Raw genomic sequence first — 57,362 nt, forward strand, 5'->3', positions numbered from 1 at the left:
TGGGCGAAACCCGCGAGGAAATCTCCGAAGCCCTCCGAGACCTCCACCAGGCAGGGTGCGACCTGATCACCATCACCCAATACCTGCGCCCCAGTGAGCGGCACCTGCCCGTGGACCGCTGGGTCAAGCCCCAGGAATTCGTCGACCTCCAGCACGAAGCCGAAGAAATCGGGTTCCTCGGCGTCATGTCCGGCCCCCTGGTCCGATCCTCCTACCGCGCCGGGCGCCTCTGGGCCACCGCCATGCGCAAAAAAGGCCGCGACATCCCCGCCGAACTCGCCCACATCGCCGACGGCATCCAGGACTCCGGCACCACCCGCCAGGAAGCCGCCACCCTCCTGGCGGGCTAGCAGCGCAACGTCAGCTGTTCCCGCGCACCACCGGGATGCTCGCCGTCGGCAGTCCGCTGGGGAAAACCGTGGGCTCCGGCTCCACGACCGGTTCAAGCGGTACCTGCACGGGCCCTGCCCCCACCGTGAGGAGCTGGCCGCGGACGTCCACCTCCAGCGACTCACCCTCCTGCACCGTGAGAGTGATGGAACCGGCGGCGAGCTGGACCAGCAGCAGGCGCCCCCGGATCTTCAGGTGGAAGGCCAGTCCGTCCCATTCGGCGGGCAGGCGGGGATCGAAGTACGGCACCGGGCCCTGGTCGCGCATGCCAGCGAACCCGCACACCAGCGAACTCCAAACTCCCCCGGTGGAGGCGATGTGGACGCCGTCGATGGTGTTGCCGTGGGTGTCGTCCAGGTCGATGAAGGCGGCGTTGGTGAAGTGCTCCAGCGCTTCCTTCGAGTAGCCCACCTCCGCCGCCATGATGCCCTGCACGCAGGCGGACAGCGTGGAATCGCCGGTGGTGAGGGGATCGTAGAAGTCGAAGGCGCGCTGCTTTTCCTGCGCAGTGAAGTCCTGCCACTGCAGGAACATGGCCAGGACCGTATCCGCCTGCTTCAGCACCTGGTGGCGGTAAATCACCAAGGGGTGGAAGTGCAGCAGCAACGGGTACTTGGACCGCGGAGTGGTCCAGTCCCAAGCCTCCAGGGTCATGAAGTCGTTGTCCTGGGAGTGCACCTGCATGCGCTCGTCGAACGGCAGGTTCATCCGGCTGGCCGCAGCCTCCCACAGCTGGCGCTCCTCCAGCGTGATGCCGGCGTGCTCAAGGGCAGCGGCCGCGCGAAGGTTGAAGCGGGCCATGACGTTCGTATAGAGATTGTCGTTCACCACGGCCGTGTACTCGTCCGGGCCGGTGACGCCGTGGATATGGAAGAGCCCGTCCTTACCGAAGAAGCCAAGTGAGATCCACATCCGGGCGGTCTCGATCAGCAACTCGGCACCCATTCCGTCCCGGAACGCGGTGTCACCGGTGGACCAGAGGTACCTGTTGGTGGCGAAGGCGATGGCTGCCGCGATATGGAACTGGGCGGTGCCGGCAGCGTAATAGGCGCTGGCTTCGAGCCCGTTGATGGTGCGCCACGGGAACAGGGCACCGTCCACGCTCAGCTCCTTGGCCCGGATCCTGGCTTCGGGAAGCATGCTGTGCCGGAATTCCAGGACCTGCCGGGCGCCGTCGGGATTGGTGTAGGTAAGGTACGGCAGGAGGTACACCTCCTGGTCCCAGAAGTAGTGCCCCTCGTAGCCGGACCCGGTCACGCCCTTGGCGGGAATGCCGGCAACATCCGCACGCGCGGTGGCCTGGGCCAATTGGAACAGGTTCCACCGGATGGCCTGCTGCAGCCCGGGCCGGCCGCCCTCCACCACGATGTCGGACGTGGCCCAGTAGCTGCGGAAGTGCGCCTCGCTCTCGGCAAAGATGTCACTCACCGGCCGCAGCGCCTCTTCCGCCACGGCGGCTGCGTCGATTTCCGGGTCCTGGATGGTGCGGCCGGCGGCGTAGCTGACGCTCTTCTCCAGCCGGAACGGCTCATCAGCGTCGACCGCCAGGACGTACCGGACACTGCTGTCGTCCTGGTCAACCAGCGTCTCGAACGGCTGGTGCCCGGGCGACGTCCAGTGGTCCACGGCGATGCCCACCCGCTGCTTGGACTCCGCCGCCTCCCACGACAGGCGCAGGGAGCCGTCGCCGCCGTCGAGCCGCAACGGCAGCAGCACGCGCCCTGCGTGGCGGCCGGCGCGGCGGGGATCGTGCACGGAGTGGTCTTCCACCGGCTGGTCCTGGCGGTTGATCACGGACGAGGTGACATCCAGGGAAACCTGCTGGTTCGTTGCCACCTCCAGCGAAATGCCGAGGCCGCCCCGCGACGCGAAGCCCACGGCACGCCGCTCCGTGGTGGTCACGGTTGCGCCGGACCGGCATTGCCAGGTGATGCGGCATTCATAGATTCCGGTACAGAAGTCCACGGTCCGCCGGTAGTCCAGCACCTCGGACTCGGCCAGGCTGAGGCTTTCCCCGTCCACCACTACCGTGAAGTTGTTGGCGTCCGGAATGTAGAGGATGCGCTGCCCGGTCCGGGCGAAGCCAAACGCGTTCTCGGCGTGCTTGATGTCCCAGATCTCGTGCAGCCCGTTGATGAAGCTTCCCGGCAGTTCGGCATCGGCCGCCGCCCAGTGGGCGCCCCGGACGCCCAGGTGTCCGTTACCGAGGGCAAACAGGGTCTCAAGCGTTGCGGCTCCATGGGTCTCGTAGCGGGTTTCGACGAGCTGCCAGGGGGTGTCGGGGAACCGTTCGCGGTCCGCGGTGATCAATGCCATGGTCGGGGTCCTTTTGGCCTTGCTGTGCTGCCGGGCTGGCCGGCACGGAGTATTCGGGGGAAATGCGGTAACTGGATTGGTGCTGCGGTGGGTGGGATAGCGGGGTTGCCCGGGGGAAGGCAACGGCTCCCGGATGGGTTTAGGGGATGAGTTCCTGAAGGTCGTTGACCACCAGGGTGGCGCCGGCGTCCAGGAGCGTCTGCCGCCCGGCTCCGCGGTCCACGCCGATGACGGAGTGGAATGATCCCGCCTGCCCGGCCTGTACACCGGACACCGCATCTTCGACCACCACGCACTCGGAGCTGGACAGGTCCAGCAGCTTGGCGGCGTATTCGTACGTGGCCGGGTTTGGCTTGCCGGGCAGGCCCTGCTCCGCGGCCACCACCCCGTCCACCACGACGGCGAAGTGCCGGCTGAGGCCGGCGGCCTTCAGGACTGCGGGGGCATTGCGGGAGGAGGAGACGACGGCGACCTTGAGTCCGCGGTCAAGCGCGGCTTGGAGGAAGCGGACAGAGCCGTGGAACGGTTCGACGCCGGCGCTCACGATGTCGTTGAAGACCGCGTTCTTCCGGTTGCCCAGACCATGGACGGTGTCGTGGGAGGGATCGTCATCCAGCGGGCCCTCCGGCAGGGTAATCCCACGTGAGGCCAGGAAGTCGCGTACCCCGTCAAAGCGCGGCTTGCCGTCGATATGGTCGAAGTAGTCGCTTTCCCTGTAGCCGGAAACACCTGGCTGTGAGGCAAGGTAGCCATCGAACAGTTCCTGCCAGGCCCGCTCATGCACGCTGGCTGTGGGCGTCAGCACCCCGTCCAGGTCGAACAGGATTGCTGCGGCGCCGGTCCAGGCGGCGGTATCAGCTGCAGTTTCTTGTGTCATCGGCGGTGCGGTGTCCTCTCTGTTGGTGGACAGCCGGCCCCGCCGGGCAGCCGAAAGGAGGTTCAGCTGCGCGGCATGCGCGCAGCATCACTCCCTTGTCCGCCCACTGCAGGACCGATCATGGCCGTAGACGAGTGTAAGCGCTTGCAAATTTCGCTGGCAACTGTTTTTTCTTACCCTCCGCTGCAGCGGATAATCAGTCACCGCAGGACGTAATGGCGGAGGAAGGCGCTGACGTCCACCATCTCCGTTTTGGACATCGCGTGCCCCATCCCCGGGTAGGTCCGGGGCGTCAACAACGTGTTCTGGTCCAGCCATTCGGCGGTGTAGGCGATGGCGTCCTCGTTGATGACCAGATCGGCCTTGTCCCGCCCCCAGAAGAAGGGCGGCTTGGCCTCGAAGGAATCCATGACCGTGAGGAGCTCGTTCTTGAGGACGAAGCCGGACAACCCCACAACGGCCTTGTAGTCCTCGGGGTGCAGCCGCAGGAGCGTGGTGGCCATGGCCATGCCCTGGGAATAGCCCATGAGGGTGACGCTGCTGTGCTGGTCCCTGACGGAACTGATCCACGCGCGGACGGAGTTGGCTGCGGAAATGACGTCGGCGAAGTCGTTCGCCAGGAAGTAGTCCAGCAGGAACCAACCCCAGTGGTCGCCAATCGGCATCGGGGCGCGCACGGCGGCACAGGTGAACTCCTGTGGCAGGTATTCGAAAAGGCGCACCATCCGCGACTCGTCCGTGCCGTAACCATGCATCATCACCAGCAACGGAGTGCCGGCACGCTGGCCTTCGGGCTTGGACCACACAACTGTTTCCACCGGAACAGCCTAGCGAGACGTGCCTGTCCTCACGGCCGGGTCATTGAATCCCGAATCACTGGGAGGTAGCGTGACGCTTGACAGACAGCAGGCTTAGCTTTTGGCAGTGACGCACCACCTTTCCGTAACGCCCTACCAGCGCCGCGCAGGACGCGGTTATAAGGAGCAAGTCATGAGAATCGGCTCGTCAATCTTCCTCATCGCCCTCGGCGCCATCCTTGCCTGGGCAGTGGCTCCCGGACTCATTCCGTTCGTGGACCAGCAGTTGGTGGGCTACATCCTGATGGCCGTGGGCGTGATCGGACTGATCGCGTCCCTCATCCTCGCTTCCCCCGGCCGCAGCCGGCGCGTCAGCGAGTCCCGCTCCGTCATCGATCCCAACACCGGCGAGCGCATCACCCGCCATGAAAGCCGCGACGGCGGAATCTAACCACCGGCGGACCGGGGACAAGGCGCCTCGAAACAAAAGAACCCGAAGAGCCGGGCTGGACCAAAGCGTTCAGCCCGGCTTTTTCGCGTCCCGGCCCGGCTTTCTTGTCCAGAGCTGGAGGCCACAACACTCCCAATCCGTCGTTCGGAGCAGGAATTCCAACCCTTCGCAGATCTAAATCTTGTTTCATGTTGGTTTCCATTGACAAACCAACAGAAGCAAAGATAAAGTCAAGTAACTCAACACCAGAGTGATCCAAGTCACGACAGCCACTACGCAACGGAGGGTACGTGTTCGCCGAGGAGCGCCAGCAGAAGATTGCCGAGCTTGTGGCCGGCAACGGCCGGGTCAGCGTGACCCTGCTCGCTGAGCGCTTCAGCATCACCACGGAAACCATCCGCCGTGACCTTGCCGCTCTGGAGAACGCCGGCACCGTACGGCGCGTCCACGGTGGAGCGGTGGCGGCAGACCGCTTCAGCACCACCGAGGAAAGCGTCACCGAGCGGGCCATCCAGCGGCCGGACCAAAAGGTCCGGATCGCCCAGGCCGCCCTCACACTGATCCCCCGGAACTCGCCGGCCAGCGTCCTCATGGACGGCGGCACCACCACCGAAGTGCTGGCGGACCTGCTGGCGCGACGCACCGCCGTCGAACCTTCCGACGGAACCGGGCCGCAGCACGAACTGGTGGTTATCACCCACGCTGTACCCATCGCCAGCAAGCTCTCCAACGTCCCCGGCGTCGCCCTGCAGATCCTGGGCGGCCGGGTCCGCGGACTCACCCAGGTGGCCGTGGGCCAGGCAACGGTGGATGCCGCCAGCCGCATCCGCCCGGACATCGCGTTCATCGGAACCAACGGCATCCACGCCACCTTTGGCGTCAGCACTCCCGATCCTGAAGAAGCCGCCGTCAAGGCAGCCTTCGTCCAGTCGGCCCGCCGCATTGTGGTGCTGGCCGACTCCTCCAAACTGGACACGGAAACGCTGGTCCAGTTCGCCTCCCTGAAAGACCTGGACACCTTGATCACAGACAGTGAACCCGGACCTGAACTCGCCTCCGCCCTGGAAGAGGCCGGCGTTGATGTGGTGATCGCATGATCGTCACCTTCACGGCCAACCCAAGCCTCGACCGCACAGTGGCCCTCCCCGGGCCCCTGGCGCGCGGCGAAGTACAGCGCGCCGTCTCCGTCCGCCAGGAATCCGGCGGCAAAGGCGTCAACGTCTCCCGCGCCCTGGTGGCCTCCGGACTCGAATCCCTTGCCGTCCTGCCAGGGGCGGACAGCGATCCCGTCCTGGCCGGCCTGCGCGAAAGTGCAGTCCCCTTCATATCCCTCCCCATCGACGAGCCGCTGCGCACCAACGTGGCGCTCACCGAGCCCGGCGGCGTGACCACAAAGATCAACGAACCCGGGCCCGTCCTTGCCGCGGACCAGCAGGAAGCCCTCATCAAGCTGCTGCTGGAAAGCTCCCGTGGCGCCACCTGGGTAGTCCTGGCCGGCTCGCTGCCGCCCGGATTCCCGGACAACTTCTACGCAACGGTGGCCCGTCGGATCCGGGAGGCGGGCAACGGCAATGCGCCGCTGATCGCCGTCGACTCCTCCGGGACGCCCCTCGCCGCTGCCCTCACCGACGCCGGAACCCCCGACGACGGCACAGGCACCAGCGGAACAACCACGGGTTCCGGGAAACCGGACCTCCTCAAGCCCAACGCCGAGGAACTGGCGGAACTGGCCGCAGCCGCCGGTTTTGCCCCGGCATCCGGTGACGAGCTGGAAGCGGACCCTGCGGCTGCCGCCGCCGCTGCAGCCGCCGTCGTACGTTCCGGCGTAGGTGCTGTGCTGGCAACTCTCGGTTCCAAGGGAGCTGTCCTCGTAACGGCCGACGGCGCGTGGCTGGCCACGCACCCGCCGGTCGCCGCGGTCAGCACGGTAGGTGCGGGCGACTCCGCACTTGCCGGCTACCTGCTTGCCCACGGCCGGGGCGCCGCCCCCGCCGACTGCCTTCGTCAGGCGGTGGCCCATGGTGCCGCCGCTGCCTCGCTGCCCGGATCCACTGTTCCGGCAGCAGACCAAACCACCCCGGATGCCGTAACCATCACGGCCCTTCGAAAGGATTGACAGTGACCCAGCTCATCACCACGGACCTGGTCGAGCTCGACCAGAACCTGGGCAACGCCCCCGAGACGGTGATCCGGCATCTGGCAAGCAAGGTAGCTGCCACCGGACGCGCGTCGGAAGTTGAAGGACTCTTCGCCGACGCCTTCGCACGCGAACAGAAGACCGCCACCGGCATCCCCGGCGGCATCGCCATCCCGCATTGCCGCTCCACCGCCGTCACGGTGCCCACCCTGGCCATGGCACGTCTGGACCCGAAGGTTGACTTCGGTGCCAAGGACGGCCCGGCTGACCTGGTGTTCTTCATCGCCGCTCCGGACGGCGCGGACCAGGAGCACCTGAAGCTGCTCTCCAAGCTGGCCCGCTCCCTCATCAAGAAGGACTTTACCGCGGCCCTGCGCAACGCCTCCTCGCAGGCAGAAATCGTGGAGCTCGTGGAAGGCGCCCTGGCCGACAAGCCAGCCGCACACGCCGCAGCCGCCCCGGTTGACGCCGTTCCGGTCGGCGCCACTGTTGGCGCGGCAGCAGGCGCCGGTGCAGCAGGTTCTTCAGCCGCTGCAGGCGCAAGCGCCGACGGATCTGCCGCCGGCTCAACCCCCGCACAGTCCAGGCGCCTCGTGGCCGTGACCGCCTGCCCCACCGGCATCGCCCACACGTACATGGCTGCCGACTCGCTGGTGGCAGCTGCCAAGGAAATGGGCGTCGACCTGCAGGTGGAAACCCAGGGCTCCTCCGGGGCCAAGCCACTGGACCCCGCGGTCATCGCAGCGGCCGACGCCGTGATCTTCGCCGTTGACGTGGATGTCCGCGGCAAGGAGCGCTTCGCCGGCAAGCCGGTCATCAACGCTCCGGTCAAGCGCGGCATCGACGAGCCGGACAAGATGGTCCGCGAAGCGCTCGCCGCGGCAGAGAACCCCAACGCCCACCGCGTTCCGCACTTCGGTGCCGAGGAACAGGCTGAGCACGAGGCTGAGGAGAAGGGCGAGCACATCGGCCAGAAGCTCAAGAAGGCCCTGCTCACCGGCGTCAGCTACATGATTCCGTTCGTTGCCGGCGGCGGCCTGCTGATTGCGCTGGGCTTCCTCCTGGGCGGCTATGACATCACCGGCGTCGCTGACAAGGTGGTGGTGCAGAACAACTTCGGCAACCTGCCCGAGGGCGGCCTGGCCATCTACCTGGGCGCCGTAGCATTCAAGATCGGCGCGCTCTCCATGGGCTTCCTGGTCCCCGCACTGGCCGGCTACATCGCGTACGCCATCGCTGACCGGCCCGGCATCGCCCCTGGCTTCGTTGCGGGTGCGGTGTCCGGATTCATGGGCGCCGGCTTCCTGGGCGGCATCGTGGGCGGCCTGCTGGCCGGTTACATCGCCCACCTGATCGGAACCTGGCAGGTCCCCCGCTGGCTGCGCGGCCTGATGCCCGTGGTGATCATCCCCCTGCTCGCCTCGATCGTTGCCTCCGGCCTGATGTTCCTGGTCCTGGGCGGACCCATCGCCGGACTCACCACGGCGCTCAACAACTGGCTGTCCGGCATGACCGGTGCTTCCGCCGTCGTCCTTGGAATCATCCTTGGCCTCATGATGTGCTTCGACCTGGGCGGCCCCGTCAACAAGGTTGCCTACGCGTTCGCCGTGGCCGGCCTGAGCGCCGGCAGCGCCACCAACCAGGCTCCGTGGCAGATCATGGCCACCGTGATGGCGGCCGGCATGGTTCCGCCGCTGGCCATGGCACTGGCAACGGTCCTGGACAAGAAGGTGTTCAGCCTGGCCGAACGCGAGAACGGCAAGGCAGCCTGGCTGCTGGGTGCGTCCTTCATCTCCGAAGGCGCCATCCCGTTCGCCGCGGCCGATCCCCTGCGCGTCATCCCCGCCTCCATGCTGGGCGGCGCACTCACCGGCGCACTCACCATGGCCTTCAACGTGACCTCCCAGGCCCCCCACGGCGGCATCTTCGTCTTCTTCGCGATCGGCAACCTGCTGATGTTCGTCGTCTCGATCATCGCCGGCACCGTGGTCAGCGCGCTGGCCGTCGTTGGCCTCAAGCGCTGGGCAGTCAAGAAGACCGTTGATACGGTTGAACCGGTTCCCGCAACCGTCTGAGCCGGCTTAGCCACACACCTCACCGGCCGCTGAACCCTCAGCACGCCGAAAGACAAAGGAGCAAAAATGCCAGAACGCACAGCAACCGTTGCCAGCCGCGTGGGCCTGCACGCCCGCCCGGCCGCCATCTTTGCCGAGGCAGCCGGAGAGTTCGACCTGGACATCACCATCGCCCGTGAAGGCGAGCCGGCCGACGAAGCCATGGACGCTGCCAGCATCCTGTCCCTCATGAGCCTGGGCGCCTCGCACGGTGACGTGGTGGTCCTCCGCGCCGAAGGTGCCGGCGCAGACGACGCGCTGGACCGGTTGGTGCAGATTCTGGAAACGGACCACGACGCCGAGTAGCAGCAACGCTGCCCCAAGCCACAAAGCCGGCGGCCGCCGTCGGGCTTCCCTAAATGGGAACGTCCGACGGCGGCCGCTTGGCTTTAAGCGCCCCGGCCTACCTGGGTGCCCGGAACAGTCAGCCGCGTTCGGCGAGCGCCTTGACGTCGGCCAGGAGTTTGTCCCACATGCCCTTGGAGTGTGCGGCGGCTTCCTCGGTGGGGTTGTTGTCCTGCGCCAGCGACAGGCGAGTGGTGCCGCCCTGGTCCTCAAGCGTCCACTCGAGCGTGTGGTAGTTTTCCGGCTTGTCCTCCTGGCCGGACAGGGGGCTGAAGTGGGTATGCACCAGTTTCCGCCCCGGCTCGACATGGAGGATGCGGCCTTTGTCCCGGTACGTCTTCCCGTTCCACTCGCCCTGCCAGGTGATGGGACTGCCAACGCTCCAGTCGGTCTCCAGGGTGGTTCCGAACATGAACTCCTTCACGGCGGCGGGATCCGTGAGCACGCCCCAGACGTGTTCGGCAGGTGCGTTGATGGTGATGACTGAGGTTGCCACGTGGTTTTCCGTCATGGCTCAGGCCTTCTTTGCCGTGAAAAGCAGGTATTCCCATTCCATCTGGAACGGGGAATCGCCGTGGGCGTCGCCAAAGGAGTCAGCCAAATCGGTGAGGGCCTTATCCAGCGCGTTGACTCTGTCATGGTCTTCCGCGAGCGACTTGTAAACGGAGATCATGGGGCCGTAGTGGGACTTGAAGTACCTGACGAAGTCCGCGGGCTGGTGGAAGCTTTTGACGGCCAGGTTCTGCTTGCGGGTATGGACGTCCGTGATCCTGTCCCCCAGCAGTTCGCGGACATGGCCCTCACTCCCCCACAGCGGCGCAGGCTGTGCACCGGGCGGGGGCGGCGGCGCGAAAGGCTTCATGGCGGCAAGCATCTGGCCGACAAATCCTTCCGGCGTCCAGCACAGCAACCCGATGGAGCCGCCCGGTTTGCAAACCCTGAGCAATTCGTCGGCGGCCGCCTGGTGGTGCGGCGCGAACATCACTCCGATGCAGGACATGACAGCGTCGAACTCGGCATCGTCGAAAGGCAAAGCCTCGGCATCACCTTCCTGCCAGTCCAGGGCGACGCCCCGGTTCGCCGCTTCCCGCCGCCCCGCCTCGAACAGCTCCGGGGTGAGGTCGCTGGCAACCACCTTGGCGCCCATCATTGCTGCCGGAATGGCGGCATTGCCGGTTCCCGCCGCCACGTCCAGGACCCGCTGGCGCGGCCGGATGCCGGTGGCCTCCACCAGTACGGCGCCCAGTTCCAGGAGCATCTCGTCCGCGAGGGCCGGGTAGTCCCCGGACGCCCACATGGCCCGGTGCTTCTTTTTGAGCTCCCGGTCCGCCTCCACTGCATCGGTCTGCTGGCTCATGCCCGTGCCCCTCTACGTGTCCGGTCCGAATGGCTGACAGCACGCTGTTGGCACAGCGGAGGCTGTGATGCGACTCATTGTGGACGCGATGGAGGCCGCTGTAAAGGCGGGACTGCAGCCGGGCAGGCTGGCGGGCGCGTGATGCCTGCTCAGGCCGGCTTGCGCGCCCTGGTGGTCTTGGCGGCCGGCTTGGCTGCGGTCTTTGTTCCGCTGGATTTGGTGTCCGCTGATTTGGTTCCGGTGGACTTGGATGCGGTTGCCTTAGCGGCAGTGGACTTGGCGGCGGTGGACTTCGTGGCGGTGGACTTCGTGGCCGACTTGGCGGCCGGCTTTGCGTCGTCCGTGCCGGTCTTCACGGCCGTCTTCGAGGCTGCCCCGGTGCTGGAAGCCTTGGTGCCGGAGGCTTTGCGGGCCGGCTTGGCCGGCTCGGCTTCCCCGTCCCCGGTGTCCGCCTTGTCATCGGAACTTCCGCCGGCGGAGGCGGCTTCCCCGCCGCCGCGTTTCCGGTCCAGGCTCCGCTTGAGGGCCTCCATGAGGTCGATGACTTCGCCCTTGCCGCCCTCGCCGGCCTCGACTCCGAAGGTCTCCTCCGTGTCCAGCGATTCGCCCTGTTCGAGCTTGGCGTCGATGAGCTGGCGGAGCTGCACCTGGTACTCGTCCGTGAAGGAGTCAGGTTCGAAGTCGGCAGCCATGGACTCCACCAGCGCCGCGGACATGTCCCGCTCCTGCGCGGAAATCCTGATGTCGGCTTCCAGGGACGGGAAGTTGGCTTCCCGCACCTCATCGGGCCACAGGAGGGATTGGAGCACCAGCACGTCGTCCTTGATCCGTAGTGCCCCCAGCCGGGTCTTTTCCCGCAAGGCGAACTGGACGATGGCCACCCGGTCCGTGTCCTCCAGCGCCCGGCGCAGCAGCACGTAGGCCTTGGGCGACTTGGAGTCGGGCTCCAGGTAGTAGCTTTTCTCGAACATCATGGGTTCAAGCTGCTCGGACGGGACGAACTGCACCACTTCGATCTCGTGGCTGTTTTCCGCCGGGATGGATTTGAGCTCATCCTTGGACAGCACCACGGTACGGCCGTCCTCGTCGAACGCCTTCTCGATGTCCGAGTAGTCCACCACCTCGCCGCACACCTCGCACCGGCGCTGGTAGCGGATCCTGCCACCGTCGGCATTGTGAACCTGGTGCAGACTGATGTCATGATCCTCAGTGGCGCTGTAGACCTTCACGGGCACGTTGACCAGGCCGAACGCGATGGCACCTTTCCAGATGGCTCTCATTCCTACAGTCAACATCAGAGCGGGCCGGAGGTGAAGCCCTGTGGCCGGTAGCAGGGAGCGTGTCCGGGTGGCGGGGCGGGAACTGACCCTCACCAACCTGGACAAAATCATCTATCCGGAGACCGGCACCACCAAGGCGGACGTGCTGGCCTACTACGCCGCAGTGGCCCACGTCCTGGTTCCTGCGGCAGCCAACCGCCCGGCCACCCGCAAGCGGTGGGTTAACGGTGTGGGCACGGCGGACAAGCCCGGGGAAGTGTTTTTCCAAAAGGAGCTGGAGGATTCGGCCCCGGGATGGCTGCCGCGGGCGGCGATCACGCACAAGGACCGGACCATCCACTATCCCCTGGTGAATGACGCCGCAACCCTGACCTGGTTTGGCCAGATCAACTCACTTGAGGTCCACGTGCCGCAGTGGCGGGTGGACTCGCACGGCAACCAACTGAATCCGGACCGGCTGGTGCTGGACCTGGACCCGGGCGACGGAGCCGGCCTGCAGGAGTGCCGTGAGGTGGCCCTCCTGGCCCGCGCCATCCTGCAGGACGTGGGCCTGGACCCGGTGCCGGTGACCAGCGGCAGCAAGGGCATCCACCTCTACGCCGCACTGGACGGGAGCCAGACCTCCGAACAGATTTCCGCGTTCGCCCGGGAGCTGGCGCGCGCACTCGAGGCCGACCACCCGGACCTCGCCGTCAGCGACATGAAGAAGTCGCTGCGCAAAGGCAAGGTGCTGGTGGACTGGAGCCAGAACAATGCGGCGAAAACCACCATCGTCCCCTACTCGTTGCGTGGCCGGCCCACCCCCCTGGTGGCTGCACCGCGGACGTGGCGGGAGATCGACTCGCCCAACCTGAAGCACCTCGACTACCAGGAGGTGCTGCGGAGGGTGCGGGACGGGAAGGACCCGTTTGCCGCCGTCGTCAGCGCCGCAGGTGGCGGGGCACCAAGCGCGGCGGACGACCACGAGGAAGCGAACGACGCCGATCCCCGCCTGGGCAAGTACCGCTCCATGCGCGATCCCAGGGCCACGCCCGAGCCGTTCGCGGGCCTCCCCGCGGGCGGCAACAGCTTTGTCATCCAGGAGCACCACGCCAGCCGGCTGCACTGGGACCTCCGGCTGGAACATGAGGGTGTCCTGGCATCCTGGGCACTGCCCAAGGGCGTTCCGGAGTCCGGCGGCAAGAACCACCTGGCTGTCCAGACCGAGGACCACCCCATGGACTACCTCACCTTCCACGGGACCATCCCCAAGGGCGAGTATGGCGCGGGCGTCATGACCATTTGGGACACCGGCACCTATGAACTGCACAAGTGGATCAACGGCCGGGAGGTCATCGTCACGCTGACCGGCGCCGAGGACGGCGGGCTGGGCGGCACCAAGAAGATTGCGCTGATCCACACCGGACGGGGCCGGGGGAAAGATGCCGAGGGGCAATGGCTCATCCACCTGATGGACCAGGAGCAGCCAGGCGGACGACGGCGGCCTGCGGCTCCGGCGGGACAGGTTCAATCCGCTTCAGCGGCACCGGCTGACGAGCCGGCCGGGGAGCCGGACGAGGAACCGGACGATCCCGAAGAGGACGACGGCGGTGCGGCGCCGGAGCAGGAAGCCACGCCTCAAGTGCCGGCAGAGCCTGCCACCGGCACCGTTGCGGACCCGCTGGAATACCAGCCCATGATGGCCACGTCCGGCACCACGGTTGACCTGCAGGGCAGCTCGTGGCAATACGAACTCAAATGGGACGGCGTCCGGGCCATCCTGGTGGCCGACAGGGAAAGGGTGCGCATCTTCTCGCGCAACGGCAACGATGTCAGCCGCACCTACCCCGAGTTCACGGACCGGGGCTGCTGGCCGGAGCAGCCCTTCGTGGCGGACGGTGAGATCATCGCCGTCGGGCCCGGCGGACGGCCTGACTTTGGCCTCCTGCAGGGCCGTATGAAGCTCACCCGGGCCGCCGACGTCGCCAAAGCCCGCACCACCATCCCGGTCCAGCTGATGCTGTTCGACCTCCTGTTCGACGACGGGAAGGACCTCCGGCGCCTGTCGCTCAGCAAACGGCGGCAACGGCTCGAGGAGTTTTTCGAGCCGTCCGACTGCCCTGTGGACCTGTCCATGGTGCTGGCGGAGTCCGTTGAACTCCTCATGGCCAGCGCGCAGGAGCTTGGGCTTGAAGGCATCATGGCCAAGCGGACCGACAGCCGCTACGTCAGCGGCCAGCGGACCCGGACATGGATCAAACTCAAGACGGAACAGACCCAGGAAGTGGTGGTGGGCGGCTGGCGTCCGGGCAAGGGCGGCCGCCAGGAGACCGTCGGATCACTGCTGGTGGGGATTCCCGACGGCGACAAGCTGCAGTACGTGGGCCGCGTCGGCTCCGGCTTCAGCACCCGTGAACTCACGGAGCTGCGGCAAACGGTGGAGCGGCTGGGCCGGAAAAGCTCGCCGTTCCACGAGGTCCCCCGCCCCGATTCTGCCGACGCGCACTGGGTGGCACCGGAACTGGTGGGCGAAGTAACGTACAGCGAATGGACCGGGCCGGGCAGGCTCCGGCACCCACGGTGGCGGGGCTGGCGCGTGGACAAGGACCCGGCGGACGTTGTCCGGGAAGGCTGAGGCAAGTCCGGCGGGAGCGGCGGTTTTCGACGCGCCCACGGGTCCGCGACGCGCAAATTACCCGGCGCGCCCATATTCCGGGGGCGCCAGGTAATTTCAGTGTCGATTTTGAATGCGCGTGCCGCGAGGCGCACGCTCCCCCCGGCTACGAGGAGTGCGGCATCTGCGGCCTGCCGGTGCGGTGGACCGCCGTCACGGCTGCTTCGTGGCCAAAGCGGCCATGGCCGGAAGCGTTGTCCTTCGGATGCCGGCGCTTACCGTACCCGTCAGGCCACCCGCTTTGCTGCGCCAGCGGAACACCGCCGATCGCTGCAGGGCCGGGTGCCACTGGAGCATCCATTGCCGCAGCCAGGTGGTCTGCCACCTCAGGCTTGATGTGGAACTGGTGGGATTCTTCACCCATTTTGGTTCTTCCCTTCTTCCCTCGTTTTCCTTGAGACGAAACGCCAGCGAAAGCGCCCGGGCACGCAGGCTTACTGCCCGGAAAGAAGTGTGTTCATCGCTCTACCATAGGCACCTCTGCCCCTGCTGGGAACCCCCTTCAAGGACAGTGGTTGCCGTCACGTTTGCGCCCGGTTTCCCGGAAGTTGGCGGGTGTAAACGGGGCGATTTGGAAAATTTTTGGTAACGGCGCTGTTCATCAGCCTGCTTCCCAGTGATGGCGCGGGAAAAGCCGGGGCAAAAAATTTCGGAACCGGGCTCATTTCGATGCCAAAAGGCCGGACTCTACGCCATGAAACCGAACGCGCGCCAGCGGAATCCCGTAAAATTGAAGGCCTGCCCAGAGCGGGGCAGCTACAAGTCGCAAGCAAATGACCTCCACAGGAGTTGCCCAAATGCCCACAGACCGAAGCAGGACCGACTCTTTTGCAGGCGCCACAAACGCCCGCGGAACCGACCCGGCAGCCGCCACGGCTGCCAAGAAGCCCAGGCTGCTGCCACGCCGCCGGCTCAAGGAATCAGACGTCAACGTGGTTGACCAGCCGATGCTCAAAAAAGCGCTCGGCGGAACCATCGTGGGCAACACGATGGAATGGTACGACGTAGGTGTCTTCGGCTACCTCATCACCACCATGGGGCCCGTATTCCTGCCGGAGTCCGATCCCACAACGCAAAACCTGTTCCTGTTGGGAACGTTCGCTGCGACCTTCATCGCCCGCCCTCTCGGTGGCGTCATCTTCGGCTGGCTCGGCGACAAGGTGGGCCGCCAGAAGATCCTGGCCACCACGCTGATGATCATGGCGGCCAGCACGTTCGCCGTCGGCCTCCTGCCCGGGTACGCCCAGATTGGACTGTGGGCGGCAGCGCTGCTGGTGCTCCTCAAGGTGATCCAGGGTTTCTCCACAGGCGGTGAATACGCCGGCGCCACCACGTTCGTCAGCGAATATGCCGCTGACAAGCGCCGCGGCTTCTTTGCCAGCTTCCTGGACCTCGGCAGCTACATGGGCTTCGCCATCGGCGCCGCTTTGGTTTCGGTCCTGCAGCTGACCCTGGGCCAGGCGACCATGGAGGACTGGGGATGGCGCATCCCGTTCCTGATCGCCGGTCCGCTGGGCCTGATCGCCGTGTACTTCCGGAGCAAGATCGAGGAATCGCCGCAGTTCCAGGCCACCCTCGATGCCCAGGAGGAGAACGCCAAGAACGCATCCGACGGTGACACCGCCCAGGCCAAGGGACCCGTGGGGATTATCAAGGCCTACTGGCGCCCCATCATCGTTGCCATGGTTGTGGTGGCTGCTGCCAACACGGCCGGTTACGCCCTGACGTCCTACATGCCCACGTACCTGACCGACGCAAAGGGTTACGACGAGCTCCACGGCACGCTGCTGACCATTCCCGTACTGGTGGTCATGAGCCTCTGCATCCCGCTGACCGGCAAGCTGTCCGACCGGATCGGCCGCCGCCCGGTACTCTGGATCGGCGCCGTAAGCACCATCGTCCTGGCCGTGCCGGCGTTCCTGCTGATCGGCATCGGCGCCGTCTGGTCCACCCTGGCCGGACTGGCCCTGGTTGCCTTCCCGGTCACCTTCTACGTGGCCAACCTTGCCTCGGCCCTGCCGGCCCAGTTCCCCACCTCCAGCCGCTACGGCGCCATGGGCATCGCATACAACTTCGCGGTGGCGATCTTCGGTGGAACCACCCCGTTCATCGTGGAGCTGCTGATCAAGTCGACCGGCAACGACATGATGCCGGCGTACTACTTGATGGCAACCTCCTTCGTTGGCGCAGTGGCCATCTACTTCCTGAAGGAATCCGCCAACCGCCCCCTCCCGGGATCAATGCCCAGCGTTGACACCGAGGCGGAGGCCAAGGAACTGGTGGCCACGCAGGACGAGAACCCGCTGATCAACCTGGACGAGCTGCCGTTTGATACCCACGATGGCACCGACCCCCAGGCGCACCGCGGGGTTCCGGCCGGGGCATAGCTCCGCTCCTGGCGCTCTTGTAGCCCACGCTCGCAGGCCCGTCCCGCGTGCTTCCTTGGGGGAAGCACGCGGGGCGGGCCTTTGCGTGCCCGACGCATGTCCGATTGTGACCTCCGGGAATGTGACTCCTCCTGAGGGCCAGTGATACGTTCCGAACGGCCTCCGGGCTAAGGCAGCACACCAAAACAGAACAGGTTCGGTACATGAAGCAGGTAGTGGAGCAGGTGCGGGCGCTCCACCGGCTGGAACCTGCCAGCGGGGACCACCTTGCCGCACTCCGCGTGGCTATCAGCGTTGCAGTCCCCTCGCTGCTGCTGTTGGCTGCGGGCCGAACCGACCTCATGATCTACGCAGTGTTCGGAGCTCTCACCGGCATGTACGGCAGGTCCGAACCCCACCAGCTGCGGCTCCGCCACCAGGGACAGGGTGCCCTGGTGCTGCTCAGCGGCGTGGCCGTGGGAGTAACGCTGTCCATCAACCACATCCACTCGTGGTGGCTGGTGGCCGTGGAAGCCACCCTGGCAGGAGTTGGCTCGGTCTACGCTGACCGGGTACGCCTCAAGCCGAACGGTCCCTTCTTCGGCATTCTTGCCCTCGGCGCCTGCGCTTCCGTTCCCACCGTGGTCCCCTGGTACGCCGCCATGGCCATCGCCTGCGCATCGTCGGTGTTCTCGATCCTGATCGGCTTCAGCGGCTGGGTGCGGAGCCGGGCATGGGAACCGGGCGCAACCCGGAGCATGCCGTCCCGTTCATCGGCACGGCACCGCGAACTCTCGGTCCACGCTGCACGGTATGTTCTGGCAGTGGGGGCCGCGGGGACGACGGGTGTCATCAGCGGCACCGGCCATCCGCATTGGGCCATGGCCGCGGCGGCTGTGCCGCTCGCCGGCGCAGACCTGCCCAGCAGCGTCCGGCGTGGCGTCCACCGCATCGTGGGGACGTTCGTGGGGCTGGCGGTCACCGCCGTCGTCCTCCTGCCGGAGCCCTGGGCACTGGCAGGCCTTTACCCCGCACTCCAGGAACCGGCGCACCGGGCCGCGGTGCTTGCCCTGCTGGTGATCCTCTTCCAGTTCGCCACCGAGTTGTTCATGACCAGGCACTATGGCCTGGCGATGGTCTGGTTCACCCCTGTCATCCTGCTGATGACCCAGTTGGCCTCGCCCATCGAGCCGAGGGTCCTGATCCTTGAGCGCGCTGTGGAGACGCTGGTGGGCGCACTGCTGGGGATTCTGGTGGTGGTAACTGTGCGCCGGCCGGGTTCCCGTACCCGGATCCCCCTACTTCGGCTTCCGCGCCGGCCCGGCCATTAGGCGCACCGGAGCAACCTTGGCCACTGCGGCCACCACCTTGTAGCGCTTGGACGGGATGGAGACCGCTTTGCCGTGCTCGTTGTCCGCCAGCCCTTCACGGACCACACGCTCGGCGCGGAGCCATGTCCATGAGGGGGCCACCGATTTGTCCATCCCCATCCGGTCGTGGAACTCGGTGTGGGTGAAGCCGGGGCAGACGGCCGTAACCTTGATGCCGCGCTTGCGGTAGGCAAGGTTTGCCCACCGGCTGAAACTCACCAGCCAGGCCTTCGCCGCCGAGTAAGTGCCGCGCGGCAGGAACGCGGCCACGCTGGCCACGTTGATGATCCTGCCGTCGCCGCGCTCCAGCATGCCCTTCAACGCTGCGTGGGTGAGCAGCATGGACGTTTCCGCGTGCAGCTTCAGGTGCTTTTTCTCCTCCGCTGGGTGGTTGTCCTCAAAGTTGTGCAGCAGGCCAATCCCTGCGTTGTTCACCAGGATCCCTATGGGCCGCGTGGCGTCCTCAAGGCGTTCGACGACGGCCGCCACGTCGTCGTCCTGGGTCAGGTCAGCGGGAAGCACCTCAGCAGTGACTCCGTACTGCCGCCGGAAGTCCTCCGCCGTTTCGGCAAGCCGGGAGGCGTTGCGTGCCACCAGGACCAGGTCGTTGCCCTGGGCCGCAAGCTGCTTGGCGAATTCGTGGCCGAGCCCGGCGCTGGCTCCGGTGACGAGTGCTGTGGTTCGGGTGCTGGATGGCGTCATGCTGCCAGCCTAGCCAGCAAGGCGGCAGGATGGGACCGTCCTGCCTGCACCAAGCGTGAATTCGGCAGAGGCAGCACCAGGGACTCAGGTTGGAGTGCGTGTGACAGGACGGCCCCGCCCGAGGAAGCTACGCTGGTACCTCCGGCGGCCGGCCAGGCTGCCGTGAAGGGGGAAACATGGACCAGCAACAATCCGCGGCGCTCGGGTTCCGTGAAGTGGACCGGGACGGAAAGCCGGTGCTGCCTGAAACGGAGGACTCTGAGCCGGCTGGGCCTGCCCGGAGCTTGCGGATGCCAAACCCTTTCATCGTGGTGCTGTGGCTGCTTGCTGCAGGCCTGATTGCCACGGGCATGTGGACCTTGCTGCGAGGTCCGGTGGCCATAGGGCCGATTAGCAACGGATTTTCGATCGACTTCGTATTATTTACGTTCGCGCCGCATCTGGTGCTTGCCGGTTTTGCGGCCCTGATTTTCCTGCTTTTCTGGCACGCCTGGCAGTGGCAACGCCGGCGCGGCTGAGCGGTTTTCACAAAAGCAACTTGTGCAACATTTAGTAAGCATGCTTTGCTTATGGGGATAGATGAACCTCCGCAAGCAGTTCGCGGCGGGGCTGCCAACGTTGGCACTCCGTGAAGGAAGCCCAGGGAAGAACATAATGACTACCGCAATGGAAGACCAGTTGGCAGCGTTTGGGGAGCGCACTGAAGCAGCTGGAAATGTCTTGACCGCCACCGTACCCGTAGACGCAGGGCTGCTGTTAACCCTCAACTCACGCATGCATTGCCGCACGCCTATGCAGCGCGTCGACCACGACGAACTTCCGGTCCGGCAGCCCGTGTACGTTGACGGAAACTCCGTCGTTGCCCTTCGGCCCGGATCCGTTCCGGAGAGCGTGGTCACCTACCGCTGCGCCTGCGGCTTCACGATTGACGATCCCGGGGCCGCCATGCCGGTCAGCGACCAGGCGCTCGCCAGCTAGCCGGCCCCTGCTTGACCCTCAAGACCCCCGCCAGGTAATCAGCCGGCGGGGGTCTTTCCAGCTGACAAGGCCCCCCAGTCAAGGACCCGCGGTCAACCTGGACCCGCGCCCGGCCAAGACCGGGGGCTATGCCCAGGGAATAACGCCGGAGCGGGTCGGGGGCCGGTCAGCTTTCAGCGGTCCGGCCAGTCGACGAATTGTTCGTAGCCCTCGTGCTTGCGCAGGTAGCCGGAAATGAAGGGGCAGTGCGGGATGATGCGTTTGCCGGTTGCCACTACGTCGTCCAGGGCGAAGTGCGCCAGGACCTTTCCCAGGCCCTGGCCTTCAAAATCCTGCCCTGTCTCGGTGTGGGTGAAGTCGATGTGACCGGGAAGGTCGCGGAAAAAGGCCTGCACCGCAAGCCGGCCATCCACCAGGAGTTCGTACCGGTGCTGCGCGTCATTGCGCCGCAGCGAAACATTGGCGGTGAACTTGTCCTCTGCGGACGTGGTGTTCTCGGTCATGGTTCGACACTGGCACTACTTCACCCCGCTGGCAATGCCCCTTCTCCCCCTCTTCCGGCGCGCACCCAGGGGGACACCTCCCAGCAAAAGCGTGGCGACGGAGAAACACGCAGCCCCGGCTGCCAGCAGCCCCAGGGACAGCCCGTTAAGGGCGGCGTCCGCCACGGGGATGAAGACCACCACGACGGCGGCCCCCGCCTGGGCGGGCCGGCAGCGGAAGGCACGCATCGCCGTCGTCCGTTCCTCCAGGTGCCCAAAGGCAGCCGCCACCGGCAGGAGCAGGAGGACCAACACAAGGACCACCAGGGGCCGCGACCACCACCATGCGGCCGTGCCGGAACCGGGTTTGGGGATCGGGGCCAGGAGCAGCAGCCCGGACATAGCCACCAGGAGCGGCAGGTGCCACAGGTACACCGTCAGGGACCTTGCCCCGGCCAGCTTCAGCAGCCGGCTGATCCAGCCCACTTCCGCCAGCGGAGCCAGGAGCGGCCGCGCCAGTTCCATCACGGCCAACTGCGCGATGCCCAGGATCACCAGGGTCAGGTTGGGTGGGTTGAGGTTGACCAGCATGTTTCCCCGATACAGCCCCAGCCCGGTCACGAGTCCCAGCAGCAGGTGTGCCGCCACGGCGACCCCCAGCAGCCCCGAGCGGGAAAGGCGGGAAAAGTAGCCGTCGGCGGCCAGGAACCCCAGTTGCTGAACCGCGCACCACACGAAGACCAGATTGGCGTTGGCAAGGTCCGGCAGCGCACCCCGCAGGCAATCCACGGCGACCACCAGCCCCGCGAGCAAGCCCAAGGTCAGCCAGGGGGCGCGGGCATGCAGCGCCGCCAGAACCGGAATGTTCAGCTGCGCCGCCAGATAGGCGGCCAGGAACCACAGCGGCATCGCAGCGCCGGTAGCCATGAGCTGGACTACCTGCCGGTCCACCCCGAAGGCGCCCGCCACGGACAATCCCACAACCATGGAGGCAAGCAGGGCGGTTGCCGGGCGGACCAGGCGCAGGAGCCGGGCGCGGATGAACTGTGCCGCCGTGCCACCGGCCGCCTTGAGCCGGCGCCAGGACTGCAGCCCGGTGATGCCGCCGGTGACGAAAAACAGGGGCATGACCATGAAGATCCAGATGACCGGCTCGAACCAGTGCTGATCACCCAGGGTATTTTCCGTGGTCACGGTGCCGTCCGGGTGAAGGACGGGGCTGACCATCATGGAGTGCCCCACCACCACCAGCGCCAGGCAGACGAAGCGGACAAGGTCGATTGCCGGATCACGGTTCGCCGTGTCCGGCACAGAATCTGGCCCGTGCCTGCCGGTGTTGCGCACGGGGTCCTACAAGCGCTCGAGGCTGCCCACGGCACTATTGTGCCCCCGTTGCCTGTGCTGGTTAAGGACCTTGGGCCCCTTCCGCCGCTACTGCAACACGGCCAGCAGGCCCAGAACGACGGCGAGCAGGGGCGTGGCGCCCTGCGTTACGGCGGCGCGGAGGTACTTGCGCCCGGTCAGGGCCAGGACGGCCGCAGCGAGCAGCATGGACCCGCAGCAACTGAAGATAAGGGTCCACCCCGCCACGGACTGCGCCGACCCTTGGCCGCCAACGGCTGCCAGTACGATGCCGACAATCGCCCCGACCGCCAGGAACAGGTTATAGAAGCCCTGGTTGTAGGCCATGGGTTTTGTGGTCTCGGCATCCGACTGGGAGGCAATCCCGAAGCGCTTCCAAGTGGCCGGCCGGGTCCAGGTGAGCGATTCCATCGTGAAAATGAAGACGTGCAGCGCGGCGGCAAGGAAGGCAAAAAGAAGGGAGGCCAGGATCATTGCTCGATCCTAGCCTCCTGCTGAACCCTCACCCCTCCCCGGCAATTCGGTGAAGGCACAAAAAAGGAGGCCAGGACCGGCTGCATGATCCTGGCCTCCCGCTTGTGGTGGATTTAGCTACCGTGCCAGTGTGGCCAGTGTGGTGGCCGCAAAGCCCTTCGCCGACTGGTTCCACAGCGACAGCAGGCCCTGCAGGTTCTCGCCGTCGGCACGGTGCGCCGGAAGCTGGTCCTGGAGGGTGGCCAGCACGCCGGTTCGCAGCTCCGTGTTGAAGTTGACCTTGCCAACGTTCATGGCCGCGGCCTTCACCAGTTCCTCCGCCGGGATGCCGGAGGCGCCGTGCAGCACCAGCGGAATGTGGATCCGCGCCGCGATGTCCTGCAGCACGTCCCAGCGCAGCTTCGGCTCGCCCTTGTACTTGCCGTGGACGTTGCCCACGGCGACGGCCAGCAGTTCCGCGCCAGTGCGGGAGACGAAGTCCTCCACCTGCGCGGAGTCCGTCAGGCCGGCCACGTCGACACCGGACTGGTCGGCTCCGAAGGCGCGGTCCTCGTCCCCTGCCAGGCCGCCGAGCTCGGCCTCGAGCACCACCTCGGCACCCAGCAGGGCACGGGCCGCCTGGACCAGCGCAATGTTGTCCTCGTAGGGAAGGGACGAACCGTCGGCGAGGACGGAGTCCGCCCCTGCCTTGACGGCGTCGGCCATGACACGAAGGTCGGATGCGTGGTCAAGCTGCACCGCGACGGGCACGGCAGCGGCATCGGCCAGGCCACGGAGCGCCGCGATGAGCCTCAGGCCGTTCGCAGTGGCGGCGGTCTTGGGTGCCACCAGCAGGATCACGCCCCTGCCGGACTCTTCCGCGGCACCCACCACGGCAAGCGCGGTGGTGAAGTCGTAGCAGGTGAAGGCGGGCACTGCGGAACCCTGCTGCAGGGCGGAGGTGACCAGGTGGTCCAGTCGGGTATGCATCAGGCGCCCAGCCCTCCCACCAGGATCCAGGCGACGAAGGTCAGCAGGAAGCCGGCCACGCCCAGGATGGTGGTCAGGACGGTCCACGTCTTCAGGCCGTCGGAAACCGTCAGGCCGTAGTACCGCACCACCACCCAGAAGCCAGCGTCCGTCACGTGGGACAGTCCCAGCGCGCCAAAGCCGATGGCGATCACGATCACGGCGATCTGTGCCGGGCTGTAGCCGCCGCCGCTGACCGCCGCGGACAGCAGGCCGGTGGTGGTCACGATGGCCACGGTGGCAGAACCCTGGGCCGCACGCAGTGCCAGCGAGATGATGAAGCCGAGCAGCAGCAGCGGCACGCCCAGGGTGTCCAGCGTTTTGGAGAGAGCGCCGCCGATGCCGGAAACCTGCAGCACGTTGCCGAACACGCCGCCGGCGGCCACCACCATCAGGATCGAGGCGATGGGCGGCAGGGAGCCCTCGAAAATTTCGCCGGTTTCCTTGAAGGACCAGCCACGGCGGACCGCCAGCAGGAAGAAGGACAGCGCCACGGCCACGAGCAAAGCAAGGAACGGGTTGCCGATGAAGGCAGCGAGGCCGTAGAGCGGATCGGACTTGGGGATGACGAGCGTGCCTACGGTACCGAGCAGGATCTGCACGATCGGCGCGGCGATCAGGAAGATGATCAGGCCCGGCCGCGGCGGGGCAATGGCGGCGGCGCCGGGGCCGTCGTGGCCCACCTTGACCAGCGAATCGGAGCCGAATTCCTCCACCTGGGTCTTTACAGCCGGCAGAAGCTCGTAGTCCTTGCGGTTCATGATGGATGCTACCCAGTAGGACAGGAAGCCCAGCGGCACGCAGATCAGCAGCGAGATCAGGGCGATGAGTCCGATGTCGGCGCCGAGTACGCCCGCGCCGGCCACAATGCCCGGGTGCGGCGGAACTGCCACGTGGATGGAGAGCATGATGCCGGCCATGGGGAGGCCGAACTTCACGGGGTGGACCTTGGCGATTTTGGCGAAGGCGTACACGATGGGCACCAGCACGATGATGCCCACCTCGAAGAAGACGGGGATGGCCACCAGGAAGCCGACGGCAGTCAGCGCGACGGCCACGCGGCGGGCGCCGAGCTTGCGGGTGAAGTGGTCGGCCAGGGACTGGACGCCGCCGGACACCTCGATCATGCGGCCCAGGACTGCGCCGAGCGCGATCAGGATGGCAACCTTGCCCATGGTGCTGCCCACGCCGCTGGACACCACAGTGAAGATGTCCTGCAGCGGGATGGTTGCTGCCACGGCCACCAGGATGCTGACGGTGAGCAGGGCCACGAAGGCCTGGATCTTGAAGCGGATGATCATCATCAACAGGATGGCGATGCCTGCCGCTGCGATGGTGAGCAGCAGCGGGGTGCCCAGCTCGACGGCAGGCTTGATGGCCGGAGCATCGGCCGCCCGCTGTATCAGCGGGTTGATCAGGTGGTTCACGGGGAGGTGTCTCCTATAACGTGCCGGCCTGAGGGCAGGCGGCAGCAGGGAATGGTGAGGGTGGAACGAAGGTTGCGGGACTGCGCCGGCAACGCTGGGAGGTACGACGACGGCGGAGGGGGGACCGCCGTCGTCGAACCTTTTTGCCGCAAGGGCAGGAGGGTGGCTTGTTTGGTGCGCTGGCTTACTTGGTGCGCTTGGCGGGGGCGACCACCTTGATGACCGCGGAATCATCGGCGGCGGCGAGGCCCTGGGCCTGGCCCAGCAGGTAGAGCTGCTCAGCGGCGGCGGCAACAGGGGCTGCCAGGCCGGCGGCGCGTGCGGCCTTGCCTACGATGCCCATGTCCTTCACGAAGATGTCCAGGCGGGAGAGGACCTCGGCGCCTTCCTCGTTGTAGGCCTCCAGGATGCGGGGGCCGCGGTTGGAGAGCATGAAGGAGCCGGCAGCACCCGCTTCCAGGGCGGCCAAGGTCTTGGCCTGGTCAAGCCCCAGCGCGTCGGCCAGGGCCAGGGCTTCGGCGGCGGCGGCGATGTGGACGCCGCACAGCAGTTGGTTGACGGTCTTCAGGGCCTGGCCGTCGCCGGGGTTGTCGCCCACAACGGTGAGGGTGGAGGCGAGCAGGTCCAGGGCCGGCGCAGCTTTTTCGCGGGCTTCGGGGGAAGCGCCGACGACGATCAGCAGGTCGCCTTCGCCGGCGCGCTTGGGGCCGCCGGACAGCGGGGCGTCCACCAGGTCCACGCCGTATTCGGCCAGTTTGGCCACGGTGGCGGGGATGGCGTCAGTGCCCACCGTGCTGCCGAGGATGACGACGGCGCCCGGCTCCAGCACGGAGGCCACGCCGTTTTCGCCGAAGAGGACGTCGTTGAGCTGCTCACCGTTGCGGACTGCCAGGAGTACCGCGTTGGCACCCTTGGCGGCGTCGCGGGCCGTGGTGAAGGTGGTGATGCCGGCTTCTTCAGCGAGCCTGAGGCGGGCCTCGGCGATGTCGAAACCGTGGACGGTCAGCTGGGTGGCCAGGCGGGTGGCCATGGGGAGGCCCATGGCGCCGAGGCCCAGGACGGTGACGGTGTAGTTGCTGGTCATGGTGTTTCTCCTTGAAATTTGCTGGGCCCACGCCGGCGAGGGCCCCGGCCCGAGCCTGCGGGGGTTGGGAGCCGGTGGGGACTAGAACGTGGTGCTGAGCTTGCGGGTGACCTGGGCCAGGGAGTCGTCGTCGCCCACGTTGCCGGCGAAGACGATGTACGGAATGCCCTTGGCAGGTCCGTCCACCGGTTCCCAGAGGGAGACGATGCCCGGCAGCATGGGGCCGCGGACGATGGCGTGGCGGATTTCCAGGCCGTGGGCTGCCACGTCCGAGGACGTGATGCCGCCCTTGGCGATGACGAACCGCGGCGGGAACGTCTTCAGGGTCCGGTTGACAACGTCCACGACGGCGGCCGAGACGGTCCGCGCGATCCGCAGGCTTTCGGCGGGGTCATCGGTTTTGATGAGCAGGCGGCTGGTGTGGACGATGACGTCCCCTGCGTGCAAGGCATCGACGACGGCGGCAACGGTCTGGTCCAGGTGGGCCTTGGCGTCCGTTTCAGCACCAAGGAGCTTCTCGACGTCGATCTCGATGATGCGCGCGGAGCTGTGTTCCGCGGTGAGGACGTTGAGCTGGCGCGTGGTGAGGCCAACGTGCGAGCCCACCACGATGAGGCCGCCGGCTTCCGACGGGGTGTTGCCCTCGTAAGCCTCTTCCCCGGTCAATGCTGCGCGGACTTCCTGGCCGATGCGGCCGCGGACGAACGGCGGGCCAACGCGGTACAGGAGCTTCTTGCCGCGGCGTTCGGCTTCTTCCAGGCCCAGGGCCAGGGCGCGGAGGTCGTTCTCGGTGACGATGTCGGCCACGATCGGGGTGGAGTCTGTTGCGGGCTCGATGGCGTCGGCGATGGCCTTGGCGGAAATGGCGGGGTCCTGCGCGGAGGCACCGGCGCGGATGATGTTCAGGTCCAGGACGATCACGGAGTCCGCGGGGAACCGGCCCTGGGATTTCTCTGCGATGTAGTCGGCCATGACGGAGGTGCTGAAGCCGAAGGATGCGTCCTTGGCGAACTCGGTTTCGGAGACCGGGACCAGGGTGCCTTCAGCGTCGCGCATGTAGTGGACTCCCCCGATGGTGACCCGTCCGGCGTCCGGGAACGCTGGAACCAGCACAACGCCGTGGGTCTTCTCCCCGCTGACCTCGGCGACCGTCGCCGAGATGACGTCCGGTTCCAATGGGTAGTGGCCGCGGAGGGTGGAGTCACTGCGGCTGACGAATCCGAGCCGCAGGCTGGGAGCGGCGGTGGAATCGGCGTTCTCCGGGTCTCCTGCCGCGGCCAGCGCATTGCGGACTACTTCCTCATTGCGGGCCGCCGCTTCTGCCGGATCCAGGCTGCGGGTGTTGGTCAGGACGTAAACGGCTGGCTTGCCCTGGCCAAAGGCCCAGGCGAAGTCCTGGACCTCCCAGCGGGTGAGCACGGGCAGGTCTGCCACTGACTGCGTGCCGGTGGGATCGTCGTCGAGCACTACCAGGACGCGGGGAACCTCCGCGTTGGAAGCGGCAAGCGTGCCGGCTACCAGCCCAGCGGGGATCTCGAGGTCTGCCGGGTAAGCGGCCAGAACGTCTGCTTCATGCGTCACAGTGCACTCCGTTGTGTAACGATCCGGTTTGGCGGATCCAGGTGTAAAGGTAACTGTAAGATGTCTGACATCTTGCATTTGAATGTTAGTGTGGCACACGGCATACGGACGCGCAAGTACACTTGTCTGACATATCCGCCGCGGAAGCCGGAAGCAGGAATCGGGGGCAGCATGGCACGGAAGTCACTGGTTGGCGTTGTGGCCGACGAGTTGCTGGACCGCATCATCGAAGGCGAGTTCCCGCCCGGTTCCACCGTTCCCGGCGAGCACGAACTCAGCGCCCGCCACGAGGTCAGCCGCATGACGGTCCGCGAAGCGATGAAGACCTTGCAGGCACAACGCATCCTGAGCGTGGAGCGCGGCCGTGGAACATTCGTGAACCCGCTGAGCCGCTGGGCCTCGCTGGAAGCCGTCCTGCGCGCGGCGTCCGAGGGCAAGAACGACGCCGATGCCTCCATCCAGCTCATCGAGTTGCGCAGGATGCTGGAAACGGGAGCCTGCGAGCTTGCCGCCGGACGGATCGCGGAAGAAGAAATCACCTCCCTCTTCAACTACATTTCGGCGATGAAGGCGGCCCACAGCATCAATGACGTCGCCGCGTTCGTGGAAGCAGACCTCGCCTTCCACGACGTCATCCTGCACGCCTCCGGCAACGTCTTCGTGTCGGTCCTGTTTGAGCCGCTGCACCGGGTCCTGGAAAACCGCAGGACCGAGACCTCCGCCGTTCCTGAAATCCAGGAACACGCCATCGGTCATCACCAAAACATTGCCGAAGCCCTGCAGTCGCGCGACTCAGTCCGGTCCCGGGAGGCCATGGCCGCCCACATGCAGCAGACCCTCGATGACCTGAAGCACCTGGTGCTGGAAACCAAGTAACCCCTCCCCCCTGGTCATGGGAAGCGGCTCCCCTAATTGCCGTTGGCCCTGTTCAACGCTCCAGCAGTCCTACTAGGCTTCAGGGACGGCCCGCAACCGGGAGCATCGACGATCACGAGGAGCGAAGTTGTCCAACCACACGTACAGCATTTCTGAAATTGTCGGCACCTCCACCGAGGGCGTGGATGACGCCGTCCGCAACGGTATTGCCAAGGCGTCCCAGACCCTGCGGAACCTGGACTGGTTCGAGGTCAAGGAGGTCCGCGGCCACCTGGAGGACGGCAAGGTCGCGGACTGGCAGGTCACCATCAAGATCGGCTTCCGCCTGGAAGAGCACTGATCGAAAGCAACCGGCCACAGCCGACACTTCCTGGAGGTGTTGACTGCGGGCCGGTTTTGCTTTTACAGCTGTCCTAGTTTGCCGTGCCCGGACTGCGCCGCCGCCATACCGTTGGGACGCCGTCGAACGCGGGGAAAACGTGGCCCTCGAAGAAGGACAGGACCGTATGGGGATCAAGGTCCGGGCTCCATAGACCTGAGGCGGGGCAGTGCGAACCGGTGGCGGTGGAAGCGGCGCCGGCGGATGCCTGGCGTTCCTTCAACAGGGCGATGCGTTTCATCGTTGAGACCATCCTGGGGTGACAAAAAGCGGGCAGAGAAGCAGTACTCCCCACCCTAGGAAAGGGCGCGCGCCGGACCAATGGGCGGCTGGCCAGAATCCACCCCTTCCGCTGGACGAATGTACAGTGGCTCACACCCATTAAGGGGCAGGTCAGCCCAGGTCGCCGCTTTCCGCCACGGCGGCTGCGTCCCGCTCAGCGCCAGTCCCCTGACCCGCTCCGAGGCTGCCCAGCAAGGCCAGGGCGTCCGACGACGGCGATCCCGGCCGCGCGGAATACACCCGGAGCGTCTGGTCGGGGTCCTCCGGCAGGGCGAGGTTTTCAAAGTTCAGTTCCAGGTCCCCCACGGCGGGGTGATGCAGCCGGACGGTTCCGGCCGCGCGGGTTGCCACCCGGTGCCCGGCCCACCACTGGCGGAAGTGTTCACTGTGGACCGCCAACTCGCCCACCAGGTGGTTCGCCTGGGGATCGTTGGGGTGCCGGCCCACATCCAGGCGGAGCGATCCGGCGGCTTCGGCCGCCACCGTCTTCCAATCCCTGAAGAGTTCCCGGGCGGCGGGGTCAAGAATGGTCCAGCGGGTGAGGTTCCGCTCCGCGGGCGGCAGCGCCGGAAAGTCGGTGAAGAGCAGGAATGCCATCCTGTTGCCGGCAAGGACGTCGTTGCGCCGGCCCAACACGAGGGCGGGCACTTCCCCCACGGCGTCAAGCAGCTGGCGCAGTGCCGGCCGGACGCCTTGGGCTGCACTGGCACCGGGATCCCGGGGAGCGCTGGCGCAGTTTTCGAGCAGGTCCAGCATGTGCGCGTGCTCGCTGCTGTCCAGCCGCAGCGCCCGGGCCACAGCGTCCAGGACGGTGCGGGACGGGTGGATGTTGCGGCCCTGCTCCAGCCGCACGTAGTAATCGGTACTGACACCGGCCAGCCGTGCCACTTCCTCCCGCCGCAGGCCGGGAACCCTGCGGGCGCCCGTGCTGGGCCCTGTCCCGGCGACTTCCGGGCTCAACCGGGACCGCATGGCTTTGAGGAATTTTCCGAACTCGGCGCTTTGACCCATGCAGACCATTCTGCCTGCGTTGGGTGCCACGCTCTACAACGAAGGTAGGACTGGCAGTCCTAGGAAAAACAGGAACAGCTTTGCCTGCTGACTTGGTGGCCGAAAGTGCATAGGCTCAGGAGTGAGCCGGTGGAAACCGCTTTCTCACTTGTCGAGCAGCCGGCACCGTTCAGCACCTCATCTTCCAGCCATACCTCCCATAGAAGGAGCACACCCATGTCAGAGCTGACACTCAACAATGGCGTCACCATCCCGCAGCTTGGCTTCGGCGTTTTCCAGGTCCCGCCGGAAGACACGCAGCGGACAGTAGAGGACGCCCTGGAAGCGGGCTACCGCCACATCGACACCGCTGCGGCCTACCGCAACGAGGCAGGAGTGGGGGCAGCACTGGCCGCCACCGGCATCGCCCGCGAGGAAATCTTCGTGACCACCAAGCTCCGCAACGGCGAGCAGGGCAGGGCCCAGGAGGCATTCCAGAACAGCCGCAAGGCCCTTGGCCTCGACTTCGTCGACCTCTACCTCATCCACTGGCCCGTCCCGTCGCAGGGGCTGTTCGTCCAGGCATGGAAGGAGATGGAGCGGCTGTACGAGAACAAGGAAATCCGCGCCATCGGCGTCTCCAACTTCCTCTCGGACCACCTGGACACCCTGCTGGAGTCCGCGGAAACCGTCCCGGCCGTCAACCAGATCGAACTGCACCCCAGCTACCAGCAGGCAGACCTGGCCGCCAAGTGCCGCGGCCTGGGCATTGCCGTCGAGGCATACAGCCCGCTGGGACAGGGCGGGGACCTCAACGGAAACGCCGTCACCGAAATCGCCGCTGCGCACAACGCCAGCACCGCGCAGGTGGTGCTGGCATGGCACCTTGCCAACGGAAACATCGTCATTCCCAAGTCGGCCAATCCTGACCGCATCCGCGAGAACTTCGGGGCGTCGTCCCTGACGCTGTCCCAGGACGAACTGGCCGCCATCACGGCACTGGAGTCCGGTGCCCGCATTGGTTCCGATCCCGCCGTCGCCTCCTTTACCCAGATGTAGGGACCGGCAGGTTCAACCATTCCCTGCAGGCTCCCCCATCGAAAGGAAATTCCATGCAGTACACCCATCTGGGCCGCTCCGGCCTGAAAGTTTCCCGCCTCTGCCTGGGCACCATGAATTTTGGGCCGCAAACGGAGGAAGCGGACGCCCACAGCATCATGGACTCCGCCCACGAGGCCGGCATCAACTTCTTCGACACTGCCAACGTGTACGGTGGCGTGGACCACCGCGGCTGGACCGAGGAAATCATCGGGCGCTGGTTTGCGAAGGGTGGCGAGCGCCGCGAGCACACCGTCCTGGCCACCAAGCTCTATGGCACCATGACGGACCGGCCGAACGAGTCAAAGCTGTCCGCGCTGAACATCCGCAGGGCCCTCGATGCAAGCCTTAAGCGCCTGCAGACCGACTACATCGATGTGTACCAGTTCCACCACATCGACCGCGACACCCCGTGGGACGAAATCTGGCAGGCCATCGAGGTTGCCGTGCAGCAGGGGAAGATCCTGTACTCGGGCAGCAGCAACTTTGCCGGCTGGCATATTGCCCAGGCCCAGGAAGCCGCCCGCCGCCGGAACTACACGGGCCTGGTCAGCGAGCAGTCCATCTACAACCTGTTCCGCCGCGAGCTCGAACTTGAGGTCATCCCGGCAGCGCAGCAGTACGGCCTGGGCCTGATCCCCTGGTCACCGCTGCAGGGCGGGCTGCTGGGCGGCGTGCTGAAGAAGGAACGCGAGGGCGTGCGGCGCACCGAAGGACGGGCCGCCGAAACGCTGAAGAAGCACCAGGACCAGATCCGCCAGTACGAGGACTTTGCGGACGAGCTGGGCCACGAACCCGGCGATGTCGCCCTGGCGTGGCTCCTGCACCAACCCGCGGTAACCGCTCCGATCGTGGGCCCCCGCACCCAGGAACAGCTGGATGCCGCCATCCGCGCCCTGGACGTCTCGCTCGACGAAGACGCCCTCAAGCGCTTGGACGACATCTTCCCGGGGCACCGCACGGCACCGGAAGACTACGCGTGGTAACCCCGCTTGGGGCCGATACCGTGGCGCAACGGAACATCCTCTTCATCGGCGGCACCGGGGTCATCAGCGCGGCGGCGGCAGAACGCGCCGTCGCGCTGGGCCACCGGCTCACCATCCTGAACCGTGGCCAGTCCACCCGGCCCATCCCGGAGGGCACGGAGGTGCTGCACGCCGACGTTCGGGATGCAGCAGCCGTGCGGGAGGCGCTGGGCAACAGGGAGTTCGACGCCGTCGCGGACTTCATCTCCTACACCCCGGACCAGGCGCAAACCAGCATGGAGTTGTTCCGGAAGCGGACCGGGCAGTACGTCTTCATCAGCTCCGCCTCCGCGTACCAGAAGCCGCCCACGCGGCTGCCCATCCGCGAGTCAACGCCGTTGAAGAACCCCTTCTGGCAGTACTCCCGGAACAAGATCGCGTGCGAGGAACTGCTCTTCCGGGCCTACCGGGAGGATGACTTTCCCCTGACGGTTATCCGGCCGTCGCACACCTACGACCGCACCAAGATCGCCATGGTGGGCGGCTGGACGGACATCCACCGCATGCGCAACGGCCTTCCGGTCATGGTCCACGGTGACGGTACCTCCTTGTGGACCCTTACGCACAGCAAGGACTTCGCCAAGGCTTTCGTCGGACTGCTCGGAAGGCCGCAGGCGGTGGGTGAGAGCTACACCATCACCTCGGATGAGTACCTGCCCTGGAACCAGATCTACCAGCTGTTCGCCCGGGCAGCAGGGGTCCGGGAACCGGAACTGGTGCATGTGGCGTCCGAAACCATCGCCGCCCATGACGAGGAACTGGGTTCCAACCTCCTGGGCGACCGCTCCCACTCGGTGGTCTTTGACAACGCCAAGATCAAATCGCTGGTCCCGGACTTCACGGCCACCATCCCTTTCGCGGACGGCGCCCGGGAGATCGTTCAGTGGTACGACAGCCACCCGGAACTGCAGCAGGTGAACGAGGCCTACATGCAGCTCTCCGACAAGCTGACCGGCTGGGCACGCCAGGGAGCCTGAGCCCACGTCCACCGTCAACTGCCCTGCCTCCGTCCGGAGGCAGGGCAGTTGCGCAGGGGCGGCTGTGCTACATTTCGGCGCATGACTTCGCCCCCTACCAGCCAGCCCGACGACGGGCATCCCGCCGACGGGCCTGTCGCGGCAGCCATCGGACTCCTGGCGAAGCAGGGCTTCGATGCAACGTCCGTCGAGGAGCTCGCCGAGGCCTCGGGAATGAGCCGCAGCACGTTCTTCCGCAGGTTCGGGTCCAAGGAGGACGTGGTCTTTGCAGACCATGAGCGGATCCTGCGCCAGGTCAATGACCGGCTGTCCGAATCAAGGCTTGAGCCGCCCGCCGCCGTTGCGGACGCCGCCATGCTGGTCTTTGAGCACCACCTGCGGAACCCGGCAACGTCCCGCGCCCGGTACGGACTCCTGCAGGCAGTCCCGGCCCTCCGCGACCGGGAGCTGGTCACCTCCCACCGGTACGAGCGGGCATTCCTCCAGTTCCTCAATGACACGCTGCCCGGAAAGGGCCGGCACGAGTACAAGGCCGTCGCCTTCGCCGCGGCCGTGGTGGCCGTGCACAACGCCTTCCTCCGCCAGTGGCTGCGCACCACACCCAAGGCCGGGGACACCGCTGCGGCAGATCGGAAAAGGGCAGCCGCCCTGGCCGCCGAGCTCCAGTCCCTGGCGGAAACGTTCCGGCCTGCGCTCCTCGGTTCCCCAGCCCCCTCCCAACCGGCCCCGACCGTCGTCGTGACCGTCCTTCCCGGCACCGCCGACCGGGAAGCCATCGCCCAGGCGGTCAGGGACGCCCTCCCCTGGGAACATTCCTAGCCAGCCGCCCACTTTTGGAACGCAGTTTCTTGACGTGGAACTGCGTTTCATTGCATTCTTAGTTGGTGTGGTGCAAGCCACACAGTTCCGGCAGCCCCCGCCGCTGATTCAAAAGGATGCAGATACATGACGACGACGTCCCCCACCCGAGTGCCCGCCCGCACCGAAAGTCCCACCAGCTTTCCTGCCGGCACCGTGGAGCCGGACTACCTCCTCACTGAGGCGCTGGGCACGGACCCGGCCTCCGTCCTGGCAGGCATCGGTGCCGAGGACCGGGCGTACTGGGACCGCGCCCGCAACTTTGTCCAGGATGAGGTCCTCCCCGTCATCGATGGCTACTGGGAACGCGGCGAGTACCCCCTGCACCTCCTCCGCCGCCTCGGCGAACTGGACCTCCTGCGCGACGGCATAGCGGTGGAGGGCTATGCACCCATGAGCAGCATGGCCGCCGGCCTGGTGAACATGGAGATCAGCCGGGGTGACGGCTCCGTGGCAACGATGATCGCGGTCCAGGGCGGCCTGGCCCTGCGGTCCGTCGCGGAATGCGGCTCCCCGGAGCAGAAGGAGCGCTGGCTCCCGGAAATCGCCGGCGGCGCCGAATACGCCGCCTTCGCCCTTACCGAGCCCACCCACGGCTCCGACTCCGTCGCGCTCGAGACCACGGCCACCCGCACCGACGGCGGCTTCCTGCTCAACGGCGAAAAGAAGTGGATTGGCAACGGATCCGTGGGCGGCGTCAGCATCGTGTGGGCCCGGGGCGAGGACAGCCAGGTCCACGGCTACCTGGTTCCGCAGGATTCCCCCGGCTACACCGCCACCAAAATCGAAGGCAAGCTGGCCCTCCGCGCCATCTGGCAGGCCCACATCCGGCTGGAAGACGTCTTCGTCCCCGACGAAAATGTCCTGCCGGGCGCCCGAACCTTCAAGGACACAGCCCGTGTCCTGTTGGCGACCCGGCTGGGCGTTGCCTGGTCCGCCGTCGGGCATGCCACCGCCTGCTACGAAACGGCCGTCCAGTACGCCAAGCAGCGCAAGCAGTTCGGCCGGCCCCTGGCCGCCTCCCAGATCGTGCAGGAACGGCTGGCCCGGATGCTCAGCGAACTGGCCACCATGCAGCTGATGGTGGTGCAGATGACCCGGCTCGATGAAGCCGGGGCGCTCACCCCTGAGCAGGCGTCCCTGGCAAAGTACACCTGCACCCGAACTGCCCGCGGCATCGCTTCGAACGCACGTGACCTGCTCGGCGGCAACGGCATCCTGCTGGAAAACCGCGTGGCCCGGCATCTCGCCGATATTGAAGCCATCCACACCTACGAAGGCACCGAAACCATGCAGGCCCTCATCATCGGCCGCGGCATCACCGGTACCTCCGCCTTCGCGTAACTCCGCCCAACACCTCCGAAAGGAACGTTCTTGAACCAGAACGCCAACATCCCCGTCATCCTGGGCGGCGCCCGCACCCCGTTCGGCAAGTTCCGCGGCGGCCTCACCCCCTTCTCCTCCAGCGACCTCGGCGCCCACGCAATCCGGGCCGCCCTGGAACGGACCGGAGTGGCGCCGGAGCAGATCGGTGCCGTCATCGTGGGGCAGGTGATCCAGGCCGGCGCCGGCCAGGGCCCCGCCCGGCAGGCCAGCCTGGCCGCGGGAATCGGCTGGGACGTCCCCACCATCACCATCAACAAGCTTTGCCTGTCGGGTCTGACGGCCGTCATCGACGCCGCCAGGATGATCCGCACCGGGGAAGCGGACTTCATTGTCGCCGCAGGCCAGGAGTCCATGACCAATGCACCACACCTGGTACCGGGGCTCCGTGCGGGCGTGGTCATCGGTGACGCCCCAATGCTGGACTCCCTCAACCACGACGGGCTGCAGGACCCGGTGAGCAAGAAGCTCATGGGTGAGGCCACCGACGCCGGAAACGCCGAACGCGGCATCACGCGCGAAGAGCAGGACGCCGTCGCGGCCCGCTCCCACCAGCGTGCCGAGGCCGCCCGCGCCGCCGGGATCATGGCGGAGGAGATCGCGCCGATCGAGATACCGCAGCGCAAGGGACCCGCCGTGACCCTTGAGCACGACGAGGGCATCCGTCCGGACACCACAGCGGAATCCCTGGCCCAGCTCCGCCCGGCGTTCTCCAAGGCGGAGACCGCCACCATTACCGCTGGTTCGTCGTCGCCCCTGTCCGATGGCGCGGCCGCCCTGGTCATCGCCAACAAGGCGGCAGCCGAAGCCGCAGGCCTGGAATGGATCGCCGAGATCGGCGCCCACGGCCAGACCGCCGGACCTGACGGATCCCTGCACTCCCAGCCCGCCCGGGCCATCGAGCGCGCGCTCAAGCTCCAGGGACTCACCGCCCAGGAACTGGACCTGGTGGAAATCAACGAAGCGTTCGCCTCCGTCCTCATCCAGTCCGCCAACGACCTCGGCATTGAAACTGAGGCCGTGAACACCGAAGGTGGTGCCATCGCCCTGGGCCACCCGGTGGGAGCGTCGGGGGCACGCCTGGTACTGCACCAGGCGCTGGCCCTGAAGCGCCGCGGTGGCGGCACCGGCGTCGTGGCCCTCTGTGGCGGCGGCGGCCAGGGCGACGCCCTGATCCTCTCAGCATGACCCACCCCAACGAAGAAGCAGGCCATGACCAACACCAACTCCGCTGACGGCTTCGCCACCATCTCGGTGGCAGCCGTGCTGGCTGAATCAGCCAAAAGGACTCCGGACAACATCGCGCTGGTAGTGGGCGAGGACCAGGTCAGCTACAGCGACCTGTGGCGCCAAACGCGTGCCTATGCCGGCGCACTGCGGGCGCGTGGGATCGGCCCGGGAGACGCCGTCGCCGTCCTGATCCCCAACGTTCCGGACTTCGCCCGGGTGTACTACGCCATCCTGTCGCTAGGTGCCATTGTTGTGCCCGTGCATGCCCTGCTCAAGGCCCGCGAAATCGAGTACGTCCTGCAGGACAGCGGCGCCAAACTGCTGATCTGCGCCGCACCGCTGCTGGGCGAGGGCGCGGCGGGTGCCACGGCCAGCGGAATCGACGTGCTGACCGTGATGGCTTCCGACGACGGCGGGTTCCACCGACTGGAAGCGGAAGCTGCGGCGGCAGAACCGATCCAGACGTACGAACCGTGCCGCCCCTCGGACACGGCCACCATCCTTTACACGTCAGGCACCACCGGCAAACCGAAAGGCGCGCTCGGCACCCACTTTGCCTTGGTGGAACAGACCAGCACCCTGCTGACCAGCGTGATGGATTTCCGGCCCGGCGACGTCCTGTTCGGCGGGCTGCCGCTCTTCCACACCTTCGGCCAGACCGTGGTCCTCAACACGGGGCTGCGCGCCGGCGCCACCATCGTCCTGATGCCGCGGTTCACGGGCCCGGACGCCCTGAAGCTGCTGGCCAAGCACAACGTCAACATCTTCATCGGCGTGCCCACCATGTACGTGGCGCTCCTGGAAGCCGCCAAGACCATACCCGATCGGCCCGCTGCCCTGCGGTACGGCATCTCCGGCGGCGCGGCCCTTCCGCTGGCCGTCCTGGACAAGTTCCGCGACGTCTACGGCGTGGAGATCCACGAAGGCTATGGCCTGACGGAGACCTCGCCGGTGGCCGCCTTCAACCACGTGGGCACGACACCCCGGCCGGGCACCATCGGGGTCCCGATCTGGGGCGTTGACATCGAGATCGCCCGGCCCGAGGTGGTGGACAGCATTGAGCTGCTTCCCAACGGCGAATTGGGCGAGCTGGTCATCCGCGGCCACCTGCTGATGAAGGGCTACCTCAACCGGCCAGAGGCTACCGCGGAGGCCGTGGTGGACGGCTGGTTCCGCAGCGGGGACCTCGGGACGAAGGACGACGACGGCTACCTCACCATCGTGGACCGCAAGAAGGACATGATCATCCGGAACGGCTACAACGTCTACCCGCGTGAAGTGGAGGAAATCCTCCTGACCCACCCCGCCGTCGTCAGCGCCGCCGTCTATGGGATTCCGGATGACGTCCACGGGCAGGAAATCGCGGCAGCCATCGTGCTGGACGCCGGAGCCAGCGTGACCGAATCCGAGTTGATCGACTTTGCCAGCGCGCAGCTGGCCGCCTACAAGTACCCGCGGGTGGTCCGGATCCTCTCCGAGCTCCCCCTGGGACCCAGCGGAAAGATCCTCAAGCGGAAATTGGCGGAAGACCCTGCATAGGGTTCGTTTGGACTAAAAAACTTGGCGAAGCCGGGCGTCACGCCCTGAGTCAGCCTGCGTCAGAGGGCCTGCTGCAACCGCAGCGGGTCCTCTTTCGTTCTACAACGTTCTAAATACCCTCTCTGAGCTAGGAAAACAAGGCTTCCCTTGCCCCCACCCCACCGCTAGATTGCTGGGGAAGCGTTTTCCGGTCTCAAAATTGAAAGGATTCACTGATGAATCCCCGCATCCTTCCCCTTCGCCTGCTCTCCGTTGGCGCAGCCGGCCTGGCACTGACGCTGAGCTGTCTCGCGGCCCCGGCCTCCGCCGTCGGACCCTCCCCCAAGCCCGGGAATCCGGGCATTCAACTGGACCACCTGGACCGTGGCCTGGTGGCCGCCGCCACCTCCGAGGGCGTGTTCCTCAGCTGGCGGTTGCTGGGCAACGAGGCAACCGGCTCCTCCCCCACCGGCTTAACCGGCACCGACTTCAACGTCTATCGGGACGGCCAAAAACTGGCAACCGTCACGGACAGCACCAACTTCCTGGACCGGGTTGGAACCGCAGGATCGGTCTACCAGGTGCGGGCCGTTGTCGCGGGAGTTGAGGTTGACCGGAGCGCCGGCGCCACACCGTGGGGCAGCAACTTCAAGGACATCCCGCTCAGGAAGCCGGCCGACGGAGTCACCCCGGCCGGCCAGGCCTTCACCTACTCCGCCAACGACACCTCGGTGGGGGACGTGGACGGCGACGGGCAGTATGAGTTCATCGTCAAATGGGATCCGAACAACTCCAAGGACGTCTCGCAGGTGGGCTACACGGGCAACACCTACGTCGATACCTACAAGGCGGACGGCACGCTCCTCAGCCGGATCGACCTGGGCGTCAACATCCGGTCGGGGGCCCACTACACGCAGATGCTGGTCAACGACTTCGACGGCGACGGCCGGGCGGAGATGATGATGAAGACAGCCCCGGGGACCAAGAGCACCAGCTTCAACGCGGACGGCAGCATAGCGGCCAGCTCGTTCATCTCCCTGCTCCAGTCCGATATCGACGCCGGATACTCCAACACTGATGACTACCGCATGAGCGCGGCGGATTACTACCAGCACATGGTAAAAACCTTCCGGGGCTGGACCGAGCACCCGGAGGTCAAGGCGGGCCGCTGGCCGGCCACCCTGGAGGAAGCTTTCGGTATCGCCCCGCAGTACAAGTACCCGCTCTCCCAGGCTGATGCGGAAAAGCTCACCGACTACTTCATGGACGTCTATGCCCCGTCCCGCAGTGCACGCAACAACCTGCGTGCATTCGAGGGCTTCATCGTGTCGGGACCGGAGTACCTGACGGTGTTCGAGGGCGCCACGGGCAAGGAACTGAAGACCGTGGCCTACACCCCGGGGCGGACGGACGACGGCCTGATGTGGGGCGACTACGCCATGGCGCGGATAGAGCCGGGGAACCGCGTGGACCGGTTCCTGGCCGGCGTCGCCTACCTGGACGGCCGGAAGCCGGCGGCGGTCTTCGCCCGCGGCTACTACACCCGCACCACACTGGCCACCTACACCTGGGACGGGACCAATCTCTCGCCCGTCTGGAACGTGGACTCGGGCTGGACACCTATGAGCAACCCGTTCAACGACTCACCGCACGGCCGGGACGGCACGGACCCCACCTACGGCAAGCTCACCACGCAGGGTTTCCACTCCCTGAGTGCGTCCGACGTAGACGGTGACGGCAAGCAGGAGATCGTCTACGGGTCCGCGACGCTCGACGACGACGGCTCGGTTTTGTACACGTCGTTCGACACCCTGCCGGTGGGCAGCGCCGCTCCCGGCGAAGAGGCGCGGCTGGGCCACGGAGACGCCATGCATGTGGCCGACATCGACCCCAACCGGCCGGGAAAGGAAATCTTTACCGTCCACGAAGGAGCGGCATATGCCCCATACGGCTACGCCATGCGGGATGCCGCCACGGGTGAGGTTCTGTTCGGCGCGTACTCCGGCAAGGACACCGGCCGCGGCATGATCGGCGATGTGGATCCGGAAGTTCCCGGCATTGAGAACTGGGCCATCGGCATGCAGTCTGCGGACGGCCGCAAACTTTCCAGCAGCGCACCCGGCACCAACATGAGCATCAAGTGGGCCGCAGACATGACCACGCAGATAATCAACGGCTCGGGCGACCAGACCCCCACTATCGATGACTGGAAGCGCGGACGGCTGCTCACCGCCGACGGCACCCGGACCAACAACAGCACCAAGGGCACTCCCGGCCTGGTGGCCGATATCCTGGGAGACTGGCGGGAGGAAATGGTGGTCCGCACGGCAGACAGCTCCGCCCTCCGCATCTACCTCAGCACCGAAGTAACCAACCACAAGCTCTACACGCTGATGCACGATCCGCAGTACCGGGCCGAGGTTGCCAGGCAGAACACCGCGTACAACCAGCCCGCTTACACCGACTTCTACTTCGCTTCCGACATGAAGTTTGGCAGCGTCCCGCTGCGTGCTGCCTGGCTTCCGGGGAGCATCAAGGCCCTGCAGGACATCCTGACGGACCTGAGGGACTCGGGGGACGTTTCCGGACCGGTGGCCAGCCAGCTTGCCGCAAGCATCCAGCAGGCGGCAAAGGTGGTCCAGGACGGCGACACGGCTAAGGCGGGGCAGGTGGTGCAGCGGTTTGTTGACTTCCTTGCCCAGCAGAAGAAGCCGGATGCGGTGTCAAGTACGGCCCGCGTGGCGCTGGAGTACAACGCAGGCAATATCCTCCGGGCATTCTCGAATAGCGGGCAGTGAGAGCCGGGACGGGCGATAGAGGGGAGACTGATGGCATGACACTTGCACCGCTCATCGAGCTCAATGACGGCAACAGGATCCCGCAGCTGGGGCTTGGCACCTGGCCGCTGGACGACGAACAGGTGGCGGCCGCCGTCGTACACGCCGTGGAAGCCGGGTACCGGCACATCGATACCGCCGTGAAGTACGGCAACGAACGGGGTGTTGGCAACGGCATCCGTGCCAGCGGCGTGGACCGCAGCGAGCTGTTCATCACCACCAAGCTGGACGGCGAATTCCAGGGCCACGACCGCGCCGTGGCTGGCCTGGAGGGATCGCTGAAGCGCCTGGGGCTCGATTATGTGGATCTGCTGCTGATCCACTGGCCGCTCCCCGGCCGGCACCAGTACATTTCCACCTGGCAGACGTTTGAACGGCTGCAAGCCGAGGGGAAGGTCCGGTCCATCGGGGTGTCCAACTTCAAGCCCGCCCACCTTGAGCGGCTGATGGCGGAGACCGATGTGGTGCCGGCGGTGAACCAAATCCAGCTCAGCCCTGCAATCACCCGGACCGCGGAGCGCGAGTTCCATGCCGGGCATGGCATAGTTACTGAGTCCTACAGTCCTTTGGGCGGCTCGGGAGCAGGATTGCTCAGTGCCCCCGTCCTTTCCCAACTGGCTGAAAAGCACGGGAAAACGCCCGGCCAACTGGTCCTGCGGTGGCACATACAAAACGGATTGGTAACGATTCCGAAGACTGCTTCCCCGGAGCGTATGGCCGAGAACCTCGACGTGTTCGATTTCGCCCTGGATCCGCAGGATCTAGCGGAACTTTCGGTCCTGGACGAGGGTCCCGGCGCGGGCAATGACTCGGACAAGACGGGGCACTAAAGTTGCCCTGAACAGCACTTTTTTCCTAAAACGGGGTTGGCAAATAGATAGTAAGCATGATTACTATTGAGCCAGAAGGACGAAGTGCCTCCCCAACATGGAGGCCTCCTTTACTTAGGAAGAGAGCGACAAATGGGATTTATTGCATTTCTGATTCTCGGACTCATCGCCGGCGCGATTGCCAAGGCAATCCTTCCGGGACGTCAGGGTGGCGGCTGGATCATCACCATGGTGCTGGGCGTCGTAGGCGCACTGCTCGGTGGCTGGATCGGCGGCGCCCTGTTCGGCGGCGGACTGCAGGAGTTCTTCTCGCTGCAGACCTGGCTGCTGGCGATCGTTGGCTCGTTGATCGTTCTTGCGATCTACGGCATGGTCACTAAGCGCGGCGCACGCGGCTAATAACCGCGCACGCCAGGAAGCCGGCCTGGGGACACCATCCCCGGGCCGGCTTTCACTTTCTCCAGCATGGGGCACCTCTCCCCGCCAGGATTGACAACCTTCTCGCAGAGCAGGAGTTCAACGTGAAAAACAAGCTTCTTTTGGGTGTAGGCGTTGCCGTCGGCTATGTCCTCGGCTCGCGGTCAGGCCGTGCTGCTTACGACAAGCTGAAGGCCCGTGCGGCCGGCATCTGGGACAGCAAGCCGGTCCAGGACAAAGTTTCCGTAGCTACGGAGGCCATCAAGGAAAAGGCGCCTGAAGTGGCGGACCAGCTGGGCGAAGCCGCACGCAGGGCAGGGACCGTGCTTGGTTCTGCCGTGCACCGGGATGGCTCGTCCAACGGCGGCCAGTCTTCCGCAGCGGCCGGCACTTCCCCCGGCACCCCCACCGGTACCTCTACAACCAACGCGGGCAGCCTTGGCGAAGACCACATCCCCGCACACAGCACCCACCCGGAAACCACCAACCTTGGGACCTCCGATGGAAGCGGCGCAAAGTCCTGACTCCCGTTTCATTACGCGGTCGCTGCCGCGTGACATGGGACTGAGCGGGCTTTGTGCTACAACTGAATCGCCTTGCCGGCCGTCGCGATCCTTGGGGGACGCGGCGGCCGGCAGTGTTTAAACCGGTCCATTGCGGAGAGGACCGCCAGCCAGTTTCCGTGTTTATCCGTGGCTGCCCTGTTTTCCACATAGGGGTTTTGGGGTCTCTTGATTGTCGGTGGTGGCTGGCAGAGTTGGGTTATGGAGGCCATCGGGGAAGATCTTGGGAGGGCGTACGACGCCGGCAGTCGGCTGCCGCGCCCGGCCCGCCTTCACCCCGTCCCCAGTGAGGATCCTTTGACAGGTCCTTTGCAGGCATCAGCCTCAGGGCCCGGTGAGCAGGACGTATTGGACCGGCTGGCCGCACAGTTGGCAGCCTCCGCCCTGGCCGCCTCGGACCTGCTGGCAACGGCCTCTTATGTCGAGGCTGCCGATTATGCCGCCCAGGTCGAGGGCCTCGCCCGCTCCGTGGAGTACCTCCAACTCGTCTCAGCCGGGGCCGTGGACCGCACCCGCACCCAGGCCATCAACGACGCCGCCACAGCCAAAACCCGTGCAGCCCGGTCCCGCGCAGGCCGGTCCCGCGCAGGCGGGTCCACGGGCTGGATCACCGGGTGGGACGCCACCGGCTTTGAAACCCTGCGCACCGCCCCAGCAACAGCCAGCGGGACCGGTGTCGTGCGTGAGACCGACGCCAACTGGCCCGGGCCGCCCTCCACACGAGGCCTGATGCGCCCGGTGGTGGTGTCTCCGGCCGATGACGGGTGCCGGAACACCGCAGAGTTCCTCCGCCTGCGCCTGCAAATCCCCATCCGCGAAGCCCGGCGCCGCCTCGCCCTCGCCCAGCACGTCCTGCCCGTCACCACCATCACCGGCGAACCACTCCCGCCAACCCGGCCACACCTCGCCGCCGCCCTCACCCCCGCCACTGAACTCCACGCCAGCACCGAGGCCGGCGCCTGGCCCGGGCCGGCTCAGGGACCTGCGGTGTCCTCGCACGCCGCGACCATCATCACCGCCACCCTGGACCGGCTCCAACACCACACCACACAAGAAACCCTCGACACGATCGAGCACCACCTCACTACCGCCGCCACCAGCTGCGACCCCGACTTCCTCACCCGCCTGGCCCAACGCTGGACCGACACCATCGACGCCGACGGCACCGAACCCACCGAAGAAGCCCTCCGCCACACCCAAGGCGCCTTCATCCGCAAACCCCGGCACGGCCTGCACCGTGTCGAAATCTTCGCCACCGGCGACCAATACGAACACCTCCTCACCGTCATGAACACCGCCACCAACCCCCACACCACCACCCCCAACACCGAAACCGGAACCGGCACCGGCACCGGCAGCGAAGGCAGCACGTTGGCAGGCAGCGCAACGGCAGGCGATGCCAGGGGGCACATCGCCCTGCCGGACCTGGACCGGCGCACCCGCGCCCAAAAACAACTCGACGGCCTCGTCACCGCCGCCAAAGCCGCCCTCACCACCAACACCCTGCCCACCACCGGCGGCAACCGACCCCAAATCATCGCCACCATCAACTACCAAGACCTCTTCCCCCACACCACCGGCACCAAAGCCGACACAGCGGCATCCGCAGGAACCGGGACATCCGCAGGAATCGGGACCGGGCCCGGTTCCTTTGCCTTCACCGGGCCCGTCGCCGCCGCCACCCTGCGCAAAACCGCCTGCGACGCCGACATCATCCCCGCCCTCCTGGGCACCAACGGCGAAATCCTCGACCTCGGCCGCAAAACCCGCCTCTTCACCCCCGCCCAACGCCTCGCCCTCACCGCCCGCGACCAAGGCTGCGCCTTCCCCAACTGCACCATCCCCGCCCCCTGGTGCGAAGCCCACCACATCACCTACTGGTCACAAGGCGGACCCACCACCACCAACAACGGCGCCCTGCTCTGCAGCCACCACCACCACCTCATCCACAAAGAACAATGGAAAATCACCACCACCCACGGCACACCAACCTTCATCCCCCCACCCCACCTCGACCCCAACCAAACACCCCAACAAAACCACTACTTCAAACCACCCCCACCACCCCACCCACGGGAATGACGAGGGCTGATTCGGCGTGTGGGCACCGTGTTGTGAACGTCCAAGCCACCCAGCGAGGCAAAGCGCTACCGAAGCAGGCTACTTACCCACGTTCTTCGCCACCAGGCGCCCTATGACCACTGTCCCATCAAGCTCCTCCGAACGAACCGTCCGTACGGCGAACCCGGCCGCTGCCAAGATCTCGGAGGTGCCCGCCGCCTGCCGCTCACTGGTTTCGATGAGCAGATGCCCCTCCGAAGCCAGCCACTGAGTCCCACCAACAGCAATCCGGCGGTGAAAGTCCAGGCCATCAGGACCGCCGTCGAGTGAAACCGCGGGTTCGTAAAGGCGTGCTTCCGGCGGCATGGTCCGGATGGCTTCTGTGGGTACGTATGGAGCATTTACAGTCAGCACTCGCACCCGGCCATGCAGTGCAGGCGGAAGAGCCTCGAAGAGATCACCCGCATGGACGTGGCCGCCAAGAGGTTCAAGATTCGCATGGGCACACCGTACGGCCGTGGGCTCAATATCTGCCGCATGCAAATCCACCCGCGGCGCCTGGCGAAGGACGGCCACCCCCACGGCACCCGAACCACAGCAGAGGTCCACCACAACCGGGGGCGCCGCCAAGGCGTCGTTCCGCAGCAATGCCACGGCCTCGGCGACCAACAGTTCCGTGCGGCGCCGCGGCACAAAGACGCCAGGCTCAACCAGGACCCGACCGCCGGCGAACTCTGCCCAGCCCAGGATGTGTTCGAGGGGAACACCCTCCATGCGGCGCCGGACGTTCCGCTGGAGTTCCGTGGGGCTACAGGTTTCAGCCAACAGGAGCCGGGCTTCATCTTCGGCGAAAACACAGCCGGCAGACCGCAACAGGGAGACGATACGCTCGTAGGCCGGCCATCCGGGTTGGCCGTGAACCGCCTGTGATCCAGAAGGCAGCAAAGCTGCGCCTTTCGGTGAGCCGACGGGCACCCCCACGGTCGCTAGGCCCAACTCTCGGAACGGCGCGGCGAGGGAGAACCCGATACTGATAGAGCCGAAATTGCACCCACCGCCTTCTGCCGTTGCCGGAAATCCCATGCTAATCGGCGGCCCGGCGCTCCGGAATAGCAGCAGCTGTTGGCAGGATGGGAACATGACCACCGGCGCAGCCAACAACAACGCAGCCAGCAACCTTCTTTGGATCGGCACCTACACCCCCGACGGCGGCGGCCGGGCCCAAGGCATTGGCGCTGTCCGCGCGCACCAGGACGGAAGCCTCGAATGGTTGGGAACAGCAGTCGAGGCCCAGTCGCCGTCGTTCGTGGCCGTCCACCCCGCACTGCCCGTCGTGTACGCGGCCGCCGAGCAGCGCAAGAAGGTCCAGGCATACCGGCGCCTGCGGGACTGTGGCCTGAAAGTCCATAAAGAAGCACAGCCTGCGGGCGAGGCCACCTGCCACGTTGCCGTCGACCCGGGCGGCCGCTTTGTCACCGCCACGTGCTGGGGTGACGGGCAGGTCCTCCTCTACGAGTTGGACGCCGACGGCGGGATGACCGGAAGGTTTCCCGCCGCACCGTCGGTTGATCCCCACGGCAGCCTTTCTCCCGGCAGCCCGCGGCAAAGCCGTGCCCACGCCAGCCTGATGCTCAGCGACGGCCGCGTCATGACCACAGACCTGGGCCACGACACCCTGCGCATCTGGAACTACGAGCCGGGAACCGGATTGGTAGCCGACCACGAGGTTGTCCTCCCCCACGGCAGCGGCCCGCGGCACATGGTGGAGCATCCATCCGGCAGCGTCGTCATCGTGTCTGAATACTCAGTGGAGGTCTTCGTGGTGCGCCCCGAAGCTGGCACCTACGAGCTGGTCTTCCGCGGACCCGCAACGGCGGGCGGAAGCCAGGAGGGCGACTCCGCCGCCGAAATCTGCCTTGGCCCGCAGGGAAACTTTGCCTACGCCGGCGTCAGGGGCTCGAACATCATCAGCGTCCTGGAGGTGGCAGCGGGCGGTACCGAACTGATCCCCGTCAAGGACATCCACAGCGGCGGGGACTGGCCGCGGCACCACCTGGTCCGGGGAAACCTGCTGCACGTGGCCCACGAACGGTCGGACAACATCGCCACATTCGAGCTGGACCCTGTAACGGGCCTCCCAGGCCCGCTGCTGCATAACCTGCCCACCCCATCACCCACGGCCCTGGTGCCCGCAGTTATGCCTGCGACCGCAGGCTAGAACGTCGGCTGCTCCACCGCGACGGACCTTTCCTAAACACTGGAGTAATCCAGTGCAAGCGCTTACAGTTGTGACTTGGTTCACAGGACAGCATGCTGTCCTTCGAACTCTCCTGCCGCATCCCCATGTCAACGGCAAGCCTGTACAGCAGCGCTGCTTCCCAGGAAGGTCTCACCCTTGTTATTCCGCACCCCTCCCGGCGCGCCCCCACGCGCCCAACTGCCGGCAAAGCCCGCTGGAACACAACCCGCCCCCGGCCGGCGAACCCGCGGCCGTACCGCCGCCGTCCGATCGGCAGCCGGCCTCCTGGCAGCCGCCGTCGCCTTTTCCACTGCAGTCCTCCCGGCCCAGGCCGCACCAGGTCCGGACGGCCCCGGCCCCAATACCCCCGGCTCCAACGGTTCCAACGGCTCCAACAGCGCCGGCACAAAAAGCAACGGGTCCGCCTCCGCCCAGCACTCGCTCCGCGGGCCGGTGACCGACGAAAACTTCTACTTCGTCATGGCGGACAGGTTCAGCAACGGCAGCACCGCCAACGACCAGGGTGGCCTGGGCCCCGATCCCATGGTGTCCGGCTTCGACCCCACTAAGAAGGGCTTCTACAACGGCGGGGACCTGGCCGGCCTGCGCAGCAAGATCGACTACATCCAGGGCCTGGGCACCACGTCCATCTGGCTCACCCCCAGCTTCAAGAACAAGGCCGTCCAGCCGGAGGACAAATCCGCCGGCTACCACGGCTACTGGGTTACCGACTTCACCCAGATCGATCCGCACCTCGGCACGAATGACGAACTCAAGGGCCTCATTGACGAGGCCCATGCCCGCGGCATGAAGGTGTACTTCGACATCATCACCAACCACACCGCGGATGTCATCGGCTACCAGGAAGGCGACCGCAAGGGCTACGTGTCCAAGGACGCCGTTCCCTACGAGACGGCCTCGGGCGAAGCGCTCGACGACCGCGATTACGCAGGCACGGGAAACTTCCCCAAGCTGGACGCGAACACCTCGTTCCCCTACAAGCCCGTCCTGGCCCCGGGCGAGGAGAACCTGAAGGTTCCGGCCTGGCTGAACGACCCCACGCTGTACCACAACCGCGGCGACACCACCTTCACCGGCGAGGACTCCATGTACGGGGACTTCTACGGCCTCGATGACCTCTTCACCGAGAACCCGAAAGTGGTGCACGGCATGGAGGACATCTACAAGTCCTGGATCGGCGACTTCGGCGTGGACGGCTTCCGCATCGACACCATGAAGCACGTTAACGACGAGTTCTGGCAGGAATTCGGCCCCAACGTCCTGAGCTACGCCAAGGAACACGGCAAGGACGATTTCTTCATGTTCGGCGAGGTCTTCGACACCAGCAAGAGCTTCACCTCGCAGTTCACCACCCGCAACAGGATGCAGGCGGTCCTGGACTTCCCCTTCCAGGACGCCGCCCGCAACTTCGCCTCCAAGAGCCAGGACGCCAAGGCGTTGCAGGCCTTCTTCGCCGGGGACGACTGGTACACCGACGCCGACTCCAACGTCTACGAGCTGCCCACCTTCCTGGGCAATCACGATATGGGCCGCATCGGCAGCTTCATCGCACAGGACAACCCTGCCGCCACCGATGCCGAGAAGGTGGCCCGGGACGAACTGGCCCACGAACTGATGTACTTCTCGCGCGGCAATCCGGTGGTCTACTACGGCGATGAACAGGGCTTCACCGGCCCAGGCGGTGACCAGGATGCGCGTCAGACCCTCTTCGCCAGCAAGGTGCCCGACTACCTTGACGACGACCTGCTGGGCACGGACGCCACCAACGCCACCGACAACTTCAACCCGGACCACCCGCTCTACGCCAAGATTAAGGAACTGGCTGCCCTCACCAAGGAGCACCCGGCGCTGCGGAACGGCGCCCACCAGCACCGCTACGCCTCCGACGGGCCCGGCATCTACGCCTTCTCCCGTACCGACGCCCAGGACCAGCGCGAATACGTGGTGGCCCTGAACAACAGCGCACAACCGCAGACGGCACAGGTCCCCACCTACATCGCCAAGCGCAGCTACACCCGCATCTATGGCCAGGGCGCAGACGAAGTGAAAACTTCCGAGGACGCCAAACTGACCGTGACCGTGCCGCCGCTCTCCGCCGTCGTCTACGAATCCTCCGGCCGGATTCCGCACTCCAAGACGGCCCCCGCCGTCAAGCTCCAACAGCCGGCCGCCGCGGCCGGTGACAATGGACGGATCAACGTAACGGCCGACGTCGACGGTACTTCGTTCTACGAGGTCACCTTTGAGGCAAGGACGGCAGGCGGCGAGTGGCAGCCGATCGGCACCGACGACACCGCCCCGTACCAGGTGTTCCACGACGTCGCGGCGCTGGACGCAGGCACCCCACTGGAGTACCGCGCCACCGTGCTGGACAATGGCGGGCATACCGCCACCACCCAGAGCCGATCTGCGAGCGTTCCCGCGCCCGTCCTGACCCTGCGTAAGCCCACCGAGGGCAGCAGCGTGGAGGGCAAGGTAGAGCTGGGCGCCACCGCCGATCCGGAGAAGTCCAGCCATGTGGTGTCCTTCGAACGCAGCGTCAACGGCGGGAACTGGACCGCACTGGGCACCGACTCGTCGTCGCCCGTGTACACCGCAAATGATGATGTCTCCGGGCTCGCCGACGGCACTACGGTCCGGTACCGCGCGGCCATGACCGGCACGGGCTTCAGCGTCACCAGCGAAACCAGGACCGTCACGGTAGGCCAGGCGCCGCAGCCCGACTCAGTGACCGTTGCCGGTTCGCTCAACCAGGCAATGGGGTGCAGCTCGCAATGGGACCCCGCCTGCGCGCAGGCGAAGATGGTGCTGGACCCGGCGGACCGGATCTGGCGGCTGACCGTGGACCTGCCGGCCGGAAAGTATGAGTACAAAGCCGCGCTCAATGGCGGCTGGGACGAAAACTACGGCGCGGACGGCCAGTTCAACGGGCAGAACATCGTGCTGGACCATCCCGGCGGTCGGGTCACCTTCCGCTATGACAACAGCACGCATGTACTCAGCGCCGTGTACGCCTCCCAGCAACCGGGTGCCGTGGCAGCGGCCGGAAGCATGGACAGCGAGCTGGGGTGCGCCTCGGACTGGGAGCCGTCCTGCACCCAGGCGCAGCTGGTGCTGGACCCTGCGGACCTCGTCTGGAAACTGACCGTGCCTGACCTGCCGGCGGGAAGCTACGAGTTCAAGGCCGCGCTGAACAAGTCATGGGATGTGAGCTACGGGGCCGGCGGGGCATCCCCGGGCGCCAACATTGCCTTTAAGCACGACGGCGGTCCTGTCACCTTCCGGTACGACCACTTCACCCACGTGATGACCACGGGCTAGGTTCATCCCGGAACAAACACCGTGGCGCCGCCGCTTCCAGGAGCGGCGGCGCCACGGTGTTTTCGTGTCCGCTTAGGGGCCGGTGCAGGTTATTGGCGGTGCATCGCTCCCTCGACCGCCGCGAGCAGTGAATTGAACCGCCTGTTGCCAGGAAGGTCATCGAGGTAAACGGGCCTTCCGTCCGGACCGCCCAGCGGAACCTGCCAGTTGGGATACAGTTCCTCCGTGGTGCCCGGCTGGTTCTGGACGCGCCGCTCCCCCACCGCATCCACCAGGGCCACCCCGAGCAGAACCGACGGTGCCTGGGCGAGCAGGAGGTGCAGCGCCTCGATGGTGTGTTCCTCGGTCTCCTGCCCGGACCCACCGGACGCAGGGACCTCGGAAAGGTAACCGCGCTCCCGCAGCAGGGCGAACGTCTTCTCCAGGGAGGCGTTGTGCTCCGCGCGCTCTTCGGACTCGGAGCGTTCCAGCAGTCCCAGCCTGCTCCGCAGCCCCACGTGGTCCCCGGCAAGGTAGCCGGCGGTGGGCGGGAGATCGTGGGTGTTAACGCTGGCCAGCGCCTGCGTGCGGTACTTTTCCGGCGCAAGGGGCGAATCGCCGTCGTACTCAAACCACAGGATGGACGTGCCCAGGATGCCGCGGGCCGCGAGGTAGTCACGCACCCACGGCTCGAAGGTGCCCAGGTCCTCGCCGATCACCACGGCACCGGCCCGGTGTGCCTCGAGCGCGAGGATGCCGATCAGCGCCTCGTGGTCGTAGCGGACATAGGCACCGTCCCCCGGGGCGTTCCCCATGGGAATCCACCACAACCGGAACAGGCCCAGGATGTGGTCCACCCGGATGCCGCCGGCATGCCGGAGCACGTTGGCCAGCATATTGCGGAACGGCAGGTAGCCGGCCTCCGCCAGCCGGGCCGGGTGCCACGGCGGCTGACCCCAGTCCTGGCCCTGCTGGTTGTACATGTCCGGCGGGGCGCCCACGCTGGTGTTCGGGGCCAGTACGCCGCGCAGCGTCCAGGCATCGGCGCTGCTGTGGTCCACGCCGACGGCGAGGTCGTGCACCACGCCAAGCCGCATCCCGGACCGCAGCGCGGTGCGCTGTGCGTTCTCCAACTGCTCATCGCAGATCCATTGCAGCCAACGGTGGAACCCTATACGGTCCGCCAGCTTCTCCCGGAGCGCCTCCGCCTCCGGTGTTCCGATGGCATACGCCGGGTCCTTCCAGAGCGGGTCGCCCGGCGGGAGGTCCTCCCGGATGGCTGACCAGAGCGCAAAATCCTCCAGCCCCTTGCCGGAGAGGCGGCAAAATTCATCGAACGCGGCCTGCCGGGCCGGTGAACGGCGCGTGTGGTAGAGCATCTCCAAGGCCTGCAGCTTCGCCGCGTACACGGCATCCCGGTCCAGCCGCGCACCTTCCTTGTTCAGCACTGCCACCTCTTCGTGGAGCTTTTCCAGGGCCGCACGTTTGCGGGGCCGCAGGTACGCCAGCTCAGGAATGGCTTCGATGCGGATGTACAGCGGGTTGAAGAACCGGCGGGTGGACGGCGAATAGGGCGAGGGCTGGACGGGCGGTACGGGCTCCGCGGCATGGAGCGGGTTAACCAGGACGTAGTCAGCACCGCGAGCGCCACTGATCGCAGCCAGGTCCGCCAGGTCGGCGAAGTCTCCAATGCCCCAGGACCGTTTTGAGCGGACGGAATACAACTGGGTGGCCAGGCCCCAGCCGCGGCGCTCCTCGAGCGGCTTCGCCGTGGCCAGCCGCGCCGGCGTCACCACCAGGGTGGAAGTCGCCGTGGCGCCTTCGGACTCAGCGTGCAGTGTGTGCCAGCCCAAAGGCAGGTCCTCGGGAAGGGAGAACGTGGCACGTCCGGTGGAGACGCCGTCGACCTCCCGGGGCTGGACCCAGACATCCTGCTGGACCGCCTCCCGCTGGACCGCACCCCCCTCAAGGGTGATGGTCAGGCGGGTAGTGGCCCCGTCCCGGACGTGAACCGGAACCTGGGCGGGCTCGCCCTGCTTGATGACGACGGCGGGCGGCAGCATCCGCCGCCATGGCGCCAGTTCCGCTTCGACCAGGGCCGCCTCAATGTGCTGGTTGGTGCGGGCGTCAACGCCCAGGGCGGCCAGCACCTTGACCAACGTCGATTCTGCAACGGAGTGCGGGAGCCCGTCCCAGCCCTGGAAGGAGGTACCCACGCCGTGCGCGTCGGCCAGTTGCTGCAGCAGGTGCGGATCCACGGGTTCAGGGGCAGCGGCGGGAGGGTCGGCGGGCATAAGTGGCCGTGGTGCGTGCTGCTGGTCTGAAGCCGTCATGGGTGTCCGCCTCGTCTGTGATGGTCCCGGAACTTACAGTGCTGCTGTTGTTGTACCCGGGCAGTGACACCCCATGCACAACCGTTGGTTCAGATTATTGCAGGGCGGCGCGGAGGCGAAACCCGGGCTGCATGCAGGCGGGTCGGGACAGGTGCACCGATTTAAGGATCGAAGTGCGTGTTCACTGCGCCGTCGCTGACGCGGCCAATGATTTCACCGGCCAGGTCCCGCAGCTTCTGGTTCCGGTGGCTGGACGCCTTGGTGAGGAGGGCCATGGCTTCCTCCTGCGAACACCGGTTCTGTGCCATGATCACCCCGCACGCCATATCGATGGTGGTGCGGCTTGCCATGGCGGCCTTGAGGTCATCCGCCAGGTTCTGGGCGTCCGCGATCCGCAGCGCCAACCGCAGTGCCCTGCCGGCAAGGTCCGCGAACCCTTCAGCCCGCTGGACGACACCAGGGGTGAACACATCCGGCTCCGCCGCGAAGAAGTTCAGGGCGGCCGCCTGGTGCTCATCGAGGGCGAGCGGCACTCCCAGCGCGCTGCGGCAACCGTTGTCGGCCAGCACCTCCTGGTAAGCGGGCCAGCGCGTATCGGTGTGCACGTCGGACAGAACCATCGGCTTCATGGCATCCAGTGACGCGATGCAGGGCCCGTTCCCCAGCGCCTGCTCCAGCTTGTCCAGCACGGCTGCGCGTTCGCTGCTGCCGGCAATGGTGGCGGTGCGTTTACGGCGGCGGAGCGTCACCCCGCACTCGATGAAGACACCGGCAGTATCGCTGAGCGTTGAAGCGGCAACCGTGGAGAGCTCAGTCAGGAAGTCAGCCACGTTGGTGCTGCCAATGATGAGGTCGTGCAGTTGGACGAACTCATCGCCACTTGTAGGGGTACTCATGCCTCAATATAAGCGCTCCTGGCAGCTGTTTGGGCGCCACAAAACGTCATTCCCGCGGCCCCGGTTACTCCATGCGACGAAAAGCGAAGGACTAAGGCGGGATTCTGTGGGGGCCTGCCGAACCTGTGTAGCCTCGTGACGATCCAAGGCAGGGCAACCAGATGGAGGAGACCGCGGATGAGCCTCAGCGAACTGCGGGTGTTCGGACGGTCGGGCACCCCCATCAGTCCCCTCACCCTTGGCACCATGAACTTCGGCGAGGGAACGGGCAGCCCGGGTGCCCCCACCGGCGCGGAAGAGAGCATCCGCATCATCCACGCCGCACTGGACGCCGGCATCACGGCGATCGACACGGCAGACGTCTACTCCCAGGGCGAGTCCGAGCAGGTGGTGGGCCGGGCGCTCCGCGGCCGCCGGGACGACGTCTTCCTGGCCACCAAGTTCCATGGCCAGATGAGCCCCAATCCCGCACACTCCGGGAACTCCCGGCGCTGGATCACCCAGGCCGTGGAGGGGAGCCTGCGCCGGCTCCAGACAGACCGGATCGACCTGTACCAGGCACACCGGCCGGACTACAACACCGACGTCCTGGAAACCATCACCACCCTCAACGACCTGATCCGGCAGGGCAAGATCCTGTACTACGGCACCTCGGTGTTCACGCCCGCGCAGCTTGTCGAGGCGCAGTGGCTGGCCACCACCAACCACCTGATCCCGCCGCTGGGCAACCAGGTCCCGTACTCCATGCTGGTCCGCGGCAACGAACGGGACGTCCTGCCCATTGCCCAGCAGTACGGGCTGGGGGTTCTTGCCTACGGCCCGCTGGCGGGTGGCTGGCTCTCCGGCAGCTTCGTCCTGGAATCCGGCAAGCCGCCCACCCGGGTCCACACGCTGCCGGGCCGGTACGACATCTCCGGGCCCTCCAGCGAGCGGAAACTGCTTGCCGCGGACTCGTTGGCCCGGCTGGCGGACAAGCTGGAGCTGTCCCTGGTGGACCTGGCCGTAGGCTTTGCCCTGACCCACCCCGCCATCAGCAGCGTGATCATCGGCCCGCGCAGCGAGGAACACCTTTCCGCCTACCTCCGCGCCGCGGATGTCCGGCTGGGCGAGTCCGTCCTGGACGCCATCGATGACCTGGTGCCACCGGGCACCAACTTCGTGGAGCGCGACGCGGGCGCCATTGTCCCGTCCATCGAGTTCGCGGAATTACGACGGCGGTAGCCGGCTTTCCGGAGCCGCATCCAAGGTGCGGCGAACCGGGGAGGCCGCGGGCCGCCGTCGTACCTCCCCTGAGCCCACAGCACCGCCCTGCCTATGATGGCTGGGATGGAAACGCTGTTCACGGTAGGTCACGGCACCTCCTCCCAGGCGGACTTCACCGCCCTGCTGAGGAATGCGGGGGTAACGTCGCTGGTGGACGTGCGGATTGGGCCCGGCAGCCGCAAGTATCCGCAGTTCGGCAAGGACCTGATGGCGGAGTGGCTGCCCGACGCGGGCATAGGTTACCGGTGGGAGAAACGGCTGGGTGGATTCCGGAAGTTGCTCCCCGACTCCCCGGATACGGCCCTCCGCAACGAGTCGTTCCGCGCCTATGCCGGTTACATGCGCACCGGGGACTTCCTGGCTGCTGCTGAAGAACTCGTCGCCGGCTCCCAGTCGGCGCGGACCGCGATCATGTGCAGCGAAACCGTCTGGTGGCGCTGCCACCGCCGCCTCATCTCCGACCATTGCCTCCTCCTGGCCGGCCAGCCCGTCGAGCACCTGATGCCGCCGGGCAAGGCGGTCCCGCACGTTCCCACCAAGGGCGTGCGGGTACTGGGGCATGAACTGCGCTACGACCTCGCCGGGTGATGCCCCCACAGTGGCGCCGGCGCTATTGACTAACCGGTAGAACGCTCCTACGGTCGATACCGATACCGCCTCCCAGGGAAGCAGGGGCCCGCCATGCCGATGTCCGATGAGGAGCGACGCCTGCTCAAGGAACTGGAACTGGGACTGATCGCGGATGACCCCCATCTGGCCATGGAGCTGCTGTCCGGTTATCCCGCACGCCGTTTCCCTTCGGGCCTGCTCCCCGGAATCGTGGCGGTCTTGATCGGCGTGGTGCTTGTCGTTGCCGGGGCCGGGCTACCGGCTCCCGGAGCGGTGGTGCTGGGGATTCTGCTGTTGGGGCTGGGCGCCTGCCTGCTGCTGGGCCCCACTGTGCTGGCCCGCATCGCCGGACGCCAGCCCACCGGCTGAGAGGCTTGATGCAGCGCGCCCAGGTGCCGGGCGGAGCTTTTTCGGCCTCGGGGTGAGGATGAACAGGCTGGCCAGGACGACGGCGGCGCCAAGCCAGCCAAGTGCCGGAAGCCGTTCGCCCACCACGAGTACCGCCAGGACGGCAGCCACCACGGTTTCGAGCAGGGAGATGCTGGTGGCCGTGCTCGCCCCGACCCGCGCCAGCCCCCAACCGAACAGGAGATACCCGGCGAACATCGGGACTGCGGCCATGTAGGCGCCCACGCCGACGCTGCGCCAGGATTCCAGCAGCGGGCCGCCGGTCAGCGCGAGGACCGGCATCAGGAGGAGCCCACCCAGCCCGAAGATGGCGCCCATTGCCGCCCTCGAGGTGAGGCCTTGACCGGTCAGCCGGTGCGCCGCCCAGGAGTACAAGGCATACGTGGTGCCGGCCAGCAGGCCCAGGAGGATTCCCGCCGTCGAGGTCCATGGATCCGCGCCCGGGCCTGCGGCAGCCGGCTCGTGTCCGGAAAGCGACAACAAGGCGGCTCCGCCCACTCCCAGGAGGGCCCCCAAAATCCATTGCCGGCTCAGCGGTTTCCGGTCCGCGAAGCGTTCGATGAGGGCGGCCGCCAGCGGGGCCGATCCGATCGAGACTACGGTGCCCACGGCCACTCCGGACAGATGCATGGAGCTGTAGAAGGCCAGCGGATACACGGCCACCGCCACGGCGCCCAGCGAAACCAGGCGCCACCGCTCAAGCAGGCTGCCGGACTGGATCCTGATGTGCCGTGCGGCGTACAGAGCCTGCAGCAGTCCGCCCAGACCCATCGCCACGGCGCCTATGGCCAGCGGGCTCACAGTGGGAGCGAAGGTGGCGGCGGTCCCCGTGGTGCCCCAGAGAACCGACGCCGCCACCACGGCCAGCGCTCCCCAGAGCTGGGCCTTGGGATGGGGCTGATTCATGGTCACAGGGCGTCCAGCAGGTGCCCGGCAATAGTCTTCGCTTCCTGCACGGGCGCGTCGTTTCCCTCCAGGCCTGCCCTGGCCATGGCTCCTTCGAGCAGGAAGGCCAGATGCGCGGCAATTTGCGGCGTCCGTTCCTCCTGTGCGGGCAGCAGGCCGGCCACATGTTCCGCGAGGAGTTCCTGCACCTCCTCCTTGTGGCGGCGCACGGCGGCCCTGCCGGGATCCCCGGCAGGCAGCTCCGCCGCCGCATTGAGAAGTCCGCAGCCCCGGAACCCGTGCTGGTACGCGAAGTTGGCGTGGTCCAGGTACGCGTCGAACACGGCCAGGACCTTGTCCCGGGGAGCGCTGGCCGTCTCCAGCCGCTTGCGGTAAAGCCCCAGCCATTCCTCATGCCGGGCTTCCAGATAAGCGGCCACCAGTTCGGCCTTTGAGCTGAAGTTGTTGTAGAGGCTCTTCCTGGCAACGCCCGCTTCGGCGGTGATGGTGTCGATTCCGGTGGCTGCGACGCC

The 57,362-nt window shown here is 66.4% G+C and carries 51 protein-coding genes and 1 pseudogene (1 of these 52 running past the window's edge); 30 read left to right on the plus strand and 22 right to left on the minus strand.

Features of this window, described 5'->3' with window-relative positions; genetic code table 11:
• Positions 1–350 (plus strand): annotated as a pseudogene (locus tag ACFO0G_RS18855) (lipoyl synthase); the annotation flags it as partial.
• A 10-nt stretch (positions 351–360) separates the two neighbouring features.
• Here ACFO0G_RS18855 and ACFO0G_RS18860 read toward each other — a convergent pair.
• The 3 genes from ACFO0G_RS18860 to ACFO0G_RS18870 form a co-directional block, all read right to left on the minus strand.
• Positions 361–2,706: a glycoside hydrolase family 65 protein gene (locus tag ACFO0G_RS18860; RefSeq protein WP_376979508.1), complete on the minus strand. Its 2,346-nt coding sequence runs from the start codon at positions 2,704–2,706 to the stop codon at positions 361–363.
• 139 nt (positions 2,707–2,845) lie between these two features.
• Positions 2,846–3,583 carry an HAD family hydrolase gene (locus ACFO0G_RS18865; RefSeq protein ID WP_286401235.1) on the minus strand — a complete coding sequence of 246 codons (738 nt, stop codon included), beginning with the start codon at positions 3,581–3,583 and terminating at the stop codon, positions 2,846–2,848.
• 200 nt (positions 3,584–3,783) lie between these two features.
• Positions 3,784–4,401, minus strand: a complete 618-nt coding sequence (locus tag ACFO0G_RS18870; protein WP_286401232.1) for an alpha/beta hydrolase — start codon at positions 4,399–4,401, stop codon at positions 3,784–3,786.
• A gap of 172 nt (positions 4,402–4,573) precedes the next feature.
• On the opposite strand from ACFO0G_RS18870, the gene ACFO0G_RS18875 reads away from it, so the two are divergent.
• From ACFO0G_RS18875 to ACFO0G_RS18895, 5 genes are all read left to right on the plus strand, one after another.
• Complete coding sequence (locus tag ACFO0G_RS18875) at positions 4,574–4,831, plus strand: DUF6458 family protein (protein WP_141158415.1); 258 nt, start codon at positions 4,574–4,576, stop codon at positions 4,829–4,831.
• Positions 4,832–5,121: 290 nt separating this feature from the next.
• Positions 5,122–5,928: a DeoR/GlpR family DNA-binding transcription regulator gene (locus ACFO0G_RS18880; protein WP_286401228.1), complete on the plus strand. Its 807-nt coding sequence runs from the start codon at positions 5,122–5,124 to the stop codon at positions 5,926–5,928.
• On the plus strand, positions 5,925–6,947 hold the full coding sequence (locus ACFO0G_RS18885) for a 1-phosphofructokinase family hexose kinase (protein ID WP_237429674.1): 1,023 nt from the start codon (positions 5,925–5,927) through the stop codon (positions 6,945–6,947). The genes ACFO0G_RS18880 and ACFO0G_RS18885 overlap by 4 nt, the downstream gene beginning before the upstream one ends.
• A gap of 2 nt (positions 6,948–6,949) precedes the next feature.
• Entirely contained in the window at positions 6,950–9,043 is a 2,094-nt protein-coding gene (locus ACFO0G_RS18890) for a PTS fructose transporter subunit IIABC (RefSeq protein ID WP_376979511.1), read from the plus strand.
• Positions 9,044–9,109: 66 nt separating this feature from the next.
• On the plus strand, positions 9,110–9,388 hold the full coding sequence (locus tag ACFO0G_RS18895) for an HPr family phosphocarrier protein (RefSeq protein WP_142131405.1): 279 nt from the start codon (positions 9,110–9,112) through the stop codon (positions 9,386–9,388).
• 118 nt (positions 9,389–9,506) lie between these two features.
• On the opposite strand, the gene ACFO0G_RS18900 is transcribed toward ACFO0G_RS18895, so the two are convergent.
• The 3 genes from ACFO0G_RS18900 to ku form a co-directional block, all read right to left on the minus strand.
• Positions 9,507–9,938 (minus strand): SRPBCC domain-containing protein, encoded by a 432-nt coding sequence (locus ACFO0G_RS18900; RefSeq protein ID WP_286401219.1) that lies wholly within the window; start codon positions 9,936–9,938, stop codon positions 9,507–9,509.
• 3 nt (positions 9,939–9,941) lie between these two features.
• Positions 9,942–10,784, minus strand: a complete 843-nt coding sequence (locus ACFO0G_RS18905) for a class I SAM-dependent methyltransferase (RefSeq protein ID WP_376979514.1) — start codon at positions 10,782–10,784, stop codon at positions 9,942–9,944.
• A 149-nt stretch (positions 10,785–10,933) separates the two neighbouring features.
• On the minus strand, positions 10,934–12,064 hold the full coding sequence (ku, locus tag ACFO0G_RS18910) for a non-homologous end joining protein Ku (RefSeq protein WP_376979516.1): 1,131 nt from the start codon (positions 12,062–12,064) through the stop codon (positions 10,934–10,936).
• A 40-nt stretch (positions 12,065–12,104) separates the two neighbouring features.
• On the opposite strand from ku, the gene ACFO0G_RS18915 reads away from it, so the two are divergent.
• A complete protein-coding gene (locus ACFO0G_RS18915) occupies positions 12,105–14,678 on the plus strand; it encodes an ATP-dependent DNA ligase (protein WP_376979518.1) in 2,574 nt (857 codons plus the stop codon).
• A 145-nt stretch (positions 14,679–14,823) separates the two neighbouring features.
• Here the strand turns inward: ACFO0G_RS18915 and ACFO0G_RS18920 are convergent, their stop codons facing one another.
• On the minus strand, positions 14,824–15,081 hold the full coding sequence (locus ACFO0G_RS18920; RefSeq protein WP_286401213.1) for a hypothetical protein: 258 nt from the start codon (positions 15,079–15,081) through the stop codon (positions 14,824–14,826).
• 433 nt (positions 15,082–15,514) lie between these two features.
• Here ACFO0G_RS18920 and ACFO0G_RS18925 point away from each other — a divergent pair, with 433 nt between their 5' ends.
• Together ACFO0G_RS18925 and ACFO0G_RS18930 are read left to right on the plus strand one after the other, a co-directional pair.
• On the plus strand, positions 15,515–17,104 hold the full coding sequence (locus ACFO0G_RS18925; protein WP_286401211.1) for an MFS transporter: 1,590 nt from the start codon (positions 15,515–15,517) through the stop codon (positions 17,102–17,104).
• Between the two features lie 203 nt (positions 17,105–17,307).
• Positions 17,308–18,414 (plus strand): FUSC family protein, encoded by a 1,107-nt coding sequence (locus ACFO0G_RS18930; protein ID WP_376979520.1) that lies wholly within the window; start codon positions 17,308–17,310, stop codon positions 18,412–18,414.
• Here the strand turns inward: ACFO0G_RS18930 and ACFO0G_RS18935 are convergent.
• Positions 18,382–19,155, minus strand: coding sequence for an SDR family NAD(P)-dependent oxidoreductase (locus ACFO0G_RS18935; RefSeq protein WP_376979522.1), 774 nt, complete (start codon positions 19,153–19,155; stop codon positions 18,382–18,384). The genes ACFO0G_RS18930 and ACFO0G_RS18935 overlap by 33 nt on opposite strands.
• A gap of 176 nt (positions 19,156–19,331) precedes the next feature.
• On the opposite strand from ACFO0G_RS18935, the gene ACFO0G_RS18940 reads away from it, so the two are divergent.
• A complete protein-coding gene (locus tag ACFO0G_RS18940; RefSeq protein ID WP_376979524.1) occupies positions 19,332–19,673 on the plus strand; it encodes a hypothetical protein in 342 nt (113 codons plus the stop codon).
• A gap of 136 nt (positions 19,674–19,809) precedes the next feature.
• Positions 19,810–20,133, plus strand: coding sequence for a hypothetical protein (locus tag ACFO0G_RS18945; protein ID WP_376979526.1), 324 nt, complete (start codon positions 19,810–19,812; stop codon positions 20,131–20,133).
• Between the two features lie 173 nt (positions 20,134–20,306).
• Here the strand turns inward: ACFO0G_RS18945 and ACFO0G_RS18950 are convergent, their stop codons facing one another.
• The 7 genes from ACFO0G_RS18950 to ACFO0G_RS18980 form a co-directional block, all read right to left on the minus strand.
• Complete coding sequence (locus ACFO0G_RS18950; RefSeq protein WP_286401196.1) at positions 20,307–20,636, minus strand: GNAT family N-acetyltransferase; 330 nt, start codon at positions 20,634–20,636, stop codon at positions 20,307–20,309.
• Between the two features lie 15 nt (positions 20,637–20,651).
• Positions 20,652–21,959 carry an acyltransferase family protein gene (locus ACFO0G_RS18955; protein WP_376979528.1) on the minus strand — a complete coding sequence of 436 codons (1,308 nt, stop codon included), beginning with the start codon at positions 21,957–21,959 and terminating at the stop codon, positions 20,652–20,654.
• Between the two features lie 87 nt (positions 21,960–22,046).
• Positions 22,047–22,451: a DUF1304 domain-containing protein gene (locus tag ACFO0G_RS18960; protein WP_286401191.1), complete on the minus strand. Its 405-nt coding sequence runs from the start codon at positions 22,449–22,451 to the stop codon at positions 22,047–22,049.
• Positions 22,452–22,568: 117 nt separating this feature from the next.
• Positions 22,569–23,420, minus strand: coding sequence for a class II fructose-bisphosphate aldolase (locus ACFO0G_RS18965; RefSeq protein ID WP_286401188.1), 852 nt, complete (start codon positions 23,418–23,420; stop codon positions 22,569–22,571).
• Positions 23,420–24,886 (minus strand): GntP family transporter, encoded by a 1,467-nt coding sequence (locus ACFO0G_RS18970; protein WP_286401186.1) that lies wholly within the window; start codon positions 24,884–24,886, stop codon positions 23,420–23,422. Before ACFO0G_RS18970 ends, ACFO0G_RS18965 begins: the two co-directional genes overlap by 1 nt.
• A gap of 184 nt (positions 24,887–25,070) precedes the next feature.
• Positions 25,071–25,970, minus strand: a complete 900-nt coding sequence (locus tag ACFO0G_RS18975) for an NAD(P)-dependent oxidoreductase (RefSeq protein WP_376979531.1) — start codon at positions 25,968–25,970, stop codon at positions 25,071–25,073.
• A gap of 81 nt (positions 25,971–26,051) precedes the next feature.
• Positions 26,052–27,551 carry a four-carbon acid sugar kinase family protein gene (locus tag ACFO0G_RS18980; RefSeq protein WP_376979533.1) on the minus strand — a complete coding sequence of 500 codons (1,500 nt, stop codon included), beginning with the start codon at positions 27,549–27,551 and terminating at the stop codon, positions 26,052–26,054.
• Positions 27,552–27,722: 171 nt separating this feature from the next.
• Here ACFO0G_RS18980 and ACFO0G_RS18985 point away from each other — a divergent pair, with 171 nt between their 5' ends.
• Together ACFO0G_RS18985 and ACFO0G_RS18990 are read left to right on the plus strand one after the other, a co-directional pair.
• Positions 27,723–28,427: a FadR/GntR family transcriptional regulator gene (locus ACFO0G_RS18985; protein ID WP_376979535.1), complete on the plus strand. Its 705-nt coding sequence runs from the start codon at positions 27,723–27,725 to the stop codon at positions 28,425–28,427.
• 127 nt (positions 28,428–28,554) lie between these two features.
• On the plus strand, positions 28,555–28,767 hold the full coding sequence (locus tag ACFO0G_RS18990) for a dodecin (protein WP_142131425.1): 213 nt from the start codon (positions 28,555–28,557) through the stop codon (positions 28,765–28,767).
• A 73-nt stretch (positions 28,768–28,840) separates the two neighbouring features.
• Here ACFO0G_RS18990 and ACFO0G_RS18995 read toward each other — a convergent pair whose 3' ends face one another.
• Both ACFO0G_RS18995 and ACFO0G_RS19000 read right to left on the minus strand, forming a co-directional pair.
• Complete coding sequence (locus ACFO0G_RS18995; RefSeq protein ID WP_056331347.1) at positions 28,841–29,047, minus strand: hypothetical protein; 207 nt, start codon at positions 29,045–29,047, stop codon at positions 28,841–28,843.
• Between the two features lie 152 nt (positions 29,048–29,199).
• Entirely contained in the window at positions 29,200–30,099 is a 900-nt protein-coding gene (locus tag ACFO0G_RS19000; RefSeq protein WP_286401175.1) for a helix-turn-helix domain-containing protein, read from the minus strand.
• Between the two features lie 216 nt (positions 30,100–30,315).
• On the opposite strand from ACFO0G_RS19000, the gene ACFO0G_RS19005 reads away from it, so the two are divergent.
• The 12 genes from ACFO0G_RS19005 (at position 30,316) to ACFO0G_RS19060 (ending at position 44,896) form a co-directional block, all read left to right on the plus strand.
• Positions 30,316–31,137, plus strand: coding sequence for an aldo/keto reductase (locus tag ACFO0G_RS19005; RefSeq protein WP_286401173.1), 822 nt, complete (start codon positions 30,316–30,318; stop codon positions 31,135–31,137).
• Between the two features lie 53 nt (positions 31,138–31,190).
• Positions 31,191–32,162 carry an aldo/keto reductase gene (locus ACFO0G_RS19010; RefSeq protein ID WP_286401171.1) on the plus strand — a complete coding sequence of 324 codons (972 nt, stop codon included), beginning with the start codon at positions 31,191–31,193 and terminating at the stop codon, positions 32,160–32,162.
• Complete coding sequence (locus tag ACFO0G_RS19015; protein WP_286401168.1) at positions 32,156–33,178, plus strand: SDR family oxidoreductase; 1,023 nt, start codon at positions 32,156–32,158, stop codon at positions 33,176–33,178. The genes ACFO0G_RS19010 and ACFO0G_RS19015 overlap by 7 nt, the downstream gene beginning before the upstream one ends.
• 81 nt (positions 33,179–33,259) lie before the next feature.
• Positions 33,260–33,997, plus strand: coding sequence for a TetR/AcrR family transcriptional regulator (locus ACFO0G_RS19020; protein ID WP_286401166.1), 738 nt, complete (start codon positions 33,260–33,262; stop codon positions 33,995–33,997).
• A 126-nt stretch (positions 33,998–34,123) separates the two neighbouring features.
• Positions 34,124–35,380, plus strand: a complete 1,257-nt coding sequence (locus ACFO0G_RS19025; RefSeq protein ID WP_286401163.1) for an acyl-CoA dehydrogenase family protein — start codon at positions 34,124–34,126, stop codon at positions 35,378–35,380.
• 30 nt (positions 35,381–35,410) lie between these two features.
• Entirely contained in the window at positions 35,411–36,607 is a 1,197-nt protein-coding gene (locus ACFO0G_RS19030; protein WP_376979540.1) for an acetyl-CoA C-acetyltransferase, read from the plus strand.
• 24 nt (positions 36,608–36,631) lie between these two features.
• The gene (locus ACFO0G_RS19035) at positions 36,632–38,188 is read left to right on the plus strand and encodes a long-chain-fatty-acid--CoA ligase (protein WP_376979542.1); all 1,557 of its coding nucleotides are present in this window, start codon (positions 36,632–36,634) and stop codon (positions 38,186–38,188) included.
• 215 nt (positions 38,189–38,403) lie between these two features.
• Positions 38,404–40,965 carry a rhamnogalacturonan lyase gene (locus ACFO0G_RS19040; protein WP_376979544.1) on the plus strand — a complete coding sequence of 854 codons (2,562 nt, stop codon included), beginning with the start codon at positions 38,404–38,406 and terminating at the stop codon, positions 40,963–40,965.
• Positions 40,966–41,000: 35 nt separating this feature from the next.
• Positions 41,001–41,834: an aldo/keto reductase gene (locus tag ACFO0G_RS19045; RefSeq protein ID WP_376979546.1), complete on the plus strand. Its 834-nt coding sequence runs from the start codon at positions 41,001–41,003 to the stop codon at positions 41,832–41,834.
• Positions 41,835–41,966: 132 nt separating this feature from the next.
• Positions 41,967–42,233 carry a GlsB/YeaQ/YmgE family stress response membrane protein gene (locus ACFO0G_RS19050; RefSeq protein WP_142131436.1) on the plus strand — a complete coding sequence of 89 codons (267 nt, stop codon included), beginning with the start codon at positions 41,967–41,969 and terminating at the stop codon, positions 42,231–42,233.
• A gap of 122 nt (positions 42,234–42,355) precedes the next feature.
• A complete protein-coding gene (locus ACFO0G_RS19055; RefSeq protein ID WP_376979548.1) occupies positions 42,356–42,775 on the plus strand; it encodes a YtxH domain-containing protein in 420 nt (139 codons plus the stop codon).
• 240 nt (positions 42,776–43,015) lie between these two features.
• Complete coding sequence (locus ACFO0G_RS19060; protein WP_376979550.1) at positions 43,016–44,896, plus strand: HNH endonuclease signature motif containing protein; 1,881 nt, start codon at positions 43,016–43,018, stop codon at positions 44,894–44,896.
• Between the two features lie 78 nt (positions 44,897–44,974).
• On the opposite strand, the gene ACFO0G_RS19065 is transcribed toward ACFO0G_RS19060, so the two are convergent.
• Positions 44,975–45,700 carry a putative protein N(5)-glutamine methyltransferase gene (locus tag ACFO0G_RS19065; protein WP_376979552.1) on the minus strand — a complete coding sequence of 242 codons (726 nt, stop codon included), beginning with the start codon at positions 45,698–45,700 and terminating at the stop codon, positions 44,975–44,977.
• A 313-nt stretch (positions 45,701–46,013) separates the two neighbouring features.
• Here ACFO0G_RS19065 and ACFO0G_RS19070 point away from each other — a divergent pair, with 313 nt between their 5' ends.
• A complete protein-coding gene (locus tag ACFO0G_RS19070) occupies positions 46,014–47,093 on the plus strand; it encodes a lactonase family protein (RefSeq protein WP_286401149.1) in 1,080 nt (359 codons plus the stop codon).
• 177 nt (positions 47,094–47,270) lie between these two features.
• The gene (locus ACFO0G_RS19075; RefSeq protein ID WP_376979554.1) at positions 47,271–50,456 is read left to right on the plus strand and encodes an alpha-amylase family glycosyl hydrolase; all 3,186 of its coding nucleotides are present in this window, start codon (positions 47,271–47,273) and stop codon (positions 50,454–50,456) included.
• Positions 50,457–50,545: 89 nt separating this feature from the next.
• Here ACFO0G_RS19075 and malQ read toward each other — a convergent pair whose 3' ends face one another.
• Positions 50,546–52,768, minus strand: a complete 2,223-nt coding sequence (malQ, locus tag ACFO0G_RS19080) for a 4-alpha-glucanotransferase (RefSeq protein ID WP_376979556.1) — start codon at positions 52,766–52,768, stop codon at positions 50,546–50,548.
• Positions 52,769–52,929: 161 nt separating this feature from the next.
• Positions 52,930–53,664, minus strand: coding sequence for an ANTAR domain-containing protein (locus ACFO0G_RS19085; protein ID WP_376979558.1), 735 nt, complete (start codon positions 53,662–53,664; stop codon positions 52,930–52,932).
• Positions 53,665–53,841: 177 nt separating this feature from the next.
• On the opposite strand from ACFO0G_RS19085, the gene ACFO0G_RS19090 reads away from it, so the two are divergent.
• The 3 genes from ACFO0G_RS19090 to ACFO0G_RS19100 all read left to right on the plus strand — a co-directional run bounded on the left by ACFO0G_RS19090 (position 53,842) and on the right by ACFO0G_RS19100 (position 55,905).
• Entirely contained in the window at positions 53,842–54,885 is a 1,044-nt protein-coding gene (locus ACFO0G_RS19090; RefSeq protein WP_286401141.1) for an aldo/keto reductase, read from the plus strand.
• Positions 54,886–54,990: 105 nt separating this feature from the next.
• Positions 54,991–55,515: a DUF488 domain-containing protein gene (locus ACFO0G_RS19095; RefSeq protein WP_376979560.1), complete on the plus strand. Its 525-nt coding sequence runs from the start codon at positions 54,991–54,993 to the stop codon at positions 55,513–55,515.
• A gap of 93 nt (positions 55,516–55,608) precedes the next feature.
• On the plus strand, positions 55,609–55,905 hold the full coding sequence (locus tag ACFO0G_RS19100) for a DUF3040 domain-containing protein (protein WP_376979562.1): 297 nt from the start codon (positions 55,609–55,611) through the stop codon (positions 55,903–55,905).
• On the opposite strand, the gene ACFO0G_RS19105 is transcribed toward ACFO0G_RS19100, so the two are convergent.
• Positions 55,792–56,850 carry a DMT family transporter gene (locus ACFO0G_RS19105; RefSeq protein ID WP_376979564.1) on the minus strand — a complete coding sequence of 353 codons (1,059 nt, stop codon included), beginning with the start codon at positions 56,848–56,850 and terminating at the stop codon, positions 55,792–55,794. The two genes, ACFO0G_RS19100 and ACFO0G_RS19105, sit on opposite strands and share 114 nt — an antisense overlap.
• Positions 56,851–56,852: 2 nt before the next feature.
• Positions 56,853–57,362, minus strand: the 3' portion of a protein-coding gene (locus ACFO0G_RS19110) for a TetR/AcrR family transcriptional regulator (RefSeq protein WP_376979566.1). 99 nt of this gene lie beyond the right edge of the window; 510 of the gene's 609 nt are visible here — the last part of the coding sequence; the start codon falls outside the window, past its right edge — the gene reads right to left on this strand; its stop codon occupies positions 56,853–56,855.

The sequence above is a fragment of the Arthrobacter sedimenti genome (assembly GCF_042652025.1).
GTDB classification, from domain to species: Bacteria; Actinomycetota; Actinomycetes; order Actinomycetales; family Micrococcaceae; genus Arthrobacter; species Arthrobacter sedimenti.

Coding starts and splice junctions, on each gene's coding strand:
- ACFO0G_RS18860 (WP_376979508.1), bottom strand. CDS start 2,706: ATGGCATTGATCACCGCGGACCGCGAACGGTTCCCCGACACCCCCTGG.
- ACFO0G_RS18865 (WP_286401235.1), bottom strand. CDS start 3,583: ATGACACAAGAAACTGCAGCTGATACCGCCGCCTGGACCGGCGCCGCA.
- ACFO0G_RS18875 (WP_141158415.1), top strand. CDS start 4,574: ATGAGAATCGGCTCGTCAATCTTCCTCATCGCCCTCGGCGCCATCCTT.
- ACFO0G_RS18885 (WP_237429674.1), top strand. CDS start 5,925: ATGATCGTCACCTTCACGGCCAACCCAAGCCTCGACCGCACAGTGGCC.
- ACFO0G_RS18895 (WP_142131405.1), top strand. CDS start 9,110: ATGCCAGAACGCACAGCAACCGTTGCCAGCCGCGTGGGCCTGCACGCC.
- ACFO0G_RS18900 (WP_286401219.1), bottom strand. CDS start 9,938: ATGACGGAAAACCACGTGGCAACCTCAGTCATCACCATCAACGCACCT.
- ACFO0G_RS18905 (WP_376979514.1), bottom strand. CDS start 10,784: ATGAGCCAGCAGACCGATGCAGTGGAGGCGGACCGGGAGCTCAAAAAG.
- ku (WP_376979516.1), bottom strand. CDS start 12,064: ATGAGAGCCATCTGGAAAGGTGCCATCGCGTTCGGCCTGGTCAACGTG.
- ACFO0G_RS18920 (WP_286401213.1), bottom strand. CDS start 15,081: ATGGGTGAAGAATCCCACCAGTTCCACATCAAGCCTGAGGTGGCAGAC.
- ACFO0G_RS18925 (WP_286401211.1), top strand. CDS start 15,515: ATGCCCACAGACCGAAGCAGGACCGACTCTTTTGCAGGCGCCACAAAC.
- ACFO0G_RS18930 (WP_376979520.1), top strand. CDS start 17,308: ATGAAGCAGGTAGTGGAGCAGGTGCGGGCGCTCCACCGGCTGGAACCT.
- ACFO0G_RS18935 (WP_376979522.1), bottom strand. CDS start 19,155: ATGACGCCATCCAGCACCCGAACCACAGCACTCGTCACCGGAGCCAGC.
- ACFO0G_RS18940 (WP_376979524.1), top strand. CDS start 19,332: ATGGACCAGCAACAATCCGCGGCGCTCGGGTTCCGTGAAGTGGACCGG.
- ACFO0G_RS18945 (WP_376979526.1), top strand. CDS start 19,810: ATGACTACCGCAATGGAAGACCAGTTGGCAGCGTTTGGGGAGCGCACT.
- ACFO0G_RS18950 (WP_286401196.1), bottom strand. CDS start 20,636: ATGACCGAGAACACCACGTCCGCAGAGGACAAGTTCACCGCCAATGTT.
- ACFO0G_RS18960 (WP_286401191.1), bottom strand. CDS start 22,451: ATGATCCTGGCCTCCCTTCTTTTTGCCTTCCTTGCCGCCGCGCTGCAC.
- ACFO0G_RS18965 (WP_286401188.1), bottom strand. CDS start 23,420: ATGCATACCCGACTGGACCACCTGGTCACCTCCGCCCTGCAGCAGGGT.
- ACFO0G_RS18975 (WP_376979531.1), bottom strand. CDS start 25,970: ATGACCAGCAACTACACCGTCACCGTCCTGGGCCTCGGCGCCATGGGC.
- ACFO0G_RS18985 (WP_376979535.1), top strand. CDS start 27,723: ATGGCACGGAAGTCACTGGTTGGCGTTGTGGCCGACGAGTTGCTGGAC.
- ACFO0G_RS18995 (WP_056331347.1), bottom strand. CDS start 29,047: ATGAAACGCATCGCCCTGTTGAAGGAACGCCAGGCATCCGCCGGCGCC.
- ACFO0G_RS19000 (WP_286401175.1), bottom strand. CDS start 30,099: ATGGGTCAAAGCGCCGAGTTCGGAAAATTCCTCAAAGCCATGCGGTCC.
- ACFO0G_RS19005 (WP_286401173.1), top strand. CDS start 30,316: ATGTCAGAGCTGACACTCAACAATGGCGTCACCATCCCGCAGCTTGGC.
- ACFO0G_RS19010 (WP_286401171.1), top strand. CDS start 31,191: ATGCAGTACACCCATCTGGGCCGCTCCGGCCTGAAAGTTTCCCGCCTC.
- ACFO0G_RS19020 (WP_286401166.1), top strand. CDS start 33,260: ATGACTTCGCCCCCTACCAGCCAGCCCGACGACGGGCATCCCGCCGAC.
- ACFO0G_RS19025 (WP_286401163.1), top strand. CDS start 34,124: ATGACGACGACGTCCCCCACCCGAGTGCCCGCCCGCACCGAAAGTCCC.
- ACFO0G_RS19035 (WP_376979542.1), top strand. CDS start 36,632: ATGACCAACACCAACTCCGCTGACGGCTTCGCCACCATCTCGGTGGCA.
- ACFO0G_RS19040 (WP_376979544.1), top strand. CDS start 38,404: ATGAATCCCCGCATCCTTCCCCTTCGCCTGCTCTCCGTTGGCGCAGCC.
- ACFO0G_RS19045 (WP_376979546.1), top strand. CDS start 41,001: ATGACACTTGCACCGCTCATCGAGCTCAATGACGGCAACAGGATCCCG.
- ACFO0G_RS19050 (WP_142131436.1), top strand. CDS start 41,967: ATGGGATTTATTGCATTTCTGATTCTCGGACTCATCGCCGGCGCGATT.
- ACFO0G_RS19060 (WP_376979550.1), top strand. CDS start 43,016: ATGGAGGCCATCGGGGAAGATCTTGGGAGGGCGTACGACGCCGGCAGT.
- ACFO0G_RS19070 (WP_286401149.1), top strand. CDS start 46,014: ATGACCACCGGCGCAGCCAACAACAACGCAGCCAGCAACCTTCTTTGG.
- malQ (WP_376979556.1), bottom strand. CDS start 52,768: ATGACGGCTTCAGACCAGCAGCACGCACCACGGCCACTTATGCCCGCC.
- ACFO0G_RS19085 (WP_376979558.1), bottom strand. CDS start 53,664: ATGAGTACCCCTACAAGTGGCGATGAGTTCGTCCAACTGCACGACCTC.
- ACFO0G_RS19090 (WP_286401141.1), top strand. CDS start 53,842: ATGAGCCTCAGCGAACTGCGGGTGTTCGGACGGTCGGGCACCCCCATC.
- ACFO0G_RS19095 (WP_376979560.1), top strand. CDS start 54,991: ATGGAAACGCTGTTCACGGTAGGTCACGGCACCTCCTCCCAGGCGGAC.
- ACFO0G_RS19100 (WP_376979562.1), top strand. CDS start 55,609: ATGCCGATGTCCGATGAGGAGCGACGCCTGCTCAAGGAACTGGAACTG.
- ACFO0G_RS19105 (WP_376979564.1), bottom strand. CDS start 56,850: ATGAATCAGCCCCATCCCAAGGCCCAGCTCTGGGGAGCGCTGGCCGTG.